The organism is Mycobacterium sp., from assembly GCF_035274705.1.
Taxonomy (GTDB): Bacteria; Actinomycetota; Actinomycetes; order Mycobacteriales; family Mycobacteriaceae; genus Mycobacterium.
In genome coordinates, this window is the sequence record NZ_DATENY010000057.1 from 1 (window position 1) to 55,809 (window position 55,809).

The 55,809-nt window shown below is 66.6% G+C and carries 59 protein-coding genes and 1 pseudogene (1 of these 60 only partly in view); 21 read left to right on the plus strand and 39 right to left on the minus strand.

Translation table 11 applies throughout. From position 1 onward, the window contains the following. From VJV41_RS12975 to serA, 4 genes are all read right to left on the minus strand, one after another. Positions 1 to 347, minus strand: a 347-nt coding sequence (locus tag VJV41_RS12975; RefSeq protein WP_325334284.1) for a DUF222 domain-containing protein, incomplete at its 3' end; no start/stop codon positions are given. 389 nt (positions 348 to 736) lie between these two features. After that, the gene (locus tag VJV41_RS12980; RefSeq protein WP_325334445.1) at positions 737 to 1,252 is read right to left on the minus strand and encodes a hypothetical protein; all 516 of its coding nucleotides are present in this window, start codon (positions 1,250 to 1,252) and stop codon (positions 737 to 739) included. Between the two features lie 74 nt (positions 1,253 to 1,326). After that, positions 1,327 to 2,337, minus strand: coding sequence for a 3-isopropylmalate dehydrogenase (locus tag VJV41_RS12985; protein ID WP_325334286.1), 1,011 nt, complete (start codon positions 2,335 to 2,337; stop codon positions 1,327 to 1,329). Continuing rightward, positions 2,334 to 3,920, minus strand: a complete 1,587-nt coding sequence (gene serA, locus VJV41_RS12990) for a phosphoglycerate dehydrogenase (RefSeq protein WP_325334288.1) — start codon at positions 3,918 to 3,920, stop codon at positions 2,334 to 2,336. Before serA ends, VJV41_RS12985 begins: the two co-directional genes overlap by 4 nt. A 32-nt stretch (positions 3,921 to 3,952) precedes the next feature. Here serA and VJV41_RS12995 point away from each other — a divergent pair, with 32 nt between their 5' ends. Continuing rightward, positions 3,953 to 5,383 carry an NAD(P)/FAD-dependent oxidoreductase gene (locus tag VJV41_RS12995; RefSeq protein ID WP_325334290.1) on the plus strand — a complete coding sequence of 477 codons (1,431 nt, stop codon included), beginning with the start codon at positions 3,953 to 3,955 and terminating at the stop codon, positions 5,381 to 5,383. A 57-nt stretch (positions 5,384 to 5,440) separates the two neighbouring features. On the opposite strand, the gene ilvC is transcribed toward VJV41_RS12995, so the two are convergent. Genes ilvC through VJV41_RS13010 form a run of 3 tightly spaced genes read right to left on the minus strand, consistent with a single transcriptional unit; the run spans position 5,441 to position 8,851 of the window. Continuing rightward, on the minus strand, positions 5,441 to 6,565 hold the full coding sequence (gene ilvC, locus VJV41_RS13000) for a ketol-acid reductoisomerase (RefSeq protein ID WP_325334292.1): 1,125 nt from the start codon (positions 6,563 to 6,565) through the stop codon (positions 5,441 to 5,443). Beyond that, positions 6,489 to 7,007, minus strand: a complete 519-nt coding sequence (gene ilvN, locus VJV41_RS13005; protein WP_325334293.1) for an acetolactate synthase small subunit — start codon at positions 7,005 to 7,007, stop codon at positions 6,489 to 6,491. The genes ilvC and ilvN overlap by 77 nt, the downstream gene beginning before the upstream one ends. Continuing rightward, on the minus strand, positions 7,007 to 8,851 hold the full coding sequence (locus VJV41_RS13010; protein WP_325334295.1) for an acetolactate synthase large subunit: 1,845 nt from the start codon (positions 8,849 to 8,851) through the stop codon (positions 7,007 to 7,009). The genes ilvN and VJV41_RS13010 overlap by 1 nt, the downstream gene beginning before the upstream one ends. 299 nt (positions 8,852 to 9,150) lie before the next feature. On the opposite strand from VJV41_RS13010, the gene VJV41_RS13015 reads away from it, so the two are divergent. Then, positions 9,151 to 9,537 carry a PH domain-containing protein gene (locus VJV41_RS13015; protein ID WP_325334297.1) on the plus strand — a complete coding sequence of 129 codons (387 nt, stop codon included), beginning with the start codon at positions 9,151 to 9,153 and terminating at the stop codon, positions 9,535 to 9,537. 4 nt (positions 9,538 to 9,541) lie between these two features. On the opposite strand, the gene VJV41_RS13020 is transcribed toward VJV41_RS13015, so the two are convergent. Further along, positions 9,542 to 10,375, minus strand: a complete 834-nt coding sequence (locus VJV41_RS13020) for a DoxX family protein (RefSeq protein WP_325334299.1) — start codon at positions 10,373 to 10,375, stop codon at positions 9,542 to 9,544. 138 nt (positions 10,376 to 10,513) lie between these two features. Here VJV41_RS13020 and VJV41_RS13025 point away from each other — a divergent pair, with 138 nt between their 5' ends. Beyond that, the gene (locus VJV41_RS13025) at positions 10,514 to 11,635 is read left to right on the plus strand and encodes a PQQ-dependent sugar dehydrogenase (protein ID WP_325334301.1); all 1,122 of its coding nucleotides are present in this window, start codon (positions 10,514 to 10,516) and stop codon (positions 11,633 to 11,635) included. Positions 11,636 to 11,697: 62 nt separating this feature from the next. On the opposite strand, the gene gatB is transcribed toward VJV41_RS13025, so the two are convergent. Both gatB and VJV41_RS13035 read right to left on the minus strand, forming a co-directional pair. Continuing rightward, positions 11,698 to 13,203: an Asp-tRNA(Asn)/Glu-tRNA(Gln) amidotransferase subunit GatB gene (gene gatB, locus VJV41_RS13030; protein WP_325334303.1), complete on the minus strand. Its 1,506-nt coding sequence runs from the start codon at positions 13,201 to 13,203 to the stop codon at positions 11,698 to 11,700. Further along, positions 13,200 to 13,700, minus strand: coding sequence for a MarR family transcriptional regulator (locus VJV41_RS13035; protein WP_325334305.1), 501 nt, complete (start codon positions 13,698 to 13,700; stop codon positions 13,200 to 13,202). Before VJV41_RS13035 ends, gatB begins: the two co-directional genes overlap by 4 nt. 75 nt (positions 13,701 to 13,775) lie before the next feature. Here VJV41_RS13035 and VJV41_RS13040 point away from each other — a divergent pair, with 75 nt between their 5' ends. Then, entirely contained in the window at positions 13,776 to 14,468 is a 693-nt protein-coding gene (locus VJV41_RS13040) for an NAD(P)-dependent oxidoreductase (protein WP_325334307.1), read from the plus strand. Positions 14,469 to 14,547: 79 nt separating this feature from the next. On the opposite strand, the gene VJV41_RS13045 is transcribed toward VJV41_RS13040, so the two are convergent. Genes VJV41_RS13045 through gatC form a run of 3 tightly spaced genes read right to left on the minus strand, consistent with a single transcriptional unit; the run spans position 14,548 to position 17,389 of the window. Then, positions 14,548 to 15,579 (minus strand): ATP-dependent 6-phosphofructokinase, encoded by a 1,032-nt coding sequence (locus VJV41_RS13045; RefSeq protein WP_325334309.1) that lies wholly within the window; start codon positions 15,577 to 15,579, stop codon positions 14,548 to 14,550. A gap of 17 nt (positions 15,580 to 15,596) precedes the next feature. Next, positions 15,597 to 17,081: an Asp-tRNA(Asn)/Glu-tRNA(Gln) amidotransferase subunit GatA gene (gene gatA / locus VJV41_RS13050; RefSeq protein WP_325334311.1), complete on the minus strand. Its 1,485-nt coding sequence runs from the start codon at positions 17,079 to 17,081 to the stop codon at positions 15,597 to 15,599. A gap of 8 nt (positions 17,082 to 17,089) precedes the next feature. Then, positions 17,090 to 17,389, minus strand: coding sequence for an Asp-tRNA(Asn)/Glu-tRNA(Gln) amidotransferase subunit GatC (gene gatC, locus VJV41_RS13055; RefSeq protein WP_325334313.1), 300 nt, complete (start codon positions 17,387 to 17,389; stop codon positions 17,090 to 17,092). Between the two features lie 73 nt (positions 17,390 to 17,462). Here gatC and VJV41_RS13060 point away from each other — a divergent pair, with 73 nt between their 5' ends. The 6 genes from VJV41_RS13060 to VJV41_RS13085 all read left to right on the plus strand — a co-directional run bounded on the left by VJV41_RS13060 (position 17,463) and on the right by VJV41_RS13085 (position 21,933). Then, entirely contained in the window at positions 17,463 to 18,122 is a 660-nt protein-coding gene (locus VJV41_RS13060; RefSeq protein WP_325334315.1) for an amino acid-binding protein, read from the plus strand. A gap of 198 nt (positions 18,123 to 18,320) precedes the next feature. Beyond that, positions 18,321 to 18,932: a DUF4178 domain-containing protein gene (locus VJV41_RS13065; protein ID WP_325334317.1), complete on the plus strand. Its 612-nt coding sequence runs from the start codon at positions 18,321 to 18,323 to the stop codon at positions 18,930 to 18,932. An 8-nt stretch (positions 18,933 to 18,940) separates the two neighbouring features. Beyond that, positions 18,941 to 19,444: a DUF2617 family protein gene (locus VJV41_RS13070; RefSeq protein ID WP_325334319.1), complete on the plus strand. Its 504-nt coding sequence runs from the start codon at positions 18,941 to 18,943 to the stop codon at positions 19,442 to 19,444. Beyond that, positions 19,441 to 19,869: a DUF4247 domain-containing protein gene (locus VJV41_RS13075; protein WP_325334321.1), complete on the plus strand. Its 429-nt coding sequence runs from the start codon at positions 19,441 to 19,443 to the stop codon at positions 19,867 to 19,869. The genes VJV41_RS13070 and VJV41_RS13075 overlap by 4 nt, the downstream gene beginning before the upstream one ends. 25 nt (positions 19,870 to 19,894) lie before the next feature. Next, on the plus strand, positions 19,895 to 20,353 hold the full coding sequence (locus tag VJV41_RS13080) for a DUF350 domain-containing protein (protein ID WP_325334323.1): 459 nt from the start codon (positions 19,895 to 19,897) through the stop codon (positions 20,351 to 20,353). Then, positions 20,350 to 21,933, plus strand: coding sequence for a polyamine aminopropyltransferase (locus VJV41_RS13085; protein ID WP_325334324.1), 1,584 nt, complete (start codon positions 20,350 to 20,352; stop codon positions 21,931 to 21,933). The genes VJV41_RS13080 and VJV41_RS13085 overlap by 4 nt, the downstream gene beginning before the upstream one ends. A 4-nt stretch (positions 21,934 to 21,937) precedes the next feature. Here VJV41_RS13085 and ligA read toward each other — a convergent pair whose 3' ends face one another. Then, positions 21,938 to 24,010, minus strand: a complete 2,073-nt coding sequence (gene ligA, locus VJV41_RS13090) for an NAD-dependent DNA ligase LigA (RefSeq protein WP_325334447.1) — start codon at positions 24,008 to 24,010, stop codon at positions 21,938 to 21,940. Positions 24,011 to 24,084: 74 nt separating this feature from the next. On the opposite strand from ligA, the gene VJV41_RS13095 reads away from it, so the two are divergent. Beyond that, positions 24,085 to 24,489: an MmcQ/YjbR family DNA-binding protein gene (locus VJV41_RS13095; RefSeq protein WP_325334326.1), complete on the plus strand. Its 405-nt coding sequence runs from the start codon at positions 24,085 to 24,087 to the stop codon at positions 24,487 to 24,489. A 38-nt stretch (positions 24,490 to 24,527) separates the two neighbouring features. Beyond that, complete coding sequence (locus VJV41_RS13100) at positions 24,528 to 26,135, plus strand: 4-coumarate--CoA ligase family protein (RefSeq protein WP_325334328.1); 1,608 nt, start codon at positions 24,528 to 24,530, stop codon at positions 26,133 to 26,135. Here VJV41_RS13100 and VJV41_RS13105 read toward each other — a convergent pair. From VJV41_RS13105 to VJV41_RS13120, 4 genes are all read right to left on the minus strand, one after another. Next, complete coding sequence (locus VJV41_RS13105) at positions 26,121 to 26,987, minus strand: hypothetical protein (RefSeq protein WP_325334330.1); 867 nt, start codon at positions 26,985 to 26,987, stop codon at positions 26,121 to 26,123. The genes VJV41_RS13100 and VJV41_RS13105 overlap by 15 nt on opposite strands. A gap of 115 nt (positions 26,988 to 27,102) precedes the next feature. Continuing rightward, positions 27,103 to 27,432: a metalloregulator ArsR/SmtB family transcription factor gene (locus VJV41_RS13110; protein ID WP_325334332.1), complete on the minus strand. Its 330-nt coding sequence runs from the start codon at positions 27,430 to 27,432 to the stop codon at positions 27,103 to 27,105. Further along, the gene (locus VJV41_RS13115; RefSeq protein WP_325334334.1) at positions 27,429 to 27,923 is read right to left on the minus strand and encodes an SRPBCC family protein; all 495 of its coding nucleotides are present in this window, start codon (positions 27,921 to 27,923) and stop codon (positions 27,429 to 27,431) included. The genes VJV41_RS13110 and VJV41_RS13115 overlap by 4 nt, the downstream gene beginning before the upstream one ends. A 73-nt stretch (positions 27,924 to 27,996) precedes the next feature. After that, entirely contained in the window at positions 27,997 to 29,007 is a 1,011-nt protein-coding gene (locus tag VJV41_RS13120) for a methionine synthase (protein ID WP_325334335.1), read from the minus strand. Positions 29,008 to 29,060: 53 nt separating this feature from the next. On the opposite strand from VJV41_RS13120, the gene VJV41_RS13125 reads away from it, so the two are divergent. Then, a complete protein-coding gene (locus VJV41_RS13125; RefSeq protein ID WP_325334337.1) occupies positions 29,061 to 29,702 on the plus strand; it encodes a sensor domain-containing protein in 642 nt (213 codons plus the stop codon). Here the strand turns inward: VJV41_RS13125 and mnmA are convergent. The 9 genes from mnmA to VJV41_RS13170 form a co-directional block, all read right to left on the minus strand. Beyond that, positions 29,699 to 30,766, minus strand: coding sequence for a tRNA 2-thiouridine(34) synthase MnmA (mnmA, locus tag VJV41_RS13130; protein ID WP_325334339.1), 1,068 nt, complete (start codon positions 30,764 to 30,766; stop codon positions 29,699 to 29,701). The two genes, VJV41_RS13125 and mnmA, sit on opposite strands and share 4 nt — an antisense overlap. Continuing rightward, positions 30,766 to 31,962: a cysteine desulfurase family protein gene (locus tag VJV41_RS13135; protein ID WP_325334341.1), complete on the minus strand. Its 1,197-nt coding sequence runs from the start codon at positions 31,960 to 31,962 to the stop codon at positions 30,766 to 30,768. Before VJV41_RS13135 ends, mnmA begins: the two co-directional genes overlap by 1 nt. Positions 31,963 to 32,009: 47 nt before the next feature. Beyond that, positions 32,010 to 32,840 (minus strand): lysophospholipid acyltransferase family protein, encoded by an 831-nt coding sequence (locus VJV41_RS13140; RefSeq protein ID WP_325334343.1) that lies wholly within the window; start codon positions 32,838 to 32,840, stop codon positions 32,010 to 32,012. Beyond that, entirely contained in the window at positions 32,837 to 33,673 is an 837-nt protein-coding gene (locus tag VJV41_RS13145; protein WP_325334345.1) for a GNAT family N-acetyltransferase, read from the minus strand. Before VJV41_RS13145 ends, VJV41_RS13140 begins: the two co-directional genes overlap by 4 nt. Before the next feature lie 90 nt (positions 33,674 to 33,763). Then, complete coding sequence (locus tag VJV41_RS13150; RefSeq protein ID WP_325334347.1) at positions 33,764 to 34,411, minus strand: nitroreductase; 648 nt, start codon at positions 34,409 to 34,411, stop codon at positions 33,764 to 33,766. After that, entirely contained in the window at positions 34,408 to 34,812 is a 405-nt protein-coding gene (locus VJV41_RS13155; protein ID WP_325334349.1) for a cupin domain-containing protein, read from the minus strand. Before VJV41_RS13155 ends, VJV41_RS13150 begins: the two co-directional genes overlap by 4 nt. A 27-nt stretch (positions 34,813 to 34,839) precedes the next feature. Next, complete coding sequence (locus tag VJV41_RS13160; RefSeq protein WP_325334351.1) at positions 34,840 to 35,583, minus strand: SDR family oxidoreductase; 744 nt, start codon at positions 35,581 to 35,583, stop codon at positions 34,840 to 34,842. A 147-nt stretch (positions 35,584 to 35,730) separates the two neighbouring features. Beyond that, positions 35,731 to 36,687 (minus strand): electron transfer flavoprotein subunit alpha/FixB family protein, encoded by a 957-nt coding sequence (locus VJV41_RS13165; RefSeq protein ID WP_325334353.1) that lies wholly within the window; start codon positions 36,685 to 36,687, stop codon positions 35,731 to 35,733. Positions 36,688 to 36,734: 47 nt separating this feature from the next. Next, on the minus strand, positions 36,735 to 37,535 hold the full coding sequence (locus tag VJV41_RS13170; RefSeq protein ID WP_325334355.1) for an electron transfer flavoprotein subunit beta/FixA family protein: 801 nt from the start codon (positions 37,533 to 37,535) through the stop codon (positions 36,735 to 36,737). A gap of 195 nt (positions 37,536 to 37,730) precedes the next feature. Here VJV41_RS13170 and VJV41_RS13175 point away from each other — a divergent pair, with 195 nt between their 5' ends. The 3 genes from VJV41_RS13175 to VJV41_RS13185 all read left to right on the plus strand — a co-directional run bounded on the left by VJV41_RS13175 (position 37,731) and on the right by VJV41_RS13185 (position 41,387). Next, positions 37,731 to 38,528, plus strand: a complete 798-nt coding sequence (locus VJV41_RS13175; protein WP_325334357.1) for a class I SAM-dependent methyltransferase — start codon at positions 37,731 to 37,733, stop codon at positions 38,526 to 38,528. Then, positions 38,525 to 40,048, plus strand: coding sequence for a glycoside hydrolase family 57 protein (locus VJV41_RS13180; RefSeq protein WP_325334359.1), 1,524 nt, complete (start codon positions 38,525 to 38,527; stop codon positions 40,046 to 40,048). The genes VJV41_RS13175 and VJV41_RS13180 overlap by 4 nt, the downstream gene beginning before the upstream one ends. Before the next feature lie 97 nt (positions 40,049 to 40,145). Continuing rightward, a complete protein-coding gene (locus VJV41_RS13185) occupies positions 40,146 to 41,387 on the plus strand; it encodes a glycosyltransferase family 4 protein (protein WP_325334361.1) in 1,242 nt (413 codons plus the stop codon). 22 nt (positions 41,388 to 41,409) lie between these two features. Here the strand turns inward: VJV41_RS13185 and VJV41_RS13190 are convergent, their stop codons facing one another. Beyond that, a complete protein-coding gene (locus VJV41_RS13190; protein WP_325334363.1) occupies positions 41,410 to 41,844 on the minus strand; it encodes a hypothetical protein in 435 nt (144 codons plus the stop codon). 89 nt (positions 41,845 to 41,933) lie between these two features. Here VJV41_RS13190 and VJV41_RS13195 point away from each other — a divergent pair, with 89 nt between their 5' ends. Both VJV41_RS13195 and VJV41_RS13200 read left to right on the plus strand, forming a co-directional pair. Continuing rightward, complete coding sequence (locus tag VJV41_RS13195; RefSeq protein WP_325334365.1) at positions 41,934 to 43,319, plus strand: MFS transporter; 1,386 nt, start codon at positions 41,934 to 41,936, stop codon at positions 43,317 to 43,319. Then, a complete protein-coding gene (locus VJV41_RS13200) occupies positions 43,312 to 44,076 on the plus strand; it encodes a metalloregulator ArsR/SmtB family transcription factor (RefSeq protein ID WP_325334367.1) in 765 nt (254 codons plus the stop codon). Before VJV41_RS13195 ends, VJV41_RS13200 begins: the two co-directional genes overlap by 8 nt. 6 nt (positions 44,077 to 44,082) lie before the next feature. On the opposite strand, the gene VJV41_RS13205 is transcribed toward VJV41_RS13200, so the two are convergent. After that, positions 44,083 to 44,358, minus strand: coding sequence for a DUF4190 domain-containing protein (locus VJV41_RS13205; RefSeq protein ID WP_325334370.1), 276 nt, complete (start codon positions 44,356 to 44,358; stop codon positions 44,083 to 44,085). Between the two features lie 142 nt (positions 44,359 to 44,500). Continuing rightward, positions 44,501 to 45,238: an acyltransferase gene (locus VJV41_RS13210; RefSeq protein WP_325334372.1), complete on the minus strand. Its 738-nt coding sequence runs from the start codon at positions 45,236 to 45,238 to the stop codon at positions 44,501 to 44,503. A 93-nt stretch (positions 45,239 to 45,331) separates the two neighbouring features. Between VJV41_RS13210 and VJV41_RS13215 the strand changes: the two genes are divergently transcribed. Then, positions 45,332 to 46,618: a PQQ-binding-like beta-propeller repeat protein gene (locus VJV41_RS13215; protein ID WP_325334374.1), complete on the plus strand. Its 1,287-nt coding sequence runs from the start codon at positions 45,332 to 45,334 to the stop codon at positions 46,616 to 46,618. 2 nt (positions 46,619 to 46,620) lie between these two features. On the opposite strand, the gene VJV41_RS13220 is transcribed toward VJV41_RS13215, so the two are convergent. The 8 genes from VJV41_RS13220 to VJV41_RS13255 form a co-directional block, all read right to left on the minus strand. Then, positions 46,621 to 47,313 (minus strand): esterase, encoded by a 693-nt coding sequence (locus VJV41_RS13220; RefSeq protein ID WP_325334376.1) that lies wholly within the window; start codon positions 47,311 to 47,313, stop codon positions 46,621 to 46,623. Positions 47,314 to 47,381: 68 nt separating this feature from the next. Then, the gene (locus VJV41_RS13225; protein ID WP_325334449.1) at positions 47,382 to 48,533 is read right to left on the minus strand and encodes a THUMP-like domain-containing protein; all 1,152 of its coding nucleotides are present in this window, start codon (positions 48,531 to 48,533) and stop codon (positions 47,382 to 47,384) included. Between the two features lie 13 nt (positions 48,534 to 48,546). Beyond that, positions 48,547 to 49,551 (minus strand): class I SAM-dependent methyltransferase, encoded by a 1,005-nt coding sequence (locus tag VJV41_RS13230; RefSeq protein ID WP_325334378.1) that lies wholly within the window; start codon positions 49,549 to 49,551, stop codon positions 48,547 to 48,549. Between the two features lie 11 nt (positions 49,552 to 49,562). Further along, positions 49,563 to 50,213, minus strand: coding sequence for an enoyl-CoA hydratase (locus tag VJV41_RS13235; RefSeq protein ID WP_325334380.1), 651 nt, complete (start codon positions 50,211 to 50,213; stop codon positions 49,563 to 49,565). Beyond that, on the minus strand, positions 50,213 to 51,079 hold the full coding sequence (locus VJV41_RS13240; RefSeq protein ID WP_325334382.1) for an NUDIX hydrolase: 867 nt from the start codon (positions 51,077 to 51,079) through the stop codon (positions 50,213 to 50,215). Before VJV41_RS13240 ends, VJV41_RS13235 begins: the two co-directional genes overlap by 1 nt. After that, positions 51,076 to 51,927 carry an ABC transporter ATP-binding protein gene (locus VJV41_RS13245; RefSeq protein WP_325334385.1) on the minus strand — a complete coding sequence of 284 codons (852 nt, stop codon included), beginning with the start codon at positions 51,925 to 51,927 and terminating at the stop codon, positions 51,076 to 51,078. Before VJV41_RS13245 ends, VJV41_RS13240 begins: the two co-directional genes overlap by 4 nt. Then, positions 51,876 to 52,616, minus strand: coding sequence for a hypothetical protein (locus VJV41_RS13250; protein ID WP_325334387.1), 741 nt, complete (start codon positions 52,614 to 52,616; stop codon positions 51,876 to 51,878). Before VJV41_RS13250 ends, VJV41_RS13245 begins: the two co-directional genes overlap by 52 nt. Continuing rightward, positions 52,609 to 52,761, minus strand: coding sequence for a hypothetical protein (locus VJV41_RS13255; protein ID WP_325334389.1), 153 nt, complete (start codon positions 52,759 to 52,761; stop codon positions 52,609 to 52,611). The genes VJV41_RS13250 and VJV41_RS13255 overlap by 8 nt, the downstream gene beginning before the upstream one ends. 64 nt (positions 52,762 to 52,825) lie before the next feature. On the opposite strand from VJV41_RS13255, the pseudogene VJV41_RS13260 reads away from it, so the two are divergent. Both VJV41_RS13260 and VJV41_RS13265 read left to right on the plus strand, forming a co-directional pair. Further along, positions 52,826 to 54,270 (plus strand): annotated as a pseudogene (locus VJV41_RS13260) (PLP-dependent aminotransferase family protein). A gap of 26 nt (positions 54,271 to 54,296) precedes the next feature. Next, the gene (locus tag VJV41_RS13265; protein WP_325334391.1) at positions 54,297 to 54,779 is read left to right on the plus strand and encodes an SRPBCC domain-containing protein; all 483 of its coding nucleotides are present in this window, start codon (positions 54,297 to 54,299) and stop codon (positions 54,777 to 54,779) included. Here VJV41_RS13265 and serB read toward each other — a convergent pair. Then, a protein-coding gene (gene serB, locus VJV41_RS13270; RefSeq protein WP_325334393.1) for a phosphoserine phosphatase SerB crosses the window boundary here: on the minus strand, positions 54,776 to 55,809 show its 3' portion. 202 nt of this gene lie beyond the right edge of the window; the window shows 1,034 of its 1,236 coding nt (coding positions 203-1,236); its start codon lies off the right edge, out of view — the gene reads right to left on this strand; its stop codon occupies positions 54,776 to 54,778. The two genes, VJV41_RS13265 and serB, sit on opposite strands and share 4 nt — an antisense overlap.

Genomic DNA, 55,809 nt, shown 5'->3' on the forward strand with positions numbered 1-55,809 from the left:
TCAGATCCCTCGCCCGCGCGCGCCGCGATGACGCCGACCTGATCCAGCGACAGCCGGCCCTCCCGCATACCCGCCGCGCAGCGGGGAAACTCCTCCAGCCGGTGCGCCACCGTGGCGATCGTGTGCGCGTTTGCCGATGACGAACCCAGCTTCCAGGCCACCAACGCCGCCACCGACCGCGCCCCAGTAGCGCCACACAACTCGTCACGATCCAGCTCGGCGACGATCTGCACAATGCGCCCATCAATCGCATTGCGCTGACCGGCCAACTCCCCCAACTCCTCGAACAACACCTCAACACGCTCAGCAGGACTCACCGCCGCAGGAGGCGATGCGGTCAAGGACATAAACCTCATCATCACAGACGGGTACGACAAATCTCGGCCGCCGCCCAATCCACGCCGGGATGTAGCCGTCATCATCAGCCAAGCGGCACAGCCTGATTGGCCGCCACACGCTTCCCGCTACAGCCTTCAGCACGGCCACCTCGGCCCCCATCATGCGCCCAACCAAGGTGCTCGACCGCGCACGATCCACGTCACGAAAACCACACGAACTGCATCGCGGTCGCGCCGAAGGGGTCTTCGCGGTGCGCACGTTGGCCACCCGGGCAGGCCCGGCACCCGAATTTAGTGCGCAGATCCCACAGCCCAAAGCCGAAAAGCAACAGGCCAACCCGCTGCGACTACCGCGGCCCTCACGATGCGGCGATTCCCGCCGTCCTGATGGAACGGCCTTAGGTACCTGGTTCACGCGGCAACACCAACAGCGCTGCCGCCAAGAAGCACAGCGCCCCAACGAACGTGCCCAGATTCGCGAGGAGGGCATCCTCGGCCACGCCCGACCTCGTGACAAAGGCTCCCAGCGCGGACACGCCGAAGGCGACGCACCCGATCAAGTTGATCCATTCGGCCTGCCAGTCGCGGGATTTCAGCTCGACGATCCCGACAACGGCCGTCACCGCGACGATGCCGAGCACCCCACTCACCAGAAACGCCAGTGATCCCGTCGCGTCCGGCGCCCATACCAGCCGCCGCTCCGGCCTGACCGCATGTGCCCACAACGCAGCCCCGGTGCTGATGTTGAACAAGATCGTCCCGGCGAATTGAGTCGCCGCCGAGAGCCACCCGATCCGCAGCGCGGGCCCGGACAACACCAGCTGCATCCATCCCGCGGTCGTGAAGAACCAGGAGCCGATGAAACACAGCAGATTGGCCAGCCCGGCACCTGCCACGGAGGACAAGCCGGGCATCGTGGCAAGCGCGAAGAACGTCGAACCGATTGCGAACAGCCAGCACTGCCGACGAAGTGTCGCCACCTAGCGGCCTAGAGACTGGCCGCTATTCGTTCGCCGACTTGTGCGGTGGACAGCTTCTCGTCCCCTCGCGTCGCCAGGTGCTGCTCGACGGCTTTGTCGACGCGCGCGGCCGCGTCGTCTTGGCCGACGTGGGTCAGAAGCAGCGCAACCGACATGATCGCCGCGGTCGGGTCGGCGATGCCCTGGCCCGCGATGTCCGGCGCGCTGCCATGTACGGGTTCGAACATCGACGGATTGGTCCGCGTCGCATCGATATTGCCGCTCGCGGCCAGTCCGATGCCGCCGCACACCGCCGCGGCGAGATCGGTGACGATATCGCCGAACAGGTTGTCGGTGACGATCACGTCGAACCGGCCAGGATCGGTGACCAGATGGATCGTGGCGGCGTCCACATGCTGGTACGCAATCTCGACGTCGGGGTACTCCGCAGCGACTTCCTGCACCGTGCGCCACCACAGCCCACCTGCGAAGGTCAACACATTGTTCTTGTGCACCAGCGTCAGGTGCTTGCGGCGCTTCTGCGCACGGCGGAACCCGTCGTGCACGACGCGACGGACGCCGAATGCCGTGTTCACACTGACCTCGGTGGCGATCTCGTTCGGAGTGCCGACGCGAATCGCTCCCCCGGTGCCGGTGTACGGCCCCTCGGTGCCTTCGCGGACGACGACGAAGTCGATGTCGGGGTTGCCGGCCAGCGGCCCGGTAACGCCCGGATACAGCCGGGCCGGCCGCAGGTTGATGTGATGATCGAGCTCGAACCGAATGCGCAGCAGCAGACCGCGTTCCAGCACACCGCTGGGCACCGACGGGTCACCGATCGCGCCAAGCAGGATCGCGTCGTGTGCGCGCAGTTCGTCGAGCACCAAGTCGGGCAGGACCTCGCCGGTGGCGTGGAATCGCCGCGCGCCAAGGTCGTAACTGGTCTTTTCGACCCCGGGCAGCACCGCGTCGAGCACCTTGACGGCCTCGCCGATCACCTCCGGGCCGATGCCGTCGCCGGCAATGATCGCCAATTTCACGAGAGATCCACCACTTCCAGCAGTTTGGCGCCGACGGCTTCGGTGATTGCGGCACGTACATCGTCGGGCAGGTCGCGGTCGACACGCAGCAGGATCGTTGCGCCCGGCCCCTCCGCATCCTCGCTGAGTTGTGCCGCGTGGATGTTGATGTCTGCACCGCCGAGCAGCGTGCCGATCTTGCCCAGCGTGCCGGGCTGGTCGACGTAGTTGATGATCAGGTTCACGCCCTCGGCGCGCAGATCGAAGTTACGACCGTTGATTTGGACGATCTTCTCGACGAGCTGAGGACCGGTCAGTGTGCCTGCGACGTTGGTGACCGAACCGTCGGAGTGCACCGCGCGGACGTCGACGACGCTGCGGTGGTTGGGGCTCTCGGTGGCGGTGCTGATGTCGGCCTGCACGCCGCGTTCGGCGGCCAATGCCGGCGCGTTGACGAACGTGACCGGGTCCTCGATGACGGCGGAGAACAATCCGCGCAGCGCCGAAAGACGCAGTACATCAACGTCTTCCGAAGCAAGCTCGCCGCGAACCTGCACGGAAAGCGAGACTGGCAGCTCGCTGGAAAGCACGCCGACGAGCAGACCGAGCTTGCGCACTAGATCCAGCCATGGTGCGACTTCTTCGCCGACGACCCCGCCGCCGACGTTGACGGCATCGGGCACGAATTCACCTGCAAGTGCCAGCTTCACGCTCTCGGCGACGTCGGTGCCTGCACGGTCCTGCGCCTCGCCGGTCGAGGCGCCGAGGTGCGGTGTCACGACGACCTGAGGCAGGTCGAACAGCGGGCTGTCGGTGGTGGGCTCCTTGGCGAATACGTCGATGCCTGCCCCCCGGACATGCCCGGACCTGACGGCGTCGGCCAGCGCTTCCTCGTCGATCAGTCCGCCGCGCGCGGCGTTGACGATGATCACGCCCGGTTTGGTCTTGGCCAACGCCTCCTTGCCGATCAGGCCGGCGGTCTCCTGGGTTTTCGGCAGGTGGACCGAGATGAAGTCGGCGCGGGCCAACAGCTCGTCGAGGGTGAGCAGCTCGATGCCCAGCTGCGCGGCCCGCGCAGCCGACACGTAGGGGTCGTAGGCGACGACGTGGGTGCCGAACGCGGCCAGCCGCTGGGCGACCAGCTGCCCGATGCGGCCTAGCCCGACGACGCCGACGGTCTTGCCGTAGATCTCAGTGCCGGAGAACTGTGACCGCTTCCAGGTGCGGTCGCGCAGCGATGCGTCGGCCGCGGGGATGTCGCGTGCGGCGGCCAGCAGCAGTGCCAGCGCATGCTCGGCGGCGCTGTGGATGTTGGACGTCGGCGCATTGACCACCAGCACACCGCGCGCGGTGGCGGCGTCGACGTCGACATTGTCCAGGCCGACGCCTGCGCGGGCGACGATCTTGAGCTTGGGCGCCGCGGCGAGCACCTCGGCGTCGACGGTGGTTGCCGAGCGCACCAGCAGCGCGTCGGCCTCCGACACGGCGGCCAGCAGCTTCTCTCGGTCGGGGCCGTCGACCCAACGGACTTCTACCTGGTCGCCGAGTGCGGCGACGGTCGATTCAGCCAGTTTGTCGGCGATCAGTACAACGGGAAGACTCACGTCCACACAGAGTAGTGGGCTGTAATTGTGAGGTGGACGTCACCGTCGTCGGCAGTGGACCCAACGGCTTGGCGGCCGCCGTCATCTGCGCTAGGGCCGGGCTTTCGGTGCAGGTATTCGAGGCCCAGCCCACGGTCGGGGGCGGTGCGCGCACCCTGGCTGACCCCGAGTTTTCCGGGGTGTCGCACGACATCTGTTCGGCTGTTCATCCGCTGGCGCTGGCATCGCCGTTTCTGGCCGAGTTCGATCTTCCTGCCCGCGGGGTGACGCTGACGGTGCCCGAGGTTGCCTACGCCAACCCGTTGCCTAACCGGCCCGCCGCGGTCGGCTACCACGACTTGGAGCGCACCTGCGCGGAGCTGAGCCATGGTGACTCTTGGCGGCATCTGCTGGGCCCGATGGTCGAACGCGACGACGCGGTGCTCAAACTGCTGCTCGGCGACAAGCGGTCGCTTCCCACCGACCCCATCGCCGCGGTACAGGCCGGGATACGGATTCTCGGACAAGGCACGCCGGCATGGCGTGCGCTGAACGGCGTCGACGCGCGCGCGTTGTTCACCGGCGTTGCCGCGCATACGATTTCGCAAATGCCGTCGCTGGTGTCGGCAGGCGCGGGCCTGATGCTTGCCACGCTCGCGCACACCGTCGGCTGGCCGATCCCTGTCGGCGGCAGCCAAGCCATTCCCAACGCGTTGATGGAAGACCTTCTGGCGCACGGTGGCACGGTAACCCCCGGCGAGGAGATCACCGAACCGCCTGCGGGTGTTGTGCTTTACGACACCGCCCCCACGGCGCTGTTGTCCATCTACGGCGATCGGTTACCTGCGCGGTACGCGAAGGCATTGCAGCGCTACCGATTCGGACCTGGTGTCGCGAAGGTGGATTTCGTGCTGTCCGATGAGATCCCGTGGACCGATCCACGTCTTGCCGATGCCCCGACGCTACACATGGGCGGCACGCGCGAACAGATGGCGCACGCCGAGCGTGAGGCGGCCGCGGGTCGGCACGCCAAATGGCCGATGGTTCTCGCCGCCTTACCTCATCTGGCCGATCCGAGTCGCATCGACGCACAGGGCCGCAGACCGCTCTGGACATACGCGCATGTGCCGTCCGGCTCGCCCGTCGACCAAGCCGATGTCGTCACCGAGATTTTTGAGCGGTTCGCGCCCGGCTTCCGCGACATCGTCGTGGCGGTCCGGTCGATACCCGCGTCGCGGCTGGCCGAGCACAACGCGAACCTCGTCGGCGGCGACATCGGCGTCGGCGGCAATACCTTGTTCCATGCGTTGGCGGGCCCAACGCCGCGGCTCAACCCGTGGAGCACAACGATTCCCAAGGCGTACCTGTGCTCGTCGGCGACCCCGCCGGGCGGCGGCGTTCACGGAATGTCCGGCTACTACGCCGCCCGCACGGTGTTGCGCCGCGAATTCGGCATCAAGACAATGCCGAGCCTCGCGCCCTAGGGATTTGTGTGCGTTCGGGAGCGCTCACCGCTCCCGAACGCACACAAGCCGCGAAATCTAAGCCGTGTCGGTGAGCGGGCGGTCGACCCAGCTCATCAGGTCGCGCAGCTTCTTGCCCGTCACCTCGATCGGGTGCTCGGCGTTCTCCTTGCGCAGCCGCTCGAGCTCCTTGTTACCGCCTTCGACGTTGGCGACGAGCCGCTTGACGAAGGTGCCGTCCTGGATGTCGGACAGGATCTGCTGCATCCGCTTCTTGGTGTCGGCGTCGATGACCCGCGGGCCGGACAGGTAGCCGCCGAACTCCGCGGTGTCGGACACCGAGTAGTTCATCCGTGCGATGCCGCCCTCGTACATCAGGTCGACGATCAGCTTGAGCTCGTGCAGCACCTCGAAGTACGCCAGCTCGGGCGCGTAGCCCGCCTCGACCATCACGTCGAAACCGGTCTTGACGAGTTCCTCTGTGCCACCGCACAACACGGCTTGCTCGCCGAACAGGTCGGTCTCGGTCTCGTCCTTGAACGTGGTCTTGATGACGCCGGCGCGGGTGCCGCCGATGCCCTTCGCGTAGGACAGCGCGAGCGCTTGGCCCTCGCCCTTCGGGTCCTGGTCGACAGCGATCAGGCAGGGCACACCCTTGCCGTCGACGAACTGGCGGCGCACCAGATGGCCGGGGCCCTTCGGCGCAACCATGCCGACGGTGACGTTGGCCGGCGGCTTGATCAGATCGAAGTGAATGTTGAGGCCGTGGCCGAAGAACAGCGCATTGCCGTCTTCGAGATTCGGCTCGATGTCGTTGCGGAAGATATCGGCCTGCGCGGTGTCGGGCGCCAGAAGCATGATCACGTCGGCCCACTTGGCGACCTCGGCGGGCGTGTCCACCTCGAGCCCCTGCTCGGTGACCTTCTCGCGAGACTTCGACCCCTCCTTGAGGCCGACCTTCACCTGTACGCCGGAGTCACGCAGGGAAAGCGAATGCGCATGGCCCTGGCTGCCATAGCCGATGACGCCGACCTTGCGTCCCTGGATGATCGACAGGTCCGCATCGTCGTCATAGAACATCTCAACTGCCACTGTGAATCTTCTTTCTTGTCTTATCTTTCGGGGCTTACTTGACGGTGCCGATGCCGCGCGGTCCGCGCGACAGCGACACCACTCCGGACTGCGCGAGCTCACGGATGCCATATGGCTCCAGCACCCGCATAAACGCTTCCAGCTTCGCTGGTGTGCCGGTGGCTTCGATCGTCAACGACTCAGTCGTCACATCAACGACCTTGGCGCGGAACAGGTTCACCGCCTCGATCACCTGACTGCGCGTGGTGGCGTCGGCGCGAACCTTGATCAAGGCCAGCTCGCGCGAGACGGAGTTGTCTTCGTCCTGCTCGACGATCTTGATCACGTTGATGAGCTTGTTGAGCTGCTTGGTGATCTGCTCGAGCGGGGAGTCCTCGACGCTGACGACGATCGTCATCCGCGACATGTCCTTCTGCTCGGTCGCACCGACCGCCAGCGACTGAATGTTGAAGCCGCGCCGCGAGAACAGCGACGCCACTCGGGCGAGCACGCCGGGCTTGTCCTCGACGAGCACACTCAGCGTGTGCGTCGGCGTTGACGTGTTGACGGTCATCAGGCATGCCCTTCTTCAGGATCGTCGAACAGCGGGCGGATCCCGCGCGCGGCCTGGATCTCGTCATTGCTGGTGCCGGCAGCCACCATCGGCCACACCTGGGCGTCGGCGCCGACGATGAAGTCGATCACGACCGGTCGGTCGTTGATCTCACGCGCCTGCCTGATGACGTCCTCGACGTCTTCGGCACGCTCGCAACGCAATCCGACACAGCCCAGCGCCTCTGCGAGCAATACGAAATCCGGGATGCGATGCGAGTGCGTCGCGAGATCCGTTTGGCTGTAGCGCTCTTCGTAGAACAGTGTCTGCCACTGCCGCACCATGCCCAGGTTGCCGTTGTTGATGATCGCCACCTTGATCGGCGCGCCCTCGACGGCGCAGGTGGCCAGTTCCTGGTTCGTCATCTGGAAGCAGCCGTCGCCGTCGATCGCCCAGACTTCGGCATCGGGCCGGCCGAACTTGGCGCCCATCGCCGCGGGCACCGCGTAGCCCATGGTGCCGAGGCCGCCGGAATTCAGCCACGTTTTCGGGTTCTCGTACTTGATGAACTGGGCGGCCCACATCTGATGCTGCCCCACGCCTGCGACGTACACGGCGTCGGGTCCGGCCATCTTGCCGAGGGTCTCGATGACGTATTCCGGCGACAAGCTGCCGTCGCTCTGCGGCCCATAGCTCAGCGGGAACGTCGACTGCACTCCGCGCAGATACTCCCACCAGTTGTCGATCTTTATCGAGCCGATGGTGCCGTCGCGTCGCAGCGCCTCGATCAGATCAGTGATGACGGCCTTCACGTCGCCCACGATCGGCACGTCGGCGTGCCGGTTCTTGCCGATCTCGGCGGGGTCGATGTCGGCGTGGATGACCTTGGCGTCGGGCGCAAACGAGTCGAGCTTGCCCGTCACCCGGTCGTCGAAGCGCGTGCCCAGCGCGATCAGCAGATCGCTGCGCTGCAGCGCGGCCACCGCAGCGACGGTGCCGTGCATGCCTGGCATCCCCATGTGCTGCGGATGGCTGTCCGGGAACGCGCCGCGGGCCATCAGCGTGGTGACGACGGGGATGCCCGTCAGCTCGGCCAGGTCCAGCAGCTGCTCGGTGGCCTCGCCGCGGATCACGCCGCCGCCGACGTAGAGCACCGGCTTGCGTGCCGCCGCAATGAGCTTGGCGGCTTCGCGCACCTGACGGTTGTGCGGCTTGGTGTTGGGCTTGTAACCGGGCAGGTCGATCCGCGGCGGCCAGGCGAACGTGCACTGGCCCTGCAGGATGTCCTTCGGGATGTCGACGAGCACCGGACCGGGCCGGCCCGACGAGGCGATGTGGAATGCCTCGGCGATCACCCGAGGGATGTCGTTGCCGTCGCGCACCAGGAAGTTGTGCTTGGTGACCGGCATGGTGATGCCGGAGATGTCGGCTTCCTGGAAGGCGTCGGTGCCGATCAACGCGCGCCCGACCTGACCGGTGATGGCCACCACCGGGATCGAGTCCATATGCGCATCAGCGAGCGGCGTGACCAGGTTCGTCGCCCCGGGACCCGACGTCGCCATGCACACGCCGACCCGTCCGGTGGCGTGCGCGTATCCGCTGGCGGCATGACCTGCGCCCTGCTCGTGGCGGACCAGGACGTGCCGCAGCTTCTGCGAGTCGAAAAGCGGGTCGTAGACCGGCAACACGGCACCGCCGGGGATGCCGAAGATGACCTCGACGTCGAGTTCCTCCAGCGATCGGATTACCGCCTGCGCGCCGGTAAGTTGTTGCGGCGCAATTCTCTTCGGCTGCGCAGGGTTTGGCTTTGCGCCGTTTCGCGGAGTCGCCGACTCTTCGGGTGGCCGCGTGGTGGGTGCGCTCACGGTGTCCTCTGTCCGTTCCTCGTCGTCTCTAGGATCTCAAATCGATGTTGGGGCAACAAAAAACCCCCGCCAGCTGGGCCGCTGTACGAGGGTCGCGCGTTGATGCTGGTTGCTATGCCCGGCAGAGGGCAAGCGCGACATCAACGCGCTTCCCAATTACTACGAGCATTCCAGCGGTCTGCATAACAGTCGACGGTAGCCTCCGCACTGGTCACCGGTCAAATTCCCGGCACCGCCGGGGTGGTCAAATTCCGACCTGGGCCCCAGGAACTCAATTGCAACGGTGCGAAGATGGCGAGATGAGCTCCCCCGCTGCCACCCCGGTCGTCATCCGGATCTCGCCGATGGCGCACTTCGCGGTCGGATTCGTCGCGCTCGGCCTGCTCGCGTTGGTGCTCTCTGGGCCCGCATGGTTTGCGCTGCTGCTCGCCATTCCGGTCATCTTGTCGGCGTTGATCATCCGATATCGAACGGTGGCGGATGAGGACACAGTGACCGCGCGAACTCTGCTGGGCAGTCAGACCGTCGGGTGGGACGACATCGACGGGCTGCGCTTTGGCAAGGGCTCATGGGCACTGGCCCAATGCAAAGACCGAACCGAACTGCGACTTCCCGCAGTGACGTTTTCGACGCTGCCGCTGCTGACCGAGGCGAGCGGCGGCAAGGTGCCGAACCCCTACGCGTAGCCGATCAGGCCAGCGGGTTGCCGCCGTTGAGCAGCACCCACAGCCCGATGCCTGCGCCCACACCGAGGACCAAGGCGGCGAACGAGCCGACGAACGGGCGTCGGGCCCAGCCGCGGCCGGCGTCCAGCCCGTAGCGGCCGGGGCCGATCAGGATGATCGCCGCAACGGTGCAAATGAGGATCAGTTTGTATTCGTGGCCGTCCGTCAGGAACGACGCCAGCCTGGCGTTTTCGTGGGCGAGCATCGCTTCGGCCAGCAGGCCGTTGACCAGGTACGCCAGCGCGCCCGCGGCCGCCACCGGCGTGAACAACCCGAGAACAAGCAGCACCCCGGCAGCGATCTGTCCGCCGGTGGCCACATAGGTGAGGATGTCGGCGTGCTGGAAGCCCTTGTCGGTCAGCGACTGCTCGAAACCGTCGAAGCCGGGCCCGTTCCACCAGCCGAACGCCTTCTGCAGGCCATGGCCGATGAGCAGTGCGCCCACGGCGAGGCGAAGCAGCAGTAGCCCCAGGTCCTGGGTGCCGCGACGGCCCGCCGCAAGCGCTCTCTCGTCGCCGGGATCGGGATCGATCCCGGCCGGCTCGGCGGAGAAGGATCCGATGGAGTGCCGCCCGCCGGGCTGGACGTACGGCAGCGGCTCGGGCTCGCTGATCAGACCGAAGGGTTCACCGGCTGGGGACTTGGCCGAGTCGTAGCGCGGAATCGCGGTGGTTTCGAAGTCACCGGCGTACTGAGAGGAAGGAAGGTCGTCTTCGGGATCGACCAGGCTGGCCGATACGGGCCGCCCGGCCACATCGTCAGGCCGCTGCCAGGCGCGTGGGTCAGGATGACTGGTCACGACTGCCAGGGTAGGTGCTAGTCACCTGCTAATCGAGGATTGGCGCGGCGCTTTCGGCACCCTATTCGCGGGCAATGTCAAGTGCGTCGGCGTGGTGCGCGTGGCGCGCACGGCCAAACAATCCGTAACCTGGCTCGCATGAGACAGCGCCGGCGCATGCGGGGTGTGTACGTCCTGTTGTGTGCGGCGTTGCTCGTGGGGTCGGGCTGCGCGCGTTTCGACCAGGCTCAGTCGCAGCCGTTCACCACCGAGCCCAAGCTTGCGCCGGGATCGTCATCGGCGCCTCCACCCCCGCCGCCGCTGCCGCCCAAGCCGTTCCCGAAGGTCTGTCCTGCGCCGGGCGTCATGCAGGGCTGCCTGGAAAGCACCAGCGGGCTGATCATGCTTCCCAACAGCCAGTCGGCATTGGTCGCCGAGCGCACGACCGGCGCGGTCAAGGAGGTGTCGGTCAGCGCCGAACCCAAGGTCAAGCTGGTGATCCCGGTCGACGGGAGCGGCGACGGCGGACTGATGGACATCACGATGTCGCCGACGTACTCGCAGGATCGGCTGATGTACGCCTACGTCAGCACCCCCACCGACAACCGGGTCATCCGCATCGCCGACGGCGATGTCCCCAAGCCGATCTTGACCGGCATCCCGAAGGGTGCCACCGGCAACATGGGGTCGTTGATCTTCACCAGCCCGACCACCTTGCTGGTGCAGACCGGCGACGCAGGCAACCCCGCCCTTGCCGCCGATCCCGGTTCGCTGGCGGGCAAGGTGCTGCGCATCGAGCAGCCGACGACCGTCAACCCGGCGCCGCAGACCACCGCGCTCAGCGGGATGGGCGCCGGTGGGTCGATGTGCATCGACCCGTCCGACGGGTCGCTCTACGTCACTGACCGCACGCCGACGGCCGACCGGCTGCAGCGGATCACCAAAGACTCCAAGGTGTCGACGGTGTGGACGTGGCCGGATCGTCCCGGCGTAGCGGGATGCGCGGCGCTGGACGGCACGGTGCTGGTCAACCTCGTCAACACCAAACAAACCGTCGCTGTCCGGCTGGCGCCGGACACCGGCGCGGTCACCGGTGAGCCAGAAGTCATTCGCCAGGATCAGCACGGTCACGCATGGGCGCTGCAGTTGTCGCCCGACGGCAACGTCTGGGGCGCGACGGTCAACAAGACCTCCGGCGACGCCGAGAAGCTCGACGACGTCGTCTTCCCGCTGTTCCCGCAGGGTGGCGGTTTCCCGCGCAGCAATGCGGACAACACGTAGCTCGTTATGGCTTCCAGGGCTGTGATGTCGCGGCGACTACAGCCCTCAGCGCAAAATCGGCGCTAGCTGCAGGCGGCCAGCACCAGTTCGCGCACCCGCGCGGCGTCGGCCTGTCCCTTGGTGGCCTTCATCACCGCGCCGACGATCGCGCCGGCCGCCTGGACCTTGCCGCCGCGAATCTTCTCGACGATGTCGGGGTTGGCGGCCAGCGCCTCGTCGACGGCGGCCTGAATGAGCGAGTCGTCGCGCACCACGGCCAGCCCGCGGTCCGCCATCACCTGCTCGGGTTCACCCTCGCCGGCCAGCACGCCCTCGATGACCTGGCGGGCCAGCTTGTTCGACAACTTGCCGTCATCGACCAACTTGATGACGGCGGCGACCTGTGCCGGGGTGATCGGCAGCGCGTCGAGTTCGACGCCCCCCTCATTGGCCTTCTGCACCAAGAAGTTTCCCCACAAGGCGCGCGCGGCATCGCTGGACGCGCCGTGTTCGACAGTGGCGGCCACCAGTTCGACCGCACCGGCGTTGACGAGGTCGCGCATGACCTCATCGGAAATGCCCCAGTCCTCTTGAATTCGCTTGCGGCGCAGCCACGGTAGCTCCGGCATCGTCGCCCGCAGCTTTTCGACCAGCTCGGCGTCTGGTGCCACCGGCTCCAGATCCGGTTCAGGGAAATACCGGTAATCCTGCGCGGTTTCCTTGCTACGGCCCGGCGACGTATAGCCGTCTTCGTGAAAATGCCGGGTCTCCTGGTGCACCCGGCCACCGGCATCGAGAACCGCTGCCTGACGCCGCATCTCGTAACGCACCGCGACCTCGACGCTCTTCAATGAGTTCACGTTCTTGGTTTCGGTGCGGGTGCCGAACTCCTCCTGCCCGAGCGGCCTGAGCGAGAGGTTGGCATCGCAGCGCATCGAGCCTTGATCCATCCGCACATCGGAAACACCCAACGCTCGCAACAGATCCCGCAGCGCGGTCACATACGCACGGGCGATCTCGGGTGCGCGCGCTCCTGCGCCCTCGATCGGCTTGGTGACGATCTCGATCAACGGCACACCCGAGCGGTTGTAGTCGATCAGCGACGTCGTCGCGCCCTCGATGCGGCCGGTTTCACTGCCGAGATGCGTCAGCTTGCCGGTGTCCTCTTCCATGTGGGCCCGTTCGATGTCTACGCGCCACGTGGTGCCGTCGTCGAGCGGGACGTCGAGGTAGCCGTCGATCGCGATCGGCTCGTCGTATTGCGAGATCTGGTAGTTCTTCGGCATGTCCGGATAGAAGTAGTTCTTCCGGGCGAACCGGCACCACGGCACGATCCCGCAATTCAGCGCCAGGCCGATGCGAATCGCGGACTCCACCGCCTCCTGGTTGAGCACGGGCAACGACCCGGGCAGGCCAAGGCATACCGGGCATACCTGGGTATTGGGTTCGGCGCCGAATTTGTTGGCGCAGCCGCAGAACATCTTCGTTGCGGTGGACAGCTCGACGTGCACCTCGAGCCCCATCACAGGGTCATATCGGGCCACGACGTCGTCGTAGTCGATGAGTTCTGCAGCGGAGGTGGCGGTCATGTGGGCGAGTTTAGTGCGGGCGGTTCCGCCAGTTTGGGGTGCACGCCCGGGCTCAGACCAAGTGCCGCGGCCACTCGCTGCAGCATCGTCAACAGGTCCGCCCGTTCCTCGGGCGAGAGCGCGGAGGTCACCTCGTCCTCCATTGCGTCGGACTCTTCTTTCAACGCCGGCAGCAAGCCCCGGGCCTTTTCGGTCAGTGTGACCGCGAACGCGCGACGGTCGTCCGGGTGTGGCCGCCGCTGCACCAGACCCTCGTGCTCAAGAGTGTCGATGAGGTTGACCATGACGTTGCGGTGCACGCCAAGCCTGGCCGACAGCTGGCGCTGGGATTGGCCGTCGTTGTCCGCCAGTGCAAGCAAAATGGCATTGACCCGCGGATGCACGCCCATCGGCGCCAGCCGCCGCTTCGCGTCGTCGGCGACATACGCGCCGAGTTGAGACAAGAGAAATGGAATCCGCTGGTCAAGCTCGCGGACACCCGTTGGTTCGTCGACCACGACGCGACATTAGCACTGAGCGTGATCGTCCTATATTGTGATAATCACTATTAGTGACTATTCAGCGGAGGAACCATGCGACTCGTCATCTTCGGCGCCAACGGTCAGACAGGCAAGCTGGTGACCCGTACAGCGCTCGACTCCGGCCACACCGTCGTCGCGGTGACTCGCCGGCCCCACGACTTTCCAATCGCCCATCCGGCGCTGACCGTCGCCGGCGCCGACGTTCACGAGGCGGCCGCGGTGGGCGACGTGGTCGTCGGCGCCGACGCCGTGCTGTCGATGCTGGGTGTTCCATTCACGCGCGATGCGGTCGACACCTACTCGGCGGGGACGGCGAATATCGTCGCCGCGATGAAAGCCGCGGGGGTCCGCCGTCTCGTCGTGGTCAGTTCGACGGGCGCATATCCGGCTCCCGGACGCACGGGTGCGCCGATCGCATTGCGACTGTTTGAACCGGTCATCACCAAGACGATCGGAAAGACTGTCTACGACGACATCCGGCGCATGGAAACCGTCGTGCGCGACAGCGGATTGGACTGGACCATCGTGCGCCCTTCGGGGTTGTTCGACTTGCCCTATGTCACCGAATACGTTGCCGGCCAGGTGGATCCAGTCGGCGCGTTTACGTCTCGCAGCGATCTTGCCGACTATCTCGTCAGTTTGGCCGCCAGCACCACGCGCCACGACACCGTGACCGTCTCCACGACGGCGGACACCCCGACGATGTGGCAGATGATCCGCCGCGAAGCCTTCAAGAGCGCGTAACCGATCGGCGCGAGCAGACGCAAAATGCTCGAAAACCGCGGCGTGTCGGGTGATTTTGCGTCTGCTCGCGGAATAAAAGTTAGCCGAAGAATTCGGCGGCGTCGTCGTATCGGCTCTGCGGAACCAACTTCAGTTGGCGGGTGGCGTCGGCCAGCGGGACGCGGCCGATGTCCTGGCCCCGCAGCGACACCATCATTCCGTACTCGCCGGCGTGGGCGGCGTCGGCGGCATTGACGCCGAAGCGGGTGGCCAGCACCCGGTCGTATGCCGTTGGCGTGCCGCCGCGTTGAACATGGCCGAGCACGGTCACGCGGACGTCCTTCTTGATCCGCTTCTCCACCTCGACGGCCAGCTGTGCGGCCACACCGGTGAACTTTTCGTGTCCGAACTCGTCGGTGCCGCCCGCTCGCAGCTTCATCGTGCCCTCGGCGGGCTTGGCGCCCTCCGCGACCACACAAATGAAATGCGAATCACCGCGCACGAAGCGCTGTTTGACGAGCCGGCACACCTCTTCGACGTCGAATGGCTGCTCGGGGATCAACGTCATGTGTGCGCCGGACGCAAGCCCCGAGTTCAACGCGATCCAGCCGGCGTGGCGACCCATCACTTCGACGAGCATCACGCGCTGGTGCGACTCGGCGGTGCTGTGCAGCCGGTCGATCGCCTCGGTCGCGACCTGCAGCGCGGTGTCGTGTCCGAATGTCACATCGGTGCAGTCGATGTCGTTGTCGATAGTCTTCGGCACCCCGACTACGGGCACGTTCTCCTCGGACAGCCAGTGCGCAGCCGTCAGCGTGCCCTCGCCTCCGATCGGGATCAGCACGTCGATGCCGTTGTCCTCGAGAGTCTGTTTGATCTGCGGCAGACCGGCGCGCAACTTGTCCGGGTTGACGCGCGCGGTACCGAGCATGGTGCCGCCCTTGGCGAGCAGACGGTCGTTGCGGTCGTCGTTCTTCAGCTGCACCCGCCGGTCTTCCAGGAGCCCACGCCAGCCGTCGAGAAAGCCGACGACCGAAGAGCCGTAGCGCGCGTCGCAGGTCCGGACCACCGCCCGGATGACCGCGTTCAGGCCAGGACAGTCACCCCCGCCGGTGAGAACTCCGATCCGCATGATCTCATCCTCCCCCGTCAGACCGCGGTTGGCAGCGGACCCCGGGCAACCTCGTAGGCCGCGCCCACGCGATACAGCCGGTCGTCGGCAAGCGCGGGCGCCATGATCTGCAGGCCAACCGGCAGGTTGTCGTCCGGTGACAGGCCCGACGGCACCGACATCCCGCAATGACCGGCCAGGTTCAGTGGCAGCGTGCACAGGTCGAACAGGTACATCGCCAGCGGGTCGTCGACCTTCTCCCCCAACGGGAACGCCGTTGTCGGCGTCGCAGGTGACACCAGCACGTCGACCTTCTTGTACGCCTCGTCGAGGTCGCGCGCGATCAGTGTGCGCACCTTCTGCGCCTGGTTGTAGTAGGCGTCGTAGTAGCCCGCCGACAGCGCGTAGGCCCCAATCATGATGCGGCGCTTGACTTCTGGGCCAAAGCCGGCTGCCCGCGTCAAAGCCATCACCTCTTCGGCGCTGTGCGTGCCGTCGTCGCCGACGCGCAGGCCGTAGCGCATCGCGTCGAACCGTGCGAGGTTCGACGACACCTCCGAAGGCAGGATCAGGTAGTAGGCGGGCAGCGAGTAGTCGAAGTGCGGGCAGTCGACTTCGCTGACGTCGGCGCCCAGCTTGGTCAGCACCTCGACGGCGGCGTTGAACGACGCCAGCACCCCGGCCTGATAGCCCTCGCCACGCAACTGCTTGACCACCCCGATCCGCACACCCTTCAGATCGCCGGACGCACCCGCCCTCGCGGCGGCGACCACGTCGGGCACCTGGGCGTCGACCGACGTGGAGTCCTTCGGGTCGTGCCCGGCGATCACCTGGTGCAGCAGTGCGGTGTCGAGCACGGTGCGCGCGGCCGGCCCACCCTGGTCCAACGACGACGCACATGCGACCAGGCCATACCGGGACACCGTGCCGTACGTGGGCTTCACCCCGACGGTCGCGGTCAAAGCGGCCGGCTGGCGGATCGATCCGCCGGTGTCGGTCCCGATGGCCAGCGGCGCCTGGAACGCGGCAAGCGCCGCCGCACTGCCGCCGCCCGATCCGCCTGGCACCCGGTCGACGTTCCACGGGTTGCGGGTCGGGCCGTATGCGGAGTTTTCGGTCGAGCTGCCCATCGCGAACTCGTCCATGTTGGTCTTGCCCAGAATCGGGATGCCCGCCGCGCGCAGCCGAGCGGTCACGGTCGCGTCGTACGGCGACGTCCAGCCCTCGAGGATCTTCGATCCGCAGGTGGTCGGCATATCCGTGGTGGTGAAGACGTCTTTCAACGCCAGCGGCACGCCGGCCAGCGATGACGGCAGCGCGTCACCCGCGGCTACAGCCGCGTCGATCCGGGCCGCCTCGGCCAGCGCCTTGTCCTCCGCCACATGCAGAAACGCGTGGTACTTGTCGTCGGTCTCGGCGATCTGATCCAGACACGCCCGCGTCGCCTCGGTGGACGACACCTCTTTGGCGGCGATCTTCGCGCCGAGCGTGGCCGCATCCAAGCGAATCAGGTCTTCACTCATGCCTCGGGTCATTCCGCTTCTCCCAGAATCCGCGGGACGGCGAACCGGCCGTCGACCGCCTTCGGCGCCTCGGCCAGCGCTTCGTCTTGGGTCAGGCACGGCTCGACGACGTCGGGGCGGAACACGTTGACGTCCTTCAGCGGGTTGCCGGTCGGTTCGACGCCGGTGACGTCCACGGCCTGGATCTGGCTGACATGGCCGAGGATGGCGTCCAGCTGACCGGCGAAACTGTCCAACTCGTCTTCGGTCAAAGCTAGGCGGGCCAGACGCGCCAAATGGGCAACCTCATCTCGGGAGATCTGTGACACGAGTGCCGAGCCTAGTCACCGGCGCGCATCGCCCGGAATGCTGACCCGCAAGCGCTGTGCGACAGTGTTGCGCGTGCCTACCTATCTCCTGCGGGTCGAACTCGAGGATCGACCGGGCAGCCTCGGCTCACTGGCCGTGGCGCTCGGGTCGGTGGGCGCTGACATCTTGTCCCTGGACGTGGTCGAACGCGCATCGGGATATGCGATCGACGACCTTGTGGTCGAGCTGCCGGCGGGCGCGATGCCCGACACGCTGATCACGGCCGCCGAAAACCTGCGGGGCGTCTACGTCGACGCCATCCGGCCACATACCGGGCTGCTCGAGGCGCATCGCGAGCTGGAACTCATCGATCACGTCGCCGCAGCCGACGGCAAAGAGAAGAGGTTGCAGGTGCTTGCCGACGAAGCGCCGCGAGTGCTTCGCGTCGGATGGTGCACTGTGGTTCGGCAGAACGAATCGGGGCTGCAGCGGATCGTCGGCAGCCACGGGGCGCCGGAAACTCACATGGAGCAGGTGCCCTGGCTGCCCCTCGATCACGCCGAAGCCCTGGACTCACGGGCGGACTGGGTGCCGCAGGTGTGGCGCGACATGGACACCACGCTCGCGGCGGCGCCGTTGGGCACACACGACACCGCGATGGTGCTAGGCCGCGCTGGGGGCCCGGAGTTCCGGCCGTCCGAGGTGGCGCGGCTGGGCTATCTGGCCGGGATCGTCGCGACGATATTGCGCTGAGGTCGCTCAGCCTCCCGCTGGCACGGGTTCCCGTTCGCTGATGGCGACAAGCGAGGCTTGGCAATCTGCGGGGTGACCGCCGTTACCCATAATCCATCGGCCTAAACACCGACGGCGAAACGCACAGCAGAATCACAGCGAGCTGCTGTTACGGTTGCCCGAATCGTGCCATGGGGCATGCCGTGAGAAGGAGTCCGCTTGCAGACCGTACTCCTTGTGGCCGCAATCGCGCTCTTCATTGCGGCGATCATCGTTCTCGTCATCGCGTTGCGACGCCCGCGCACTCCGAAGACGCCGGCGGCGCGCCAGGATCCGCTGAAGTTTGGCGAGATGCCCCGTTTCGGCCCGCGTGAACTCGGGCCCGGCGCCATCGTCAGCTACGGCGGCGTCGACTACATCGTGCGCGGTTCAGTAACTCTGCGCGAGGGCCCGTTCGTATGGTGGGAACACCTCATCGAAGGCGATACCAAGGACCCGCTGTGGTTTTCCGTCGAGGAGGACGAGGGCCGTCTCGAGCTGGTGATGTGGGTGGCGCGAAAGGACCTGCAGTTGCAGCCGGGCGGCGAGCACGTCGTCGACGGCGTGCGGTTCCACGAGTCCGAGCGCGGCCACGCGTCGTACACCAGCGAAGGTACGACCGGTCTGCCCGCCGGCGGGGAAATGGACTTCGTCGACTACACCAATGACGGGGAAACGGCGTTCCTGGGATTCGAGCGCTACGGCCCCGAGATGCCTTGGGAAGTTTCCCATGGCACTGCCGTCAGTGAAGGCGAACTGACGGTGTACCCCGCGCCACCCCCGACCACGTAGGGCCATAGGTGCCGCTTCACAAGCTCTCGGTGACACCGGCCGACGTTGCCGGCTCGCGACTAGGCCTCGCGCTCAATGCGCCAGTTCCGGTGGCGCTGGCAACCCTGCGGCTCACACACCCCCGTGGCGGCACCCTGACGCTCGGAGTTCTCGGCGCATCGCATGTCATCAGCGTCGAACACGCGACATCGCCGTTCTCCGAACAGATCTCGTGTACTGCGCAGCAATACGGCGGGGCATTGCCCGATCGCGCCGATGCTCATGGCTATCAGCTAACGGCGCGGACCGCGGAATACACAGAAGTCGCGTTCCGTTCGCTCGCCAGCTGGCTGCGCGACCGGTGCAGCAGCGAATCCGGTTGGCTCGGCGGCACTTTCCCGGGTGACGACGCGGCCTTGACAGCAATCTCGGCGACCGTAGACGGCGCGGGCTGGCGCTGGCAGTCGTGGCACCTGTATCCCGCTGTCCCCGGCGGCACAGTGGTCCACACCGAAAGCCTGTGGAAGCCGTGAGCCGCACACTGTTGTTCTTCCTATCCGGCGGGTTGGCCGTGGCCGCCGCGGCCTGTCTGTACTTCGGCATCACCATGGTGCCCAACGTCCGCTCGTACGTCGGCGACAACTTTGCGCAGTACTCCGGCAGCGGTGACACCACGCGCTATACGTGCAGCGGCTCACCAGACGACGTGGCCGACGACCTGGCCGACCAGCAGCAGCCGGATGCGCGTGCCACCGATGACGACACGGAGTATCTGCGCTACAGCGACAGCATCGTGTCGGTCGGGCCTGATGGCAACCGTCCGTGCAGCATCCGCGTGGAAGGTCTGGGCGCCGGATACAACCAAGGCTCGTATGTGTTCCTCGGCCCCGGGTTCTATTCAGGTTCTCCTGCCGGAAGCGCCGGAGGCAGTCCCGGTGGGCCTGACGGGACGAAGTAACGGACATCAACCAGAGGAGAAACTCATGACCCTGGCCGCCGTCGAGTTCGGCTCGGTGAACGCGGACGTCCTCGTTCGCAGCGTGGTCGCCACGCTGCTCTACTTCGCCGCAGGCATCGTGGTGCTAGTTGCCGGCTTCGTCCTGGTCGACGCCATCACTCCCGGCAAGCTGCGCAGGCAGGTGTTCGTCGAGCGGCGACCCAACGCGGTTGTGCTGACCTCGGCCATGGACCTATCGCTGGCGGTGGTGATCATCGCGGCGATCCGGGCCAGCTCCGACCAGCTGGGGCAGGGACTGATCGACACGCTCGTCTACGGACTGGTCGGCGTCGCCCTGCAAGGGGTAGCCCTGGCCATCCTCGAAGCCGTCGTGCCCGGACGATTCCGGAACTTCATCGACGACGAGCAGTTCCATCCCGCCTCGATCGCCGCCGGTGTAGTCCTGCTCGCCGTCGGAGGGATCATCGCCGCGGCGCTGACATGACCGCGACGGATTCCCTCACCCAGACGCCGGCGCCAGCGCATCGCCCGCCGATACGCTGGCGCGCACTGCTGCTGGCCGCCGTCTCGGCATGCGCGGCCTGCGGCATCGTGTACGAACTGGCGCTGTTGACCCTGGCCACCAGCCTCGACGGCGGCGGAATCGTCGCGACCTCACTGATCGTCGCCGGCTATGTCGCCGCGCTCGGCGCGGGCGGGCTGTTCATCAAGCCGCTGCTGAAGCGCGCCGCGATCACGTTCATCGCCGTCGAGACGCTGCTCGGCGTCGTAGGCGGTCTGTCGGCCGCGGTGCTGTACGTGACGTTCGCATATGTCGGCGGTTCGACTGTCGTGCTGGCGGTGGCCACCGCCCTCATCGGCGGACTGGTCGGCGCCGAGGTGCCACTGTTGATGACGCTGCTGCAACGCGGCCGAACCGCGGGCGCGATCGATACCGGCAAGGTCCTTGCCAACCTCAATGCGGCGGACTATCTGGGCGCGTTGGTCGGCGGACTTGCCTGGCCGTTCCTGGTCTTGCCGCAACTCGGCATGATCCGCGGCGCCGCGGTCACGGGGATGATCAACCTCACGGCCGCAGCGGTCGTCGCCTTGTTCCTGTTGCGCGGCGCGGTCAGCGGCCGTGAACTTGCGGCCTCGCTGATCGCCCTGGCCGCGGCGTTCGCGCTCCTGACAGCGTTGATCGTCAGCGCAAGCGGTATCGAGGCGACCAGCCGGCAGCGGCTCTACGAGGACCCGATCATCGCCTATCAGCACTCGGCCTACCAGGAGATCGTCGTGACTCGTCGCGGCGATGACATGCGACTGTATCTCGATGGGGGGCTCCAATTTTCGACGCGCGACGAATACCGGTACACGGAAAGCCTGGTATATCCCGTGCTCGGAGACGGAGCGCACTCCGTGCTGGTGATCGGCGGCGGCGACGGGCTGGCGGATCGAGAACTGCTGCGGCAACCGGGCATCGACAAAATCGTGCAGGTCGAGCTCGACCCAGCCGTCATCCATATGGCACGGACCACCATGCGCGACGCGAACGCGGGCGCGCTGGACAATCCGCGCGTCGAGGTGGTGATCGCCGATGCGATGACATGGCTGCGAGATCCCCGTCCAGACAAGGTGCCGGCGGGCGGCTTCGACGCCGTGATCGTAGACCTGCCGGACGCCGACACCCCCGCGCTAGGCCGGCTGTACTCGCAAGAGTTCTACGGGTTGATCACCCGTGTGCTGGCTCCCAGCGGACTGATTGTCGTTCAGAGCGGCAGCCCGTACTCGACTCCGACGGCGTTCTGGCGCACCGTATCGACGATCGAAGCCGCCGGGTTCGCCGTGACGCCCTACCACGTCGACGTGCCGACGTTCGGCGACTGGGGTTTCACCCTTGGCCGCCGCAATGCGAGCGCGCCGACTCCGACCGTGCCGAAAGACGCGCCGCCGCTTCGCTTTATGAACCAACGAGTGCTCGACGCCGCGACGGTGTTCGCCGGTGATGTCGCCCCGCAGCAGTTGGCGCCGTCGACTCTGGAAAATCCGCGCATCATGAACGACATGCGCAGCGGCTATCGCTGACCGCTCAGACGCCGTCGGGACCGTTCTCCAGCAGCCTGCGGAACCCGTCCTCGTCGAGGATTGGCACACCGAGCTCGACGGCCTTGTCGTACTTCGAGCCCGGCGCATCACCGGCCACCAGATAAGCCGTCTTCTTCGACACCGAACTGGCCGCCTTGCCCCCGCGGGCGACGATCGCCTCCTTGGCGTCGTCGCGGGAAAAGCCGGTGAGCGATCCGGTGACGACGATCGACAACCCATCCAGCGTGCGCGGGATGCTGGCGTCGCGCTCGTCCTCCATCCGCACGCCGGCAGCGCGCCACTTGTCGACGATCGCGTTGTGCCAGTCGACGGCGAACCACTCCTTGACCGCGGCCGCGATCGTGGGCCCGACACCCTCCACCGCCGCGAGCTGGTCCTCCGACGCCGAGATGATCGCGTCGAGGGTCCCGAATTCGGTGGCCAGCGCGCGCGCCGCCGTCGGGCCGACATGCCGGATCGACAGCGCGACCAGCACCCGCCACAACGGCCGAGTCTTGGCCTCCTGCAAGTTGATCAGCAACCGCGCACCGTTGGCGGAGAGATTGCCATCCTTGGTCTTGAACAGATCGGTGCGCAGCAAGTCGGCGCTGACGATCGTGAACAGGTCGCCCTCGTCGGTGATCACGCCGGACGTCAGCAGCGCAATCGCCGCCTCGTAGCCGAGCCCCTCGATGTCGAACGCACCCCGGCCGGCGAGGTGAAACACCCGCTCGCGCAATTGCGCCGGACACGAGCGCGAGTTAGGGCAGCGGATGTCTGCGTCGCCCTCTTTGGCCGGTGCCAATTTCGTACCGCACTCGGGACATGCTGTGGGCATTTCGAATTCGCGTTCGGAGCCGTCGCGCAGGTCGACGACCGGGCCGAGCACTTCGGGGATGACGTCGCCGGCCTTGCGGATCACCACCGTGTCGCCGATCAGCACGCCCTTGCGTTTGACTTCTGATGCGTTGTGCAGGGTGGCCAGCCCCACCGTCGACCCGGCGACCTTCACCGGCTCCATGTAGGCGAACGGGGTGACCCGGCCGGTCCGCCCGACGTTCACACGAATGTCGAGCAGCTTGGTCGTGGCCTCTTCGGGCGGGTACTTGTAGGCGACGGCCCAGCGCGGCGCTCGCGACGTGGAACCGAGCCGGCGTTGCAGCGCGATCTCGTCGACTTTGACCACCACACCGTCGATTTCGTGTTCGACGTCGTGGCGGTGCTCGCCCCAGTAAGCGATGTGCTCGGTGACCTCGGCGATGCCCTTGACACGGGCGGTGTGCTCGGACACCGGCAGCCCCCACGCCTTCAGCGCTCGGTATGCGTCGTGCAGGCTCTTCGGGCTGAAACCTTCGGCGTGACCGAGACCGTGGCAGATCATCCGGAGCTTGCGGCGCGCGGTGACCGCGGGGTTTTTCTGTCGCAGCGAGCCGGCGGCGCTGTTGCGGGGATTGGCAAACGGCGGTTTTCCCTCGGCGACGAGACCGGCATTCAGGTCTTCGAAGTCGGAGACACGGAAGAACACCTCGCCGCGTACCTCGAGCACGCGCGGCAGTGGGAATTCCTTGGATTCCGTGAGCTTTTCGGGGACGTCCTCGATGGTGCGGGCGTTGAGCGTGACGTCTTCGCCAGTGCGGCCGTCGCCGCGGGTGGCCGCGCGGACAAGCCGACCGTCGCGGTAGACGAGTGCGAGGGCGACGCCGTCGATCTTGAGTTCACACAGGTAGTGCGCGTCGTCCCCGATTTCGCCGCGGATGCGTGCGGCCCAGGCGGCCAGCTCCTCCGGCGCGAAGACGTTGTCCAGGCTCAGCATCCGCTCGAGGTGCTCGGCCGGCGTGAAGTCGGTCGCGAAGCCTGCACCGCCGACGAGTTGGGTCGGCGAATCGGGCGTGCGCAGCTCGGGGTGCTTGTCCTCGAGTGCCTGCAGCTCGCGAAGCAGCTTGTCGAACTCGGCGTCGGAGATGACGGGGGCGTCTCTGATGTAGTAGCGGAACTGGTGCTCGCGCACCTCGTCGGCGAGCTCTTGCCAGCGCCGGCGCAGGTCGGCGTCCAGGGCTTCGTCGGCCTGCTCGGCCAGCACAGTTTCCGGCTTCTTCGGGCTCACCCTCGCAGGCTATCTGAGCCGCCCGACACAGCCGTTACGCTGGCGACATGCCGCACCCGATCATGTTCCACGACGATGACCTCGGGCTCGCGGAAGTGCGCAAGATCGCGTTGGGCTTCCCGCAGGCGTTCGAGAAGATCTCGTGGGGCAGACCGGTGTTCTGCGCGCCGAAGATGTTCGTCATGTACGGCGGCAGCGCCAAGACCGACAAACCCCGCGAATATCTTCAATACCCCTACTCGATCCTGGTCAAGGTCGACGAGAGCGACCGCAGGGCGCTCGAGCAGGACACGCGATTCTTCTTTCCTGCCTACATGGGCCCGTTCGGCTGGCTTGGACTGGACTTCACGGCGCGCAAGAAGGTCGACTGGGACGAAGTGCGGGAGCTCATCGACGCGTCGTTTCGGATGATCGCGTCGCGCAAACTCATCAAGCAGCTCGACGAAGTTTGATCCACTAAGCGGCAGAGCATGATTCGATCGGAGACGCCATGAGTTTCTCGAGCCCCTTCCCCGAAGTCGAAATCCCCTCGACGAGCGTCTACGACTATTTGTTCGGCGGCATCGGCGACGTTGACCTCGACCGGGTCGCGCTGATCGACACCAAGTCGGGCAGGCGGACCACCTATCGCGAGATGGTCGCCCGCGTCGACACATTCGCCGGGGCCCTTGCCGGCCGCGGCATCGGTGTCGGCGATGTGGTCGGTCTGCTGGCTCCCAACAGCTCCGCGTTCGCGGTCGCCTTCCACGGCATCCTGCGTTCCGGCGCGACGGCAACCACGATCAACGCGCTGTTCACCGCCAAGGACATCGCCAAGCAGCTGACGGACTCCAAGGCCAAGATGCTGATCACGGTCACGCCGCTGCTGGCGCAGGCCGAAGAGGCCGCAGCGGCGGCCGGCCTGGCCGACGCCGACCTGGTGGTGCTCGACGGTGAGGGACAAGAGGCCAGCCGTCATCCCAACGCGGCCAATCTGCTCGCGGCGGGATCACCCGCACCGCAAGTCAACTTCGCCCCTTCGTCGCATCTCGCGGTGCTTCCCTACAGCTCCGGCACGACAGGCAACCCGAAGGGCGTGATGCTCACGCACCGCAATCTGGTGGCCAACGTCGCGCAGATACGGCCGCTACACGGGATGGTCGAAAACGACGTGATCCTCGCGGTACTGCCGTTTTTTCATATCTACGGAATGACGGTGCTGCTCAACGCCGCCCTGCATGCGCGCGCCAAGCTGGTGATCATGGCGAGCTTCGACCTTGGCGATTTCCTCGGCAACATCCAGAACCACAAGTGCACCATCGCGTACATCGCGCCGCCCGTCGCCGTCGCGCTGGCCAAGCATCCGCTTGTCGATGAGTACGACCTGTCGTCGCTGAACACCGTGATGTCGGGAGCGGCCCCGCTGGACGCCGATCTCGGTCATGCGGTCGCCAAACGGCTGGGCTGCCGCGTGGTGCAGGGCTACGGGATGAGCGAGCTCAGCCCCGTCAGCCACATCACGCCGTTCGACGGCGGGGTGCGCAACATGGGCATGGTGGCTCCGCTGAGCTCGGTCGGGTGGACGGTGTCCAACGCCGCCTCCAAACTCATCGATCCTGAGACCGGCGCCGAAATCGGCCCTCCCGCAGAGGGTCTCAGCGAGACCGGCGAACTGTGGTTCAAGGGCCCCAACGTGATGGCCGGGTACTTGAACAACGAAGAGTCAACCCGGGAAACCGTCGACGACGAAGGTTGGCTGCACACAGGGGATTTGGCGCAGGTCGATGCGTGCGGATGCGTCTACATCGTCGACCGGCTCAAGGAGCTGATCAAGTACAAGGGCTACCAGGTACCACCGGCGGAACTCGAGGCGCTGCTGCTGAGCCACCCGTCCATCGCCGACGCGGCGGTGGTCGGCGTCAACGATTCCGAAGGCGAAGAGGTGCCAAAGGCGTTCGTGGTCAAGCAATCTGGTGCCGAGCTGACCGAGGACGAGGTCATCGAATTCGTCGCCGGTCAGGTCGCGCCGTACAAAAAGGTGCGGCAGGTCGAGTTCATCCAGGCGATCCCGAAGTCGGCCTCAGGCAAGATCCTGCGTAAGGATCTACGTCCGGGTTAGCACCTCGGCCGCCCGCGCCCCCTTGGCCTGCCGGTAACCGAGAACAGCGCCGGCCGCCGGTATCACGATCAGCCCTGCCAAGCCCCACAGTGGGTCAGTCCAGTCCAGCGATGGCGCGATGCCCAGCTGCGGTACGAGGCGCTGCGGGTGAACGCGGTCACTCGGAGCCGGGGGGATTTCTATTGGCGGCGGTGGGGGCGGTGGCGGCGCGATTTCGGGCACCACGAAGCTCCATCGGGGCGGTTCGGAGCTGGGAGGCTGAATTCCGGGCGATCGGCCGTCGCCGACGACAACCCGTGGCTGCACTATTTCGGCGATCGGCGGACCGGCGACATCCGCACCCGATACCGTGTCCGAACCAGGGCCGTCGGCAGGGGTCTGCGGTGCGGGCGCGGGGTCGTCCGTCGAGGCTTTCGAGCTGCCAGACGACGTCTGCGGAGCCAGGGATGCGGTGCTGCCGCCGCTACTGGTACGGCTCGAACCAGACGTGCTGCGCTGATTGCTGCCACCGCCCGATGTCGACTTCTGACCGTCATCGCCACCCCACCGGTTGCCGTTGCCCCACGGGTTTCGGTCACCGCCGCCGCCGTAGCTACCGTCATGGTCGCCGCGGTCCCCGCCGTCGCGGTCCGCGCTGTAGCCATCATCGCGGTTGTCGCCGTAACTGCCGTCACGGTCGTCACCGCCGTGCTTCCACCCGCCGCGGACATCTCCCCTGTCACGGTGGTCGGAGCGATTCGAATGCGACCCGCCGGGATCGGCCGTGGCCACCGCCGCACTGGGCCCGCCTACCATCACGACCGCCGCGACAACACCGACACCCGCCGCGAGGCGCAGGTTCGATGGGCCCACAGTTCCTCTTCCGCTAATAGCAAAGACTGGCAGGGTGGTTCGCAGAGCATTGTTGCATGACGTGGCTGCGAAAACCCAGAGCCTTTGACGAACGCGAAAGAATCGTTAGCGAAAGTTACGAATTTCCCTGCTCAACGAACTCACGCAACCTCTCGATTGCCCGGTCCCACCGCTGCGACAGAGCCGTCAGGTATTGGCTTGCGTCGGCCAGCGGCTCTGGCTCGATGCGCCAGATGCGTTCCCTGCCATGGCGCTGACTGCTCACCAAACCGACCGCCTCCAGCAGCAGGAGATGTTTGGTCGCCGCTTGCCGGCTCACCGCAACGACCTGGGTGACTTGAGACGTCGAGCACGGGCCGCCGTCGCACAGCCGCGTGACGATACGCAGACGATTGGGGTCGCCGAGCGCGTCGAACAGCGGCGCCTTGGCTACGGATGCGTTCACATCTTCTCGCTGAGGGCAAGGTATTTCTGGACCAATTCGGTTTGCTTGGCCCAGCCCTCGCTGTTGCCCTCGAACGCCGATGCCCGGCGGTCGGCCGGGATCGCATCGAATCCCGACTCGACGATGCGCAGCAGAACGCCGTCGGCGGTTTCGTCGAGGGTGAATTCGACCAGCGTGGTCGGCTCTCGCGAGTAGTCGACATCCGATTCCCCACCGAACGGGTGCCACCGAAACGCCAGCCGGCGCTGCGGCTCGATCGCGACGATCTGCCAGGTGTCCGACATTCCCGCGTGGGGCTCCTGCAACCTGGCCACTTCCTCGTCGACGGTCGTCGGGGTGATCACGCCGGTGACCGACTCGCCCGCGACGAACTGCCCGTCGAAGCGCACACCGAACCAGCGGCCGAACTCGTCGGCATCGCTTATCGCCCGCCAGACCCGCTCCACCGGTGCCCGAAGCAGTACTTCCTTCTCGATCCGATCCGTACTCATATGCAACCTCCTAGTTGCGTTTTACCGTAGCCGCCATCGGCTCGATGCGCAACCTTTTGGTTGCCTCTTGGGATTAGATCGCGTCGGGATCGTCCGCGAACGCGTCGGCCGCCTTCTGACCCCGCTCGATGGCCGTACGCGCCCACTGAGGCGTCGCACCTGCCAATCCGCATGTCGGCGTGATGCCGATCCGCTCTCGCAGTACCGAGCGGGGGAACCCGAGCCGGTCGGTGATGGCGACAGCCGCCTTGGCGATCTCTTCTGCCGACGGTCCAGTGGCCGGCGTAGTTGCCGGCACGACGCCCAGCAGCACGGTGCGGCCTGAGTCGACGAACTCCCCCACGCCGTCGAGATCCGCGGCCGTGAGCGTCGACACATCGACCGAGACAGCGTGAATGGCGCTGCGCTGCAACACCTTCCACGGCAGCCCCGAAGCGCAGCTGTGCAACGCCACCTCAGCGCCGGCTGCCGCCACGCAGCCGTCGAGCAGCGCAGTCGCTACCGACTCGTCGACCGGGTGCACCGGTGTCAGGCTGGTCACCCCCGTCAACCGGCCCTCCAGCGCGGCCGGCAAGGACGGTTCGTCGAACTGCACCACCACCGCAGTGTCTAGCCGCCGCGCGACCTGCGCCCGGTGCGCGGCCACACCCTCGGCCAGGGAAGCCGCGAGATCCCGCAACGCACCGGCATCCGTGATGGCCCGGTGGCCGCCGGGCAATTCCAGCTGAGCGGCCAGCGTGATCGGTCCTGGTGCTTGCACCTTCACCGCCCGCGTCCCGCCTCGCAGGCCCGCCTTCTCCCACGACTCTTCGAGCGCGTCGATGTCCTCGTCGAGCAGACTGGCGGCCCGGCGAACGACCGCGCTGCGGCCCGAGGAAATGCGATAGCCGCGCGGCACAGTGTCGATGCCGATATCGACCAGCAGCGCACCGGCCCGCCCGATCAAATCTGCGCCGATGCCGCGGCCGGGTAGTTCCACCAGATGCGCAAGCTGGTGCAGTTCACCGACGATGATCTCGGCGGCCTCCCGCGGCGACGATCCAGGCCACGATCCGATGCCGGTCGCTGCGGCGAAAACACTCACTCGTTGAACAGTATTCGATCGGGCTAGGCTCGATCCGGGAAGGGGACGACGTCATGCGCGCATCGGCCAGGCCGTTGGCGGTCTGGTGTGCGGCGGTCATGGTAGCGGGTTGCACGCACACGGTGAACGGCCAGGCGGTGCGGTCCACTCCCGGAATCGACGACGACTCCCTATCACCGATCGACGTCGAGACGCTGATGCTCGATCAGTCGCAGATGCGCGCGATCACCGGCGCCGGCGACGACCTCACCATCATCCCGACCATGGACGAGAAGGTTCCCGTCGACATCGACCAGCTCGCGAAAACCACTCCGGCGCAATGCCAATGGGTCTTCCAGGAGATGCGCACATTCGGCGCCGACGTCGAAGAGTTCCACAAGACGACGTTTCAGAATCCGCCTCGCGGAGGGCTGATTTCGGAGGGTGTTGCTGCGTATCGCGATCCAGCAACCGCCCGCGGCACGTTCGACGATCTGGTCAGTTTCGTGAAGGGATGCGCCTCCACGACGTTCGGGCCGATGTTCGTCGGGGATTGGACGGCGACGGCCGATTCGTTGCAGATGCGTCCGGGCAACGGGTGCGGTCGTGACTATCGCGTGAAGAACGTCGTGCTCGTCGAAGTGACGGCCTGCCAGTTCCCCGGTTCGGTGCCCGACATCGTGATGACGAACATCCTGGCCAAGGTTCCCGGCTAGCGCCGGATCGTTGCGCTGGCGATGACCTCGTCACCCTCGGGGTCCGGACGGTAGAGCACCATCGTCTGCCCCGGCGCAACACCACGCAGCGGCGCACGCAGGTCGACCACCAACTGCCCGTCGCGCAGTTCGGCGACACCGTCGGCGATGCCGCCATGCGCGCGCACCTGCACGGAGCATTCGACGGGGCCGGTAGGCGCGGCACCCGAGGTGAACACCGGCTTGTCGCCGGCCAGTGTCCACACGTCCAGATCCGACGCGTGACCGACGTGGACGGTTCCGGTGTCGGCGTCGATGCCTGTCACATAACGCGGCCGTCCGTCGGGCCCCGGTCCGGCAATGCCAAGGCCCTTGCGCTGCCCGATCGTGAAACCGTGCACGCCATCATGTTCGGCGAGCACCGTGCCGCCGGCGTCGACGACCGCGCCGCGCCGCACGCCGATGCGGGCACCGAGGAATGCGCGGGTATCTCCGGACGGGATGAAGCAGATGTCATGGCTGTCGGGTTTTTCGGCGACGGCCAGGCCGCGACGAGCCGCCTCCTCGCGGATCTGTGTCTTGGGCGTATCACCGATCGGGAACACGGCGTGTCGCAGCTGTGCGGCGGTCAAGACGCCCAGCACGTAGGACTGGTCCTTGTCATGGTCGACGGCGCGGCGCAGCCGGCCATCGGACAACCGCGCGTAGTGACCAGTCGCGACGGCGTCGAAACCGAGCGCCAATGCGCGAGCCGCCAACGCCGAGAACTTGATTCGTTCGTTGCACCGCACGCAGGGGTTCGGCGTCTCACCGCGTTCGTAGGACGAGACGAAGTCGTCGATCACGTCTTCTTTGAACTGGTCGGCGAAATCCCATACGTAGAAGGGGATGTCCAGCACATCTGCTACCCGCCGGGCATCGCCGGCGTCCTCCTTGGAGCAGCAGCCCCGCGAGCCCGTGCGCAGTGTGCCCGGCGCCGAGGACAGCGCCAGGTGTACACCGACGACGTCGTGGCCCGCGTCGACCATCCTGGCGGCGGCGACCGACGAGTCCACACCTCCGCTCATCGCGACCAAAACAAGCACTACTCAACAACTCCCGAACTTGCCAACGCCGCCTGACGTGCCCGCTCCACCGCGGCCGGCAATACCGCCAATGCCGCCTCGATGTCCGCCTCTGTGCTGGTATGGCCCAACGAGAGCCGCAGCGAGCCGCGGGCGCTGGCGGGATCGGCGCCCATCGCAATCAGGACGTGCGACGGCTGGGCCACCCCGGCAGTACACGCTGAGCCCGTCGAGCACTCGATCCCTTTGGCATCCAACAACATCAACAGCGAGTCACCCTCGCAGCCCCGGAACGTGAAGTGCGCGCTGCCGGGCAACCGGCCGGCTCCGGTGGCTCCGTTGAGGTACGCGTCGTCGATCGCCGACAGGACACCGTCGACCAGCTTGTCGCGCAATGCCTGCACGCGGGCGCTGTTGACCTCCAAACCCTCTACGGCGACCCGGGCTGCCGCCGCCATCGCGACAGCGCCTGCGACATCGGGTGTGCCCGAACGGACGTCGCGCTCCTGACCACCACCGTGCAGCAATGGCACACAGGCGGTGTCACGGCGCAGCACCAGCGCGCCTACGCCGGTCGGCCCGCCGAACTTGTGGGCAGCGACGCTCATGGCCGAGAGCCCACTGGCGGCAAAGTCAACCGGGATCTGCCCGACCGCCTGAATGGCGTCGCTATGCATGGGAATATTGAATTCTGCTGCGATGGCCGCTAATTCGCGGACGGGCATGATGGTGCCGACCTCGTTGTTGGCCCACATGATCGACACCAATGCGACGTCGTCGGGGTTCTGTAACGCTTCTCGCAGTGCCGCCGGCGCAACCGACCCGTCTTCGCCGACCGGCAGCCAGGTCACCTCGGCGCCTTCGTGGTCGGCAAGCCACTGGACGGCATCGAGCACCGCATGGTGCTCGACGGGCGTGGTGACGATTCGGCGCCGGCGAGGTTCGGCGTCGCGCCTGGCCCAATAGATGCCCTTGACCGCGAGGTTGTCGCTTTCGGTCCCACCGGCGGTGAAGATCACTTCCGACGGCCGTGCGCCCAGCAGATGGGCCAGCGTCTCGCGGGCCTCCTCCATCCGGCGGCGTGCCACCCGGCCTGTGCCGTGCAGCGACGACGCGTTGCCGACCGTCGCCAGCACGGCCGTCATCGCCTCGATGGCAGCAGGGTGCATCGGTGTGGTGGCGGCGTGATCGAGGTACACCGAATCGAAGGTGCTCATGACCTGTCCAGGATAACCGCCGGGCCCGGACCGCCCTGATCGCGAGGTCAGGCCACGAGCGCGTGGCCGTGTGTCCGCCGCGACGTGTCCCCGCGGACCGCGGCCTCGCAACGGGCGGCGAGGTCGCGCCGGTCGGATCCGGGCAGCTGCAGCGATTCGACGTGCACGCGCACAATCGTGCGCTGAGCGGTGATAAGCCGCCGGATAGACGCCAACAGTGTGTCGTCGCCGACATAGGCGGCGACGGTCGACGGCCTGCCGTCGCGGTGGTGGTAGGTCAGCCGAAAGGGCTGGACCGGCCTGCCCGCGTCGACGGCCGCCTGGAACATCGCCGGCCGGAACTGGCCGTATGCCAGGCCGCACCAGGTGGTGCCTTCCGGAAACGCGACGACCGTCTGGCCGGCACGAAGCCGGTCGGCGACCGTGCCCACCACCTCGGGTAGCCGGCGCAAGTTGGCGCGGTCGATCGGAATGACCTTCATCAAACGGGCCACCATTCCCAGGCCGATCCAGTCGACGAGATCGGCCCTGGCGACGAACCGTCCGGGCATGACGGAACCAATCGCGAAGATGTCCACCCAGGACACGTGCCCACTGACCACCAGCACGCCCTGCAGGTTTCGAATCGGTCCACCGGACACGGTGATTCGCACGCCCAGGCAACGCAACATCAGTCGGCAGTAGCCTCGCTGGAGGTGGGAGCGGCCCGGCATGGGAATGGCCAGCAGCGGCGTCGCGGACAGCAGTAGCACCGCGAAGGTGGCTCGCACCGCGATACGCAATGCGACCACGAAGGGCCGGCCGGCCGCCGCAGCTGTGGCGCTCACACAGCTGGCGTCACATGACGCCCGCGGCAGCCACGAATGCTCGACGGTCATGACGCAATCCCGCCGGCCATCGCGGCCGCCGCCCCCACCGACCGCAATCTGCGCAGGTAGCGGGTGTCGGCTTTGCGTTTGTCGAGCAGGGCCGGGAAGTCGCCTACCCCGAAATCGGGGTCGTATGCCGGCTCTCCGCACACCTGAGCGCCCAGCCGCAGATACCCCCGCATGAGTGGCGGAACGCCGATACGCGCAGGCGGTTCGATGTCGTCCAGGCTTTTGCCGTCGATCCTCACCGGCCGGTACGGGTGCACGGTGTACTGCTCCGGGGCGGCGTGGCGGCGCCGCACAAAGTCGCGCACGCCGCGGATCTGGCTGCCGGCCGCCTCCCCGGCGGGGCCCTCGACGGGTACTGATACGCAGCCCGTGACGTAGTCGTAGCCGCAGCGGTCCAGGTAGGCCAGGATGCCTGCCCACATCAACAGCACCACGCCGCCGTTGCGGTGATCCTCACGCACGACGGCGCGACCCATCTCAACGAGCGATGGCCGCAGTTCGTCGAGCCCGCGCACGTCGAATTCCGTTGCCGTGTAAAGACCTCCGGCGGCGATGGCGCCGGGCGGAGGCAGCATGCGGTAGCACCCCACCAGCTCGGCCGAGTTCTCCTCCATCACGAGGAGGTGATCACAGTGCTCGTCGAAACGGTCGGCATCCCGGCCGTCGGCCGCACCGGCCAACGCGAATCCCGGTTCGGAGGTGAACACATCGTGACGAAGACGCTGCGCAGCCTCGATGAGCGCAGGGTCGGTGGACAGCAGCAGGGTGTAGCGGGGTGTATCCGATGAAAGGGTCGGCGGATCAGAGGCGATGAGTACAGAAGCAGTGCTCATTGCTGCACGGTCGCCCAGCCGCATCTCGGGATGGCATCGTGGCGGTGACGTGTCCGTGAGCGATAGGTGACGAATTAAGGCGATCGGACGTCAGCTATCAAGGAACACGACGTTCGACTCGACCGGATTACGCGGTACAACGAGGCTGTTGCATGCGAATGCGGGATCGGGATAGCCGATGGCCAGGCCGCACAGCACCATCAGCTCCTCCGGGATGTCCAGCTGCGTCCGCAGGATCTCCGGGTAGCCCGCGATCGACACCTGCACACAGAGACCGCGCTCGGTCAAGGCCAGCACCAGCGTCTGCAGGAACATGCCTACTCCGAGGCTGTCGACCAGTCCGAGACCGCGGTGAATGCACACCACGGCGCCCACGGGTGCGCCGAAGAACTCCCAGTTGCGCAGCTGCGCCAGCCGACGGGCCTCCGCGTCGTGACGTGGGATGCCCATTGAGCCGTAGACCAGTGCGCCAAGTTCTTGCCGCAGCGGAAGGAAATCCTCCGGGAGACCGGTGGTCACCGGCAATTCGACGGATGCCTCCTCGAGCAGCGCCTCGACCAACCGGTCGCGGCGAGGCCCCGAGGCGATGAACACCCGCCATGGCTGGACGTTGGAGTTCGACGGCGCGCGCATCGCGAGCGACAGGGCTTCGTCGAGTAGTTCCCGTGGCACCGGCTTGTCGCGCAGGAACAACCGCGTCGAGCGGCGTTCCCTCACAACGTCGCCCAGTTCGGTCATGCCCGTGCGACGCGCCGATCGCGGCGCTGTTCGAGTTCGTCCTCGTCCACCACGACGAGCATCGGCTGGCCCGGTGCGCACACCATCGTGACGAGGAACCGCAGGGCAATGTCGGTGCGGTTGTTGGCATCCGAATAGTGGATGACGTCCCCACCGGGCTCCCAGAACGCCTCGCCGGCTTTGATCACCCGCGGCGCTTCGCCTTCCAGCTCGAAGAGCATCTCGCCTTCGAGCACGTAGCCGAACGACGGCCCGCCGGGGTGGCGGTGCGGCGGGGCTCCTGTGCTTCCCGGCGGCCATTCGATGATCGAGGTCATCACCTCGGCATCGGCGGGAATGAACGGCGGTGTGACGGTCTGGATCGTCGTGATGGCCTTCATCAAGTCTGCGGTGTCGAACATGTTGCTCCTCAGTCGAATTCAGATCGGTCAGCTCTTCGCAAGCCAGTCGGCGAACGTCGTCTCGGCGATCACGGCACCGTCACCGGTGACCAGGCTGCTTTCGTCGACGGGTGTGCCGAAGTAAGTCGCCGTAGGGTCGACGACGACCGTGCGGGTGTCGCCTTGCTTGGCAAGCACTGTCTGCGCCAGGTCGGCGAACGACATCTTGTCCGGCCCACCGATGTTGACCACACCGTTGACGGGTGCGGCGGCCGCGACACGGGCGACCTCGGCCGCGACATCGGCGGCGGCGATCGGCTGGATACGCGCATCGGGCGCCCGGACCTCGTCGCCAACGACCAGTGATCCGGTGATCATCTCGGCGAACTCGTGGAACTGCGTGGCCCGCACGATCGTGTAGGGCAGTCCGGAGTCGACGATCGTTTTCTCCTGCACGACCTTGGCCCGCATGTAGCCGCTCTCGGGCAGTCCGTCGGCTCCGACGATCGACAGCGCCACGTAGTGGCCGACGCCGGCCGCCTTCGCCGCCGCGACAAGGTTCGCCGACGACCGGGTAAAGAAGTCCACCACCGGCTCGTCATCGAACGACGGTGAATTCGTCACGTCGACGAGCACCTGCGCGCCCGCCAACGCATCGTCAAGCCCTTCGCCGGTGAGCACGTCGGCCCCCGATGCGCGCGACGCGGCGACGACGTCGTGTCCGTCGCTGGTGAGCAGATCGACCACCTGTGAACCGATCCGACCGGTAGCTCCGATAACTGTGATCTTCATGCGTCCAGACTGACGCTCACGGCCTGTCGTCGAACCCTTGAAAGTTCGTAGTCTGGCGACAAGACGCAAAAGCCCCCGAACACTCGGCGTGTCGGGGGCTTTTCCGTCTGTTCCCAGCTTGCGCGCGGGCCCACGCGCAGAGAAGTGTCAGCCCTTGCGGGCCTTGACCGCCTCGGTCAGCTGCGGGGTGACCTTGAACAGGTCACCGACGATGCCGAGGTCGGCGATCTCGAAGATCGGCGCCTCTTCGTCCTTGTTCACCGCGATGATCGTCTTCGACGTCTGCATGCCCGCCCGGTGCTGGATCGCACCGGAGATGCCCAGCGCGATGTAGAGCTGAGGCGACACCGTCTTACCGGTCTGGCCCACCTGGAACTGGCCCGGGTAGTAGCCGGAGTCGACCGCGGCACGCGAGGCGCCGACGGCGGCACCCAGCGAGTCGGCCAATTCCTCGACCACGCTGAAGTTTTCGGCGCTGCCGACGCCACGACCACCGGAGACCACAACCGTGGCCTCGGTGAGTTCCGGACGATCGCCTGCGACTGCGGGCTCCCGCTTGGTGATCTTCGTCGCATTCTCGGCCTGTGCGGGCACCTCGACGTTGACGACCTCACCGGCAGCTGCGGCGGGCTCAGCCTCCACAGCACCCGGGCGCACCGTGATCACCGGGGTGTCGCCGGTGGCCTCGGCCTCGACGGTGAACGCGCCACCGAAGATCGAGTGGATGGCCTTGCCGCCGTCCTTCACCTCGACGACGTCGACCAGCAGGCCGGCGCCGGTGCGAGCGGCCAGCCGGCCCCCGATCTCCTTGCCGTCGGCGCTGGCGGCCAGCAGCACTCCCGCCGGAGTGGCCGACTCGACCAGCGAGGCCAGCACGTCCACATACGGGGTGATCAGATAGTTCTCCGCGTCGTCGGATTCGGCGACGTAGATCTTGGCGGCGCCGGCCTCTTTCAACGCGTCGGTCAGCGGCGCAGCGGTGCCAGGCTTGCCCACCACGACAGCGGAGGGCTCGCCCAGCTTGCGGGCGGCGGTGATCAGTTCGGCGGTGATCTTCTTCAGCCCGCCGTCGGCGTGCTCGACGAGCACAAGTACTTCAGCCATGTGTCTTCTATGTCTTTCTGGGTCTCTTCGGCCTATGAGCTATTCGGCTAGATGATTTTTTGAGCAACCAGGTACTCGGCGATCTTGGTGCCGCCATCGCCCTCGTCGGTGACCTTCTCGCCGGCCGTCTTAGGCGGCTTCGGGGTCGACGCCAGCACCTTCGAGCCGGCGTTCGCGACACCGACCTCATCGGCCTCGACGCCGATCTCGGCCAGCGTCAGCGTCGTCACTTCCTTCTTCTTCGCGGCCATGATGCCCTTGAAGGACGGGAAGCGGGGCTCGTTGATCTTCTCGTTGACGCTGACGACCGCGGGCAGCGGCGCCTCGATGGTGAACACGCCATCGTCGGTCTCGCGCTCGCCGGTCACCTTGCCGCCTTCGACAGACACCTTGCGCAGGTGGGTGAGCTGCGGCAGGCCGAGATACTCGGCGATCACCGCGGGGACCGCACCGCCGACACCGTCGGTGGCCTCGTTGCCGGCGATGACCAACTCGGTGCCTTCAATGGTGCCCAGCGCACGGGCCAGCGCCCAGCCGGTCTGGACCAGGTCCGAGCCGTGCATCCCGTCGTCGAGAAGGTGCACGGCCTTGTCCGCGCCCATCGACAGGGCCTTGCGGATGGCCTCGGTGGCGCGCTCGGGTCCGGCTGTGAGCACTGTCACGGTGCTTTCGGTGCCGTTGGCGGCTTCTTTCTCCTTGATCAGGAGCGCCTCTTCGACGGCGCGCTCGTTGATCTCGTCGAGCACGGCGTCGGCGGCCTCACGGTCGAGGGTGAAATCGCCGTCGGTCAGCTTTCGCTCCGACCACGTGTCTGGGACCTGTTTGATCAGGACCACGATGTTCGTCATGACTTGAGTTCGTCCTCCTCGGAGAGGCCGGCGGCCGGCCTGCACTACCACGTTTCAAGCAACTACCACCATGTTACTCGTCGGTAACTTTTGGCGGTTCGCAGGATCACCATAGCTGGTCGAAGTTGGTGTTCTAGCAGCCCGTAGCACCTGAACCGTTCGCCATCGGGCCGATCCGCGTTAGCCTGCCTTGCAATGAGCGCCTCATTCGTTACCAACGGTCCGCTTGGGTGTCCGGATAAGGATGCCGCGTTGCCCCTGACCGGGGAGCGCACGGTTCCCGGGCTGGCGGAGGAGAACTACTGGTTCCGCCGCCACGAGGTCGTCTATGAACGGCTGGCCGCCCGCTGCGCGGGACGCGATGTGCTCGAGGCCGGCTTTGGCGAGGGCTACGGCGCCGACCTGATCGCCGGCGTAGCCCGCCGCGTGATCGGCCTCGACTACGACGCGTCCGCGGTGGCGCACGTGAAGGCCCGTTATCCGCGTGTTGAGGTGCTGCACGGCAACCTCGCCGAGCTGCCGCTGGCCGGCGAGTCTGTTGACGTCGTGGTCAACTTCCAGGTGATCGAACACCTGTGGGATCAAGGGCAATTCGTGGCCGAGTGCTTCCGTGTGCTGCGGCCGGGCGGCGTGCTGCTGATGTCCACACCGAACCGAATCACCTTCTCCCCCGGCCGTGACACCCCGATCAACCCGTTCCACACGCGTGAACTCAACGCCGCCGAGCTCACCGAACTTCTGACGTCGCAGGGTTTTGGGATCGAAGGCGTCTACGGGGTTTTTCATGGTCAGCGGCTTGTTGAACTCGACGAGCGGCACGGCGGTTCGATCATCGATGCTCAGATTGACCGCGCGCTGGCCGATGCGCCATGGCCCGCTGACCTACTCGCCGATGTTGCATCGGTGACCACCGATGACTTCGACCTCATCGAGGCTGGCGGCCGCAACATAGATGAGAGCCTCGACCTGGTCGCAATCGCGGTGCGGCCGTGACGAATTCGGAGCCCGCGCCCGGCCTGTTCACGCTCGTTCTGCACACCCACCTGCCCTGGTTGGCCCATCACGGCCGGTGGCCGGTCGGCGAGGAATGGCTCTACCAGTCATGGTCGGCCTCCTACCTGCCATTGATGCGGGTGTTGCGGAGGCTTTCCGACGAAGGCCGCCATCATTTGCTGACGCTCGGCATGACACCCGTGGTCACCGCTCAACTCGACGACCCATATTGCTTGACGGGCATGCATCATTGGTTGGCGAACTGGCAGCTGCGCGCGTCGGAGGCGACGACCCATGACGAGCCGTTGCGCCAGTTCGGAATTCGCGAACGGGCCGAAGCGCAGAGAGCGCTGGACGAATTCTCCACGCAGTGGGCCCACGGCGCCAGCCCGCTGCTGCGCGAACTGATCGACGCCCAAACCATCGAGCTGCTCGGCGGCCCGCTGGCGCATCCGTTCCAGCCGCTGCTGAATCCGCGATTGCGGGAATTCGCCCTCCGAGAGGGTCTGGCCGACGCGCATCAGCGGTTCGCGCGCACGCCGACAGGCATCTGGGCGCCGGAGTGCGCCTATGCGCCGGGCATGGAAATCGACTATGCCGCAGCAGGTGTCGGACACTTCATGGTCGACGGGCCGTCATTGCATGGCGACACGGCGCTGGGCCGGCCCGTAGCGGGCTCCGGTGTCATCGCGTTCGGCCGCGACCTGCAGGTCAGCTACCGGGTGTGGTCTCCGAAGTCCGGCTATCCAGGTCACGCCGCCTACCGCGACTTCCACACCTATGACCACGTCACCGGCCTCAAGCCGGCCCGCGTCACCGGCCGCAACGTGGCGTCGGACGCCAAGGCGCCGTATGACCCCGAGCGCGCTGACCGGGCGGTCGACGCCCACGTCGCTGATTTCGTCGGGGTCGTGCGCGACCGGCTCATCAGTGAATCCGAACGGATCGGCCGGCCCGCGCATGTGGTGGCCGCGTTCGACACCGAACTGTTCGGCCACTGGTGGTACGAGGGTCCGGCGTGGCTGGAGCGGGTATTGCGTGCGCTGCCGGAGGCGGGCGTGCGCGTCGGCACGCTGTCGGACGCCGTCGCGGACGGTTTCGTCGGCTCGTCTGTCGAATTACCGCCCAGCTCTTGGGGTTCGGGCAAGGACTGGCAGGTGTGGGCCGGCGAGAAGGTGGCCGATCTCGTCCAACTGAACACCGAAGTGGTGGACACCGCGTTGACCACCGTCGAGAAGGCTTTGGACGAGACCGACGCGCCGCCGGCGCGCAATTTCATCGCCGATCAGATCCTTCGCGAGACGCTGTTGACAGTGTCCAGCGACTGGCCGTTCATGGTCAGCAAGGACTCCGCCGCCGACTACGCGCGCTACCGCGCTCACCTGCACGCGCACGCCACCCGCGAGATCGCAGGCGCTCTCGCGTCCGGCCGCAGCGAGCACGCAGAGCGGCTGGCCAACGGCTGGAACCGCGCCGACGGCTTGTTCGGCGCACTCGACGCGAGGCGACTGCCGCGATGACCGGTCCCCCACTTCTCTCCGCGAGCGTGCGTGTCTGTACACCGACACGCGGCCAAACGCGTACATTTTGCGCACGCTCGCACCAGATCGAGCGCGCATGAAAATCCTGATGGTGTCGTGGGAGTACCCGCCGGTGGTCGTCGGCGGGCTTGGCCGGCACGTGTACAACTTGGCGACGGCGCTGGCCGCGGCCGGACATGAGGTCGTCGTGCTCAACCGACGACCCAGCGGCACCGACCCGAGCAGCCATCCGTCGACCGACGAAATCGCCGAGGGCGTGCGGGTTGTCGCCGCCGCGCAGGATCCCCACGAGTTCGACTTCGGTTCGGACATGATGGCGTGGACTCTGGCGATGGGCCATTCGATGGTCCGCGCGGGTTTGGGAATCAAGGGTCGACGCGGCCGCCCGTGGCGCCCCGACGTCGTGCACGCCCATGACTGGCTGGTCGCGCACCCCGCGATCGCGCTCGCCGAATACTTCGATGTTCCACTGGTTTCCACGATCCACGCCACCGAGGCTGGCCGGCATTCGGGCTGGGTGTCCGGTCCGATCAGCCGTCAGGTGCACGCCGTCGAATCGTGGCTGGTTCGCGAATCCGATTCACTCATCACGTGTTCGGCGTCGATGAGCGACGAGATCACCGAGCTGTTCGGCCCCGGCTTGGCCGAAACTCGAGTCATCCGCAACGGAATCGACGCGGCGTTGTGGCCGTTCGCACATCGCCAACCACGCAACGGCCCCGGACAGCTGATGTACCTGGGGCGGCTCGAGTACGAGAAGGGTATCCACGACGCGATCGCGGCGTTGCCCCGCATCAGGCGCAGCCACCCCGGCACGACGTTGACCATCGCGGGCGACGGCACGCAGCTCGGGTGGCTCGTCGAACAGGCGCGAAAGCACAAGGTAATCAAGGCGACAGCGTTCGTGGGCAGGCTCGATCACGAGGAGCTCGTGCGGCTGCTGCATACCGCCGACGCGTGCGTGCTACCCAGCCACTACGAGCCGTTCGGCATCGTCGCCCTGGAGGCGGCCGCGACGGGTATACCGCTGGTCACCTCCAATGTCGGCGGCCTCGGTGAAGCGGTCATCAACGGGCAGACCGGCATGTCCTATGCGCCTCGCGATGTAGCCGGGCTAGCGGCCGCCGTGCGAACAGTGCTCGACGACCCAGATGCCGCCCAGCAGAGGGCTATTGCGGCCCGTGAACGGCTCACATCGGACTTCGACTGGCACACCGTCGCCGACGAAACCGCGCAGGTGTACCTGGCCGCCAAACGCCGCGAACGCGAACCGCACCGCCGGCGCGTCATCGTCGAGCAAGCCCTGCCCGACCGCTGACCGTCACAACGGACGTCGTTGCCTAACCGCCGTGGGGCGCATGCCCGTGCTTGTTCGTTTGTGGTCCGGTGATTGCCGGTGCCACCGGATCCGTGGTTGTCGAATCCGTTGTCGACGTCGCCGTCACACTCGGAGGCGCTTGCGGTCCTTTGACGCAGGCCACGTCGTACTGAGACTTCTCGCTGTAATTCAGTCCGCCGGTGCCGACGCCTTCGTTGAATGGCGCCCCTGGTGACGAAGCGGTGTGGCCCGGGGTGGTGCCTCCAGCGGCTGTTGAGTCCTCGCAGGACTGGCTGGGCGGTCCAGTGCCGCTGGGGTTTCCGCCTCCGGCATACGCCGGCGCTGCCGCCGCGCCGGTGATGATGATGCCGGCCAAAAAACTTGCCCCGAGGATCTTGTGCATCATGATCACATTCCGTTCCGGTGCGCGCCTGTGCGCACCCAATACTTTGGACACGACGCAGAGCACAGGTACGTTCGCATACCCCAGAATCTGCTGAAATAGTTCGATCGGCGTCGAATCATCCCGGGCATACCTTCGGGTATATGGACACGAAAAGGTTCACCCTGGATGCGACGTTGACCCTGATCGCTGCCTACCTGGGACTCTTCGTCGGACTCATCGACGCCAACGCGGTCAACCTCGCCTTACCGGCGATCCGCAACGACCTCGGCGGCGGCATCTCCGGCGCGCAGTGGACGATCGACGCCTACAACGTCACCTTCGCCGCCGTGCTGCTGACCTCTGGATCCCTCGGCGACCGATTCGGCAGACGCACGCTGTTGCGCATCGGCCTGGTGATGTTCGTCGCCGCCTCGCTGGTCTGCGCGGCCGCCTCGTCGCTGCCGTTGCTACTGGCAGCCCGAGCGATCCAGGGCATCGGCGCCGCAGTGATGCTGCCGCAGGGCCTGGCCATCACCGCCGCGGCGTTTCCGAACCCGATCGAGCGGGCCAGGGCGACGGCCGCGTGGGCGATGGCGGCCGCGCTGAGCACCGCGATCGGCCCAATCCTTGGCGGTGTCCTGACCGACGGCCTCGGCTGGCGCTACATCTTCTGGCTCAACGCGCCCGTCGGCGTAGTCGCGCTCCTGATGACGTATCGCTACCTGCCCGAATCCCGTGACCCCGACGCCGCGCGCATCGACGTGCCCGGCCAGACGCTCGCGATGCTCGGACTCGGCACGCTCATCGTCGTGCTGGTCGAGGGACGGACCCTCGCGCCAATCTGGACAGTGGCACTGGCCGTCGTCGCCGTCTCTACCATCGCGGCATTCCTGTGGAGCCAGCGGCGCATCACCCATCCGATGCTGCCCCTGAACCTGTTCCGCAGCCCTCGACTCGTCGCGGCACTCGTAGCGACATTCACGATGACCTTCGGCATCTACGGGCTCCTATTGGTGAACAGCTTTGCGTTCCAACAACAACGCGGCGCCAGTGCGCTGGCCACCGCCCTGTGGTTCCTGCCGATGCCGTTGACCTACCTGGTCCTGATCCCGGCGGCCAACGCGCTCGCCCACCGGACGGGTCCACGTCCGCCGATGACCGCCGGCCTGATCCTGATGGCCGCCGGTATGGCGTTATATGCGGCGGTTGGACCGCGAGCCGACGTCTGGCTGCTCGAGCTGTCGTTCGTGCTGGCCGGCGCGGGCCTGGCGCTCAATACGGGCCCGGCGGTCGGGTTGGCGATGTCGGCGGTGCCGCTGCAACGCGCCGGGCTGGCGTCCGGCGTGGTGAACCTGGCCCGCCTGGTGGGTATCACTGTCGGAGTCGCGGTGTTGGGTAGTGCCTTCGGCGTCATCGGCGGTGTCGCCGGCGTGCGGACCGCGATGATGATCGGCGGCGCGGTGCAGTTGATCGGCGCCATGGTCGCCTTCAGGTGGGCGCGAACCCAAGACCAGGCGCCGGCGGAGAAGGAGGTCTGTCATGCGTGATGCGGCATTGCTACCCACCGGTGGCGACGCTGACATCGCCGCGTTGGCCTCGCTGCTCGCCGATCCCGCTCGGTGCAAGGTACTGCTCGCGCTCGACGACGGGCGGGCGCTGCCTGCCAGCGTCCTGGCCGACGAGGCCGGCGTCAGCAGACCGACCGCGAGCAGCCACCTCGGCAAGTTGACGGACGCCGGGCTGTTGGCCGTGGAAACCCATGGCCGCCACCGGTATTACCGGCTGGCCGGTCCCGAGGTCGGCGAACTGCTCGAGCAGCTGGGCCGCCTTGCGCCGCCGCGGCCGGTCCGTTCACTGCGGGAAGGCACGCGCGCGGCGCGATTGCGCTCCGCCCGCACCTGTTACGACCACGTCGCCGGCCGGCTCGGCGTACAGGTCATGGGCAGCCTGCTGGATCGGCAGGTGTTGGTCGGCGGCGACGGTCGCTACGTTGCGGCCCGTGATGCACATGATTCATTGAGCAGTCCGGGTCATGACATCCGCTATGAGCTGACCGACCACGGACGCGACTTCCTTACCAACATCGGTGTCGAAATGCCCACCGGCAGAAGGCCACTCGTGCGCTATTGCGTAGACTGGACCGAGCAGCGCCACCACCTGTCCGGCGGACTGGGCCGCGCGATCTTCGACCGCTTCCTGTCCGCGGGCTGGGTGAAGCGGGTACCGCGCGGGCGGGCGCTGATGGTCACCGACGGCGGCCGCACCGCGCTGGCCGATGCGTTCGGCATCGACTGGGCGGGCTAGCGACACCTATTGAGCGCCGAGCGCAACCAGGATTGCGGCCACGGCAACGACCCCGACGATCACCGCGACTTGGAGATAGCCGATGATCAGGGCGGCAGTCGCCAGCCCCTGCCCGCCTTCTCCAGTCCGCTTGATCTGTCCGCGCGCCATGTGGCCGAAAACGATTCCGAGCGGGAAGAACACAAACACAAGGATCAGTGCCGCGATCGCCATTCCGTTGGTCGCCGGCGCTACGACGTATGTCGGTTGCGGTTGCCAGCCGGAAGAATTCGGATACGCCAAGGTCGTTCCCTTCGAAAGTTCTGTGTACTCGTGAGTACTACGAGGGACAGCCGCGTGCGGTTCAGCCTCGGCGAGAGTGCGCAAAATGCACGCAGATCGCGGCGTGTCGGCGTACAGACACGCACGCTCGCGGTGAACGGGACTAGCGAGTGGCCTTCTTGCGTTCGATGTCGGCCAGCGCCGCGGCGAGTTCCGCGCGCTGGGCCGCCGACGTCTCCCACGCCAGCTGCCGGTTCTTGACGACCTTGGCAGGCGCGCCCACAGCAATCGAAAAGTCGGGGATGTCGCCCTTGACGACGGCGTGTGATCCCAGCACGCACCCACGGCCAATGGTGGTGTTGCGCAGGATCGTGACCTTGGTGGCGATCCACGTATCGGGTCCGATCCGCACTGGCCCTTTGACGATGCCCTGATCCTTGATCGGCATGTTGATGTCGTCCATGCGGTGGTCGAAGTCGCACACGTAGACCCAGTCCGCCATCAGGACCGAGTCACCCAACTCGATGTCGAGGTAGGTGTTGATGACGTTGTCGCGGCCGAGCACCACCTTGTCGCCGAACCGCAGCGAGCCCTCGTGGCAGCGGATCGTGTTCTTGTCACCGATGTGGACCCAGCGACCGATTTCCATCGTGGACAGCTCGGGGGTGGCCTGGATCTCCACGCCTTTGCCCAGAAACACCATGCCGCGGGTGATGATGTGCGGGTTGGCGAGCTTGAACTTCAGCAGCCGCCAGTAGCGCACTAGGTACCACGGTGTGTAGGCGCGATTGGCTATCACCCACTTCAGCGACGCCAGGGTGAGGAACTTGGCCTGTCGCGGATCGCGCAACCGCGAACCACGCCAGCGCTTGTGCAACGGCGCACCCCACATGGTCGTCATGGCCGGAAAGCCTACGCGAGGGCTTGCATGTCGAGCGGTTACCCTCACGTGGGCTGTGGAAGACACGGCCTGGAAAAACTCAGAAAGGGCGCAGTGTTCCGGCGATTGGTCGTGCTGGCGTCAACAGCGCTGCTCACGGGTGTGCTGGCCGGTTGCGGGAACACCGATACCTGGGTCGAAGCGCATGCTGCCACCGGCTGGGCTGCGCAATACGGCGACGCCGCCAACAGCAGCTTCGCGCCGGTTGCCGGTGCCGAGGCGTTGCGGCTGGAGTGGCGGCGGTCGGTGAAGGGCGATCTAGGCGCCCAGGTGTCGCTCGGGTCAGGCAGCTACCTGGCCGTCAACGCGCAAACCCCTGGCGGCTGCTCGCTGATGGTGTGGGAGACCGACAACCGTGCCCGTCAGCGGTGGTGTACCCGACTGGTGCAGGGTGGCGGGTTATCCAGTCCCTTATTGGATGGGTTCGACAATGTCTACGTCGGTCAGCCCGGCGCCATGTTGTCGTTTCCGCCGACGCAGTGGATCCGGTGGCGCCAGCCGGTGATCGGAATGCCCACCACGCCAAGGATTCTCGCGCCGGGACAGCTGCTGGTGGTTACGCATCTGGGTCAGGTGCTCGTGTTCGACGCGCACAAGGGCGTCGTCGTCGGCTCGCCGCTCGATCTGGTCAGCGGCGTCAATCCGACCGATTCGACCCGCGGCCTGGCCGACTGCCAGCCGGTCCGCGCCGGATGCCCGGTCGCCGCAGCACCGGCGTCGTCATCGGCGACCGGCATCGTGGTGCTGGGTCTGTGGGAGCCGAATGCGGCAGCGCCGGTCCTCGTCGGGCTGCGCTACCGCCCCGGCCAAACACCGCTGATCACCCGCGAGTGGACCAGCGACGCGGTCGGCGGCGGACCGCTGGCCAGCCCCGTGCTGTCGTCCGACGGGCAAACGGCCTACGTCAACGGGCGCGACCAGCGCCTGTGGGCGATCAACACCGCCGACGGCAAACCGAAATGGTCTGTCCCGCTGAACTATCTGGCCCAGACGCCGCCGTCGGTGGCGCCCAGCGGCCTGATCGTCGCGGGCGGCGGTCCTGGCGCCAAGCTCGTCGGCGTCCACGATGCCGGTGACCGCGGCGACGTCGTGTGGACCCGGGACGACGTCGCCCCGCTGTCGACGTCGAGCCTGGCCGGCGGGAGCGTCGGCTACACGATCGCCAAAGACGGCGACAAGGGTCAGGCATTGGTGGTCTTCAACCCCGCCGACGGTCACACGGTCAACAGCTATCCGTTGCCCGACGCGACGGGATGGCCGGTCGGTGTATCGGTCGGCCATGACCGCCGTGTCGTCACCGCCACCAGCGACGGGCAGGTGTACGGCTTCGCGCCGGCGTAGCGCTAAGCCAACAGCGGCGCGAGCACGGCGCGCGGCACCGGGGCCTGCGTTGCGCCGGCGGCCTCGGCGAACAACTCGCCCTGGCTGAAGAAGAAGATCACCGAGTCGTCCGTCAGGGCGAAGTTCTGGTAATTGGCCGGATCGAGCCCGTCATGGGACGGTATCGCGTCGATCATCCCCTGCTGCTTCTGCAGGTACCTATTGACTTCGGGATAGATGACGTCGAGCGGTTTGGTGCCCGGTTTGAACAGCGTGTTGAACGTGATCGGCGCGCGCTTGGCAAGGTCCCAGTTGAACGCTTGGTAGAACGTCTGCGGGTGGACTCCGCCGACGTTTTGGTACATCTCGAAAACCACGCTCTGCGTCCCACTTGTCGGCGAACCCGAGTGATAACCGGTCCCCTTGGCGTCCAGTTGATAGGGCAGGTTCCACGAGCCCGGCATCTGCGCGACGTTGACGAATCCGTCGCGAGCCTGCGTGAGGTATGCCGTCAGCGCGGCTTGGTCGGGATAGTCGTTGGGGAAGCTCATGTCCAGGTTGTAGATCGGATTGGCGGCATGTACGCGGCAGACGCCGTCGGGCCCGACGGCGCCGCCGAGGTCCGTGCACGCGGACTGTGCCGCAGCGGTCGATACCGCGGCCGAGCAGGCCAGTACACCGGCCACGAGCATCGCGGCCACCCTGAGCATGCGCATCGTCGGACGTCCTCGAGAGCCGGCACCGGCTCGGGCACCGGCGCATCACTGACAGGGTACGTGTCGCATTATCGGGACGGACGACAAATGAATGCCGTTGCCCGGCTTGCCGCCCCGGACCCGATGCGGGCAATGACGATCGAGATCGGTTGCGATCCACGTAGCCGCAAACGGGTTCGCAGTTCATCCGGGTTGACGTCGACGCCCCGAACCAGGATTTCGGCAGCGCCGACGTCGTGACTCGAAAGCGCCTGGCGCAGTCGCCGTTCGCCGTAACTCAGCTCTTCCAGGACCTCGAAGCCGCGCACACCGGCGGGCAGATGGTCGCCGGACAGGTAGGCGATGTCCGGGTCGAGCTGCCACAGGCCGTGCCGGGCTGCGTAGTGGCGCACCAGACCTGCGCGCACCACCGCGCCGTCGGGGTCGATGATCCACCTCCCCGCGGGGGCCACCGCGCAGTCGTCTGGTTCGGCGTCGGTGATGTGCTCGCCGCTGTCCAGCATCGTGGCGCGGCGGCGCACTCCGTCGCCCGTCAAGCCCTCCGACCACAAACAGGCCTCGCGCACGCTGCCCGCCAGCGACGTCACCTCGATTTCGCCGACGAATCCCAGCCGGGACAGTTCATCGAAATCGATTCCTGGAGCGCACTTTACGACAAGATCGCGGGCGCGATACACGTCGAGCAGCGCGTCCAGCGCGGGCGTGTAGTCGCGTGGGTCGAAGCGGCGACGGCCGCCGCTTCGACGTGCCGGGTCGACCAGGACGACAGCGTCGCGCGTCACCGGCCGCAGGGCGTCGGCGCGACACACGTCCACATCGGCAACGTTGGTGCGGGCCATCGCCAAGCGGACGGCGTCGATGTCACTTCCGAGCACGTATGCGGCCGAACGCCGCAGTGGCGCAAGCTCCGTGCCGATCGAGCAGGTGACGTCGTGAACGACTACACCCGCCAACCGCTGCGCCCGGTGTTCGGCCACGGGTTGGGCGGTGGCCTGCTGCAACGCCTCATCGGTGAACAGCCAAGCCGACGGGTCCGCGAACTTCGCGGCGGCCCGGCGCCGCAATAGTGTCGTCTCCACCAACACAGCGGCCCGGCCACCGAAAGCTGTTCGCGCAGAGGCGATGTCACCTACCAGCGTGGCATCGGAAAGGCGATAGTCGGCGACCTCACGCAACGCCTGAACGCCCGCGTCGGAGCGCAGATAAGCAACGGCTTCAATATCGAAGACGAGGCTAACCTCCTGACTGCTTGACCCCGGTGACCATGACGTTGTAGAACCAGCCCTTGGGCACCACGCGGCGCCAAAGGTTGTCGTCGACCCAGCTCAGAGTGATCCAGCTGCCGAATGCGAACTTCCCCCAGCCCCAGCCCAACCGGCCGGGCGGGACCGTTGCTTCGAAGGTGCGCAGCGGCCAGCCCAGCATCGCGGCAGTGAACTCGGTTGTGGTGCTGGTTACGTCGACGGCGCCCGCATTGACCGCCATCCGTTCCAGGTCACCCGGATCGAACGTATGCAGGTCGACCACCCACTCCAGCGCAGCGGCCCGAGAATTCTCGTCGATTTCCTCCTGCGGCCGCCGCCAACTCTGCAGCCCCGGCAGCTTCATCGCTCGGATGGTCACGTTCCAGGTCAGGTCTGCAAGTGCACGTGCGTACGTGTTGCCCACTGTGGTGGGCTCGCCGGCGAACACGAACCGGCCGCCCGGTTTGAGCACCCGCACGACCTCGCGCAGCGACAACTCGACGTCGGGGATGTGATGAAGCACGGCGTGCCCGACGACGAGGTCGAAGGTGTTGTCGTCGTACGGGATGCCCTCGGCGTCGGCGACCCGTCCGTCGATGTCGAGGCCCAGATTCTCCCCGTTGCGGGTAGCCACCTTCACCATGCCCGGCGACAGATCGGTCACCGAGCCGCGGCGAGCCACACCGGCCTGTATCAGATTGAGCAGGAAGAACCCACTTCCGCAGCCCAATTCCAGGGCCCGCTCGTACGGCAACGCCCGAAGCTCCTCCTCGGGCACCGTCGCGTCAAAAAGATCGCGGGCGTAGTCGACGCAGCGCTTGTCGTAGGAGATCGACCATTTGTCGTCGTAGCTCTCGGCCTCCCAGTCGTGGTACAGCACCTGGGCGAGCTTGGAGTCGTGGCGGGCCGCTTCCACCTCTTCCGCGGTGGCGTGCGGATTCGGAGCCGGCTGGCCGGCGACATCGGAGGGAGCGCTGGGTTCCTCAAAACTCATAACAGGGCAGCCTAATAGCCAGTGAAGGTGGCTTTCGCGGCAGCCAATACCTGCGGAGGATGGTCCAGGAAGCGCTGGGCCCAGGCCACCGCGGCGTCGTACACGCCGTCCGGGGCCACCGTCTCGTCGATCAGACCGAGCGCCTGAGCCTCCTTGGCGTCGATGAACCGCCCAGAAAACACCAGGTCCTTGGCCTTGCTGTCGCCAACCGCCCGGGCCAGCCTTCCCGTGCCCCCTTGCGGGACGAGGCCGGCCAGGATCTCCGTCGCGCCGAACTTCACGTTGTCTCCAGCCACGCGCCAGTCCGCTGCCAGCGCCAGTGTCAGCCCGCTTCCGAGCGCGTATCCCGTGACAGCCGCGACCGTCGGCTTCGGGATCGCGGCCAGCGCGTCGACGGCTTCGCGGCACACCCGAGCGGCGACCTCGGCCTCGTCGGCGTTGAGCGTGCGCAACTCCCGAACGTCGTCACCGGCAGAAAAGATCTCGTGCCCGCCGAACGCGATCACCGCGCAGATGTCGTCGCGTTGACCCAGATCAGCTGCTGCAGATGCGAGCTCGCGGTACACCTGGCGGGTCAGCGCATTTGTCGGCGGGCGCGACACCAGCAGCGTGGCGATGCCCCGCTGTTCGTCGCTGACGTGGACGGAGACGAACTCGTTCATCATTTGTCGACGTAGCCCTGCGGAGCCCGGTGATTGCGGGCCGCGTTATACCGTTCGCTGTTGAAGAACTCGATCTCCCAGTTGCCGCCCTTGTCTGCGAGATGCGGCTCGACCACGACGATCTTGCGTTCCACCGCAAGCACTTCGGCCACTGTTCGGCCGGCCAATGAATCCAGCTGCGTCCACGTCGGTGGCAGGAGGAACGTCCGAGATTGCGCGAAATCCTCAAGCGCTTCTTCGGGAGTGATCCAGTCGGCCTTGTCGGTTTCGGTGTTGTCGCCGTCTGCCCGCTGGCCTTCCGGCAGCGCCCCCACAAAGAAGTACGTGTCGTAGCGACGGGTGCGCTCCTCCTTCGGCGTCACCCAATTCGCCCACGGCCGCAATAGATCTGCGCGCAGCACGAGGTTTTCACGGCGCAGGAACTCACCGAACGACAGCGAGTTGTCCGCCAGCGCCGTCCGGGACTCGCGGTAGACAGATGCGTCGCCGACGATGCCGTCGGGGTCGTCGGCCGGGCCGGCGAACAGCACACCCGATTCCTCGAAAGTCTCGCGCGCGGCGGCGCATACCAATGCCTCAGCCAGATCCGGTTCGACGCCGAATCGCTCGGCCCACCACGACGGCTCGGGGCCGAACCATGCGATGTCGGCATTGCGGTCGCGGTCATCGACGCCACCGCCGGGGAACACCATCACCCCGGCGACGAAGTCCATCGCCGAGTGGCGCCGCATCAGGAACACTTCAAGTCCCCGGGCGAGGCCCGGGCGGTTGTCGCGGATCAGCATCACCGTGGCCGCCGGCCGCGGGGTCAAGGGGTCTGGCGCTTCCTCCCCAGTCACATCGCTCCTACCCTCCGGAAAAGTCATGCTCGCCTCCTGTGCGCGGCCCTGGTACGTGTGCGACGAGCGAAGTAGCGCCCGTCGACGACTTCCAGCGCGATCGACTGACCGAACGCCTTGGACAGGTTGTCCGCGGTCAAGACATCGGACAACAGCCCGGAGTCGACGGCCTTGCCCTCCGAAAGGATCAGGCAATGGCTGAAGCCCCGCGGGATCTCCTCGACGTGGTGGGTGACGAGGACCAGCGCGGGTGAGTCCGGGTCGGCGGCCAGGTCCTCCAGCTGCGCCAGGAGTTCCTCGCGGCCACCGAGGTCCAACCCGGCCGCCGGCTCGTCAAGCAGCAGCAGCTCCGGGTCGGTCATCATCGATCGCGCGATCAGCACCCGTTTGCGTTCGCCTTCGGACAATGTGCCGTAGGTGCGCTCGGCGAGGTGCTCGGCGCCGACGCTTTCCAGCATGTCGATGGCCTGGTTGTAGTCAACGTCCTCGTACGTCTCGCGCCACCGGCCCATGACGGAGTAGCCGGCGGATACGACCAGATCACGCACCACCTCGCCGTCGGGCACCCGCTGCGATAGCGCTGAGCTGCTCAGGCCCACCCTCGCGCGCAATTCGGACATGTCGACGCGGCCCAGCCGCTCGCCCAGGACGTAGGCAGTGCCCGACGTCGGATGCTCCATCGCCGCAGCGATGCGCAGCAGCGACGTCTTGCCCGCCCCGTTCGGCCCGATGACGACCCAGCGTTCGTCGAGTTCGACCGACCAGGTGATCGGTCCGACCAGAAGCTGGCGACCGCGTCGCAGGGTGACCTTGGCGAAGTCGATCAGCAGGTCGGGGTCGGCTGCGTCTGCTGGGTCTTCTCCGGCGACTGGCACTCGACCATCGTAGTGACGCGATTTCGGCGCGCCCGCACGCGCCTCGCGCCGGTTTGCGCGCCAAAATCGCTGGCTTCGGCCACCGGCGACCACCCGCTGACCGCGAGCACACGCTTGGGCGTGATGCGCAGAAAGAGCTGGACCAGCGGGCCGATGCCGAACGCGTAGAGCACGGTGCCCACGCCGACGGTCCCGCCGAGCAGCCAGCCGACGGCCAGCACGGTGGCCTCTATCGACGTGCGGACCAGGCGCACCGACAAGCCGGTTCGCACCACGAGTCCCGTCATCAGCCCGTCGCGCGGGCCGGGGCCAAGGCCTGCACCGACGTACAGCACCGTGCTGACCGCGTTGAGCACCACAGCGCCAACCATCATTGCGATGCGCACACCAAGGGACGTCGGTGTCGACAGCACAGACAGCCCGGCGTCGACGGTGACCGCGATGACGATCACGTTGGCGACGGTGCCGATGCCAGGCCGGTTCCGCAGCGGAATCCAGGCCAGCAGCACCGCCACACCGACGACTGCCGACGCGACGCCGATGCTCATCGGCGTGTGCACCGTGAGGCCCTGATGGAAAACATCCCATGGGTCCAGACCCAGGCCGGCGCGCACCATGACCGCCATGGAGGAGCCGTAGCCACACAGACCGACCAGCAGCGCCGAACCTTGTAGCGCGGCTCTACGCATGGTGTGGGAAGCGGATCCGGATCAGCTCTAGCTCGCGGCGCACGCGTTCGGCGTCACGGTCGACGAATTCGGCGGGCATGCCTTCCACCGGGGCGAGAAGTTTGGCCCACAGCCGAGCCAGTCGAGATATCCAGTTCGTACTCATGACTCGATGATGTCGACAGACTGGTTTGCCTTTCAATAGCCAGTTAGCTCATACTGGCCTGGATATGACCGTGGACATGGCCGCCCGCGCGCTCGATGTGGACCTGTTGGCCCGCGAGCTCGGCAACTGGCGGACGTCCAGTCGCAGTGGGCCCGCCTACCAGGGGCTGTCCGACGGCATCCGGATGCTTATCGTCGACGGGCGCCTTCCCGTCGGCGCGCGACTGCCAAGCGAGCGGGCGCTGGCAGACGTGCTGCGGGTGTCGCGCACGACGGTGACCGCCGCGTACGCACAACTGCGCGACGACGGCTACCTCAATGCCCGCCGCGGCGCACGCAGCACGACGGCATTGCCTGAAGCGCGGGTGGCTACTCCCGCGCTGTACACCTCGCCGTCCGTCAATCTGGCCGTCGCGGCGCTGGCCGCTCCGGCGGGCGCGGTCCAGGAAGCCTTCATCGAAGCCACGCGGCAAGTGCCGCCGTATCTGCACCAGACGGGGCACGACCTGCGCGGCGTCACCCCGCTGCGCGACGCGATCGCCGAAAGATACTGCGCCCGAGGGCTTCCCACCGAGCCTGAGCAGATCATGGTCACCAGCGGTGCGCAGCACGCGATCAGCTTGATCCTCAGCACTTACACCGCCGCAGGCGACCGGGTGCTGGTCGAACAGCCCACCTATCACGGTGCCATCTCGGCGATCACGACCATGGGCGCCCGCCCCGTTCCCGTCGCACTCGGTGATGACGGATGGAACTCTCCGCGGTGCATGCCGCGATACGGCAACTGGCACCCACCCTGGCCTACTTCGTCCTCGACAATCACAACCCGACCGGCTTGACGATGCCGGCCCCGGCTCGAAAGCGGTTGGCGCAGATCATCTCCGAGACCCGGACGCATACGATCATCGACGAGACCATGACCGAGGTGTGGCTCGACGAGCCCATCCCGCCGCCACTCGCCGCCTCGATGACCACACGTCGCGACCTGGTGCTGACCATCGGATCGATGTCCAAGTCGTTCTGGGGCGGTCTGCGCATCGGCTGGATACGCGCCGAACGCAATACGCTCGCGACGATCGCGGGGCTGCGTCCCGCCGTCGACATGGGCACCGCCATCGTCGAACAGCTCGCAGCCGCAACGCTTCTCGCACAAGCCGACGACCTTCTGCCTGAGCGCCGCGAGATATTGCGGGCCCGCCGCGCACTGCTGCTATCCCTGTTGCACGATCATCTGCCGGACTGGCACGCTGCCCCGGGCAGCGGCGGCATGTCGCTGTGGGTGCGCATGCCCGCGCCGATGAGTTCGGCGCTATCGGCGGCCGCGTCGCGGATGGGGCTGGAGATTCCTCCCGGTCCACGGTTCGGCGTCGACGGGACGCTCGAGCGGTTCATCCGAATCCCGTACACACTGCCAGAGGAACAGCTCAGTGAGGCAATCGAGTTGCTTGCCCGGTCCTGGCGCTCGGTCACCGGAACAGCGACGCCCGAACGCCACGCGATGGTCGTCTAGAAAGTCGGGTCTGCCAAAGTTGGCGCATGTATTCGACGCAGGTCTCGCGGCACGTGAACGCGCCGCGGTCGGCTGTCTATCGTGCGCTACTTGATGCGGACGCGATCGCGAAATGGCGTGTCCCCGCTGGCATGAGCTGCCACGTACACGAGTTCGATGCCCGCGAAGGCGGGAGATTTCGCATCTCGCTCATATACGATGCGCCGGACCGGGCCGGCAAGTCGGAATCGCACACCGACACCTACCGTGGCCACTTCGCGCTGCTTGTGCCGGACGAGCAGGTCGTCGAAATGTCGGAGTTCGAGACCGCCGATCCTGCGCTTCGCGGGACGATGATGATGACGACCACGCTCACCGATGCCGATGGCGGTACTGATGTCCTCATCGTGCACGACGGCGTTCCCGACAGCGTGCCCGCCGCCGACAACGAAACCGGCACGCGGATGACACTGGCGAAACTTGCCGAGTTCGTTGAGGCATGGGGAGACTCGGAATGGTCGACTGCCTAGTCGTCGGGGATCTCAACCCGGCGCACCACCCCATCGCGCAAATCCGCCGCCTCGATCTCGCCGCGGGTGATGCCGAGGATGAACAGCACGGTGTCCAGATACGGATGGCTCAACGACGCGTCGGCAACCTCCCGTAGCGCGGGCTTGGCGTTGAACGCCACTCCCAGCCCTGCGGCGGCGAGCATGTCGATGTCGTTGGCACCGTCGCCGACGGCCACGGTCTGCTCCATCGGCACACCGGCCTGCTGCGCAAAATCCCTCAGCGCCTTGGCCTTTCCAGGCCTGTCGATCACCGGACCGATCACTCGCCCAGTCAGCTTCCCGTCGACGATCTCCAGCTCGTTGGCGGCGACGAAGTCCATCATCAACTCGTGCGCGAGTGGCTCGATCACCTGCCGGAAGCCGCCCGACACGATGCCGCAGTGATATCCCAAGCGGCGCAACGTACGCAGCGTGGTGCGCGCTCCAGGCGTCAGCTCGATCTGCGCGCCGACGTCGTCGAGCACAGACGCGGGCAGGCCGGCCAGCGTCGCCACCCTGCGGTGCAGTGATTCGGCGAAGTCCAGTTCCCCGCGCATCGCCGCTTCGGTGACCTCGGCGACGGCGGCCTCGGCGCCTGCCCTTGCGGCCAGCATCTCGATGACCTCGCCCTGGATCAGGGTCGAATCGACGTCGAAAACGATGAGCCGCTTGGCCCTCCGCGACAGGCTGTAATCCTCGAGGGCGATGTCGACGCCCTCGTCGACCGAGACCTGAGTCAGCGCTCGCTGCAGCTGTCCGTAGGCCGCACCCGGCGGCACCGAGACCCGCAGCTCCAAACCCGTTACGGGATAGTCGGAGACGCCGCGGATGAAGTCGATGTTGACGCCGAGCGCGGCGACCTCGCGGGCCACCACGCCGAAGGACTCCGCGGTTATCGGGCGGCCGAGCACCACGATCGTGTGGGTCGACGGTTCATGCATCACGGGCAGGTCATCGCTGCGCTCGATGCTCACGTCAAGACCCACGCCGTGGATGGCCGCCTCGACCT

Coding starts and splice junctions, on each gene's coding strand:
- VJV41_RS12980 (WP_325334445.1), bottom strand. CDS start 1,252: ATGCCCGGCTTGTCCTCCGTGGCAGGTGCCGGGCTGGCCAATCTGCTG.
- ilvC (WP_325334292.1), bottom strand. CDS start 6,565: ATGGCATCCGTGAGCTCGCGCAGTCCGGAGTGGTGTCGCTGTCGCGCG.
- ilvN (WP_325334293.1), bottom strand. CDS start 7,007: ATGACCGTCAACACGTCAACGCCGACGCACACGCTGAGTGTGCTCGTC.
- VJV41_RS13015 (WP_325334297.1), top strand. CDS start 9,151: ATGAGCTCCCCCGCTGCCACCCCGGTCGTCATCCGGATCTCGCCGATG.
- VJV41_RS13025 (WP_325334301.1), top strand. CDS start 10,514: ATGAGACAGCGCCGGCGCATGCGGGGTGTGTACGTCCTGTTGTGTGCG.
- gatB (WP_325334303.1), bottom strand. CDS start 13,203: ATGACCGCCACCTCCGCTGCAGAACTCATCGACTACGACGACGTCGTG.
- VJV41_RS13040 (WP_325334307.1), top strand. CDS start 13,776: ATGCGACTCGTCATCTTCGGCGCCAACGGTCAGACAGGCAAGCTGGTG.
- VJV41_RS13045 (WP_325334309.1), bottom strand. CDS start 15,579: ATGCGGATCGGAGTTCTCACCGGCGGGGGTGACTGTCCTGGCCTGAAC.
- gatA (WP_325334311.1), bottom strand. CDS start 17,081: ATGAGTGAAGACCTGATTCGCTTGGATGCGGCCACGCTCGGCGCGAAG.
- VJV41_RS13080 (WP_325334323.1), top strand. CDS start 19,895: ATGACCCTGGCCGCCGTCGAGTTCGGCTCGGTGAACGCGGACGTCCTC.
- VJV41_RS13085 (WP_325334324.1), top strand. CDS start 20,350: ATGACCGCGACGGATTCCCTCACCCAGACGCCGGCGCCAGCGCATCGC.
- VJV41_RS13095 (WP_325334326.1), top strand. CDS start 24,085: ATGCCGCACCCGATCATGTTCCACGACGATGACCTCGGGCTCGCGGAA.
- VJV41_RS13100 (WP_325334328.1), top strand. CDS start 24,528: ATGAGTTTCTCGAGCCCCTTCCCCGAAGTCGAAATCCCCTCGACGAGC.
- VJV41_RS13115 (WP_325334334.1), bottom strand. CDS start 27,923: ATGAGTACGGATCGGATCGAGAAGGAAGTACTGCTTCGGGCACCGGTG.
- VJV41_RS13125 (WP_325334337.1), top strand. CDS start 29,061: ATGCGCGCATCGGCCAGGCCGTTGGCGGTCTGGTGTGCGGCGGTCATG.
- VJV41_RS13135 (WP_325334341.1), bottom strand. CDS start 31,962: ATGAGCACCTTCGATTCGGTGTACCTCGATCACGCCGCCACCACACCG.
- VJV41_RS13140 (WP_325334343.1), bottom strand. CDS start 32,840: ATGACCGTCGAGCATTCGTGGCTGCCGCGGGCGTCATGTGACGCCAGC.
- VJV41_RS13145 (WP_325334345.1), bottom strand. CDS start 33,673: ATGAGCACTGCTTCTGTACTCATCGCCTCTGATCCGCCGACCCTTTCA.
- VJV41_RS13150 (WP_325334347.1), bottom strand. CDS start 34,411: ATGACCGAACTGGGCGACGTTGTGAGGGAACGCCGCTCGACGCGGTTG.
- VJV41_RS13155 (WP_325334349.1), bottom strand. CDS start 34,812: ATGTTCGACACCGCAGACTTGATGAAGGCCATCACGACGATCCAGACC.
- VJV41_RS13160 (WP_325334351.1), bottom strand. CDS start 35,583: ATGAAGATCACAGTTATCGGAGCTACCGGTCGGATCGGTTCACAGGTG.
- VJV41_RS13165 (WP_325334353.1), bottom strand. CDS start 36,687: ATGGCTGAAGTACTTGTGCTCGTCGAGCACGCCGACGGCGGGCTGAAG.
- VJV41_RS13170 (WP_325334355.1), bottom strand. CDS start 37,535: ATGACGAACATCGTGGTCCTGATCAAACAGGTCCCAGACACGTGGTCG.
- VJV41_RS13175 (WP_325334357.1), top strand. CDS start 37,731: ATGAGCGCCTCATTCGTTACCAACGGTCCGCTTGGGTGTCCGGATAAG.
- VJV41_RS13185 (WP_325334361.1), top strand. CDS start 40,146: ATGAAAATCCTGATGGTGTCGTGGGAGTACCCGCCGGTGGTCGTCGGC.
- VJV41_RS13195 (WP_325334365.1), top strand. CDS start 41,934: ATGGACACGAAAAGGTTCACCCTGGATGCGACGTTGACCCTGATCGCT.
- VJV41_RS13200 (WP_325334367.1), top strand. CDS start 43,312: ATGCGTGATGCGGCATTGCTACCCACCGGTGGCGACGCTGACATCGCC.
- VJV41_RS13210 (WP_325334372.1), bottom strand. CDS start 45,238: ATGACGACCATGTGGGGTGCGCCGTTGCACAAGCGCTGGCGTGGTTCG.
- VJV41_RS13220 (WP_325334376.1), bottom strand. CDS start 47,313: ATGCGCATGCTCAGGGTGGCCGCGATGCTCGTGGCCGGTGTACTGGCC.
- VJV41_RS13230 (WP_325334378.1), bottom strand. CDS start 49,551: ATGAGTTTTGAGGAACCCAGCGCTCCCTCCGATGTCGCCGGCCAGCCG.
- VJV41_RS13235 (WP_325334380.1), bottom strand. CDS start 50,213: ATGAACGAGTTCGTCTCCGTCCACGTCAGCGACGAACAGCGGGGCATC.
- VJV41_RS13240 (WP_325334382.1), bottom strand. CDS start 51,079: ATGACTTTTCCGGAGGGTAGGAGCGATGTGACTGGGGAGGAAGCGCCA.
- VJV41_RS13250 (WP_325334387.1), bottom strand. CDS start 52,616: ATGCGTAGAGCCGCGCTACAAGGTTCGGCGCTGCTGGTCGGTCTGTGT.
- VJV41_RS13255 (WP_325334389.1), bottom strand. CDS start 52,761: ATGAGTACGAACTGGATATCTCGACTGGCTCGGCTGTGGGCCAAACTT.
- VJV41_RS13265 (WP_325334391.1), top strand. CDS start 54,297: ATGTATTCGACGCAGGTCTCGCGGCACGTGAACGCGCCGCGGTCGGCT.